Consider the following 54,925-nt stretch of genomic DNA (forward strand, 5'->3'; position numbering starts at 1 on the left):
ACCTGCGGCGCGCCATCCTCGCGCGGCTTGGCCTTGGAGAACTTCACCGTCCAGCGCGCATCGCGATCCTTCTGGCGCAGCTTCGCGGGCTTGTCCGCCCAGCCCTCGGGGATCTGCCCGGCCTTGATCGCCGCCCGCTCCGCCTCGGTGTTGCGCTGCTTCGGCGCGGCGACGATGGTCGCGTCCACGATCTGCCCGCCCATCGCCAGGTAGCCGGCGGCGCGCAGCGTGGCATCGAACCGCGCGAACAGCCGCTCCACCGCGCCGGCTCGCTTCAACGCCTCGCGGAAGGTCCAGATCGTGTTGGCATCCGGCACCGGGTCGGCCAGCCCGAGGCCGAGGAAGCGCATGAACGACAGGCGGTCCTTGATGAGATACTCGCAGCGCTCGTCGGACAGCCCGTGCATCGCCTGCAGCAGCAGGATCTTGAACATCAGCACGTGATCGAAGGCCGGCCGGCCGCCCTTCGTGCCGTCCGCCCGCGGCACCGCCAACTCCAAATCCGCGCGGAACATGGCGAAATCGACCAGCGCGGCGATCCGCTCGAGGTCATCGCCCTTGGCCGACAACTCCCGCAGCCGTTCCTCCACGTCGAAGAACCCCGGCTGCCGAACCATCGCCATCCCCCGCGCCAATCCGCGTCAGTGAATCAGCCGAACGGCTTCAGGGCGAGGGGTTTCTGGAGGTGTCCAGTTTTCGCCCGGCGGGTCCGCTGGGGGTCCGCAGTGATTTTTGAGGCTGTGCATAACTCTGCTAAGTGTTGGTGGGCGCACAAGGACTCGAACCTTGGACCCGCTGATTAAGAGTCAGCTGCTCTACCAACTGAGCTATGCGCCCGCCGGCCCCGGCGCGAAGGCCGGGTCCAGGGACGCGCTAATTAGCCACCTGAGCGCGTTTGTCCAGCCCCTTTGGGCTCATGCCGGCGGCACGGGCGCCCGGCTCGTGCCGAGTGCCCGGTCGGGCGCCGCCGGGAGTCCGGCGAAAGCATGGGAACCCGGAGGGTTCCGTCTGGCACCTGAGGTGATGTGACGGCGAATGCCCGCGGTCGACGAATTCGACCGTTGGAATCATTCCCGCATGGGCCCCATTTCCGCGTCCCGGTGCACATGGGCCGACAGCAGCAGCCCGAAGCCCATCATCACCGTCAGCATCGCCGACCCGCCATGGCTGATTAGCGGCAGCGGCACGCCGCCCACGGGAATGGAGCCGGTCACCATCGCCACGTTCACGAAGACATAGAGGAAGTAGTTGGTGCCGAGCCCGACCGCGAGCAGCCGCCCGAACTGGTGCCGGCTGCGGAACGCCACCACGTAACAGAAGGCGACCACCAGCAGCAGCATCCCGAGCGTGGTCAGCGCGCCGACCAGGCCGAATTCCTCGGCGATCATGGTGAAGATGAAATCGGTCTGCTTCTCGGGCAGGAAGTTCAGGTGGCCCTGCGTGCCCTGCAGGAAGCCCTTGCCCCACAAGCCGCCCGACCCCAGCGCGATCTTGGACTGGATGATGTTGTAGCCGGCGCCGAGCGGGTCGCTCTCGGGGTCGAGGAAGGTCGTGATGCGCGCGCGCTGGTAGTCGTGCAGGCTGTCATAGGCGAAGGGCGCGGCGGCGGCGGCGATGGCGCCGATGCCCGCGAACTTCCACCACCGGACGCCCGCCGCCCAGAACATCGCGGCACCCACCGCGGCCGTGATCAGCGCCGTGCCGAGGTTCGGCTGCTTCAGGATCAGCCCGACCGGCACCAGCACCGCCAGCGCCGGCGGGATCAGGAACAGCGGGTTGCCGATGCGCTGCCAGGACGCCCGGTGGAACCAGGCGGTGAGCCCCAGCACCAGCACGATCTTCATGAGCTCCGACGGCTGCAGCTGCACCGGCCCCACGTCGATCCAGCGCTGCGCCCCCTTGCCCACCGTGCCGTGCAGCAGCACGAGCACGAGCAGCCCGATCCCGCCCAGATACGCGACCCAGGCGAAGCGCGCGATGACGCGGATGTCGACCAGCGCGATGCCGAGCATCACGACCAGGCCGAAGCCGAAGCGGATCGCGTGCTTCTGCGCGTAGGTGTCGGGATTGCCGCTCCCGGCCGAGAGCAGCGCGACATACCCGATGGCGGCGACGCCGCAGAGCAGCAGCACGAAGGTCCAGGGGATCTGCCAGAGTTTCTCGAGGATGCCGGCGCCGCGGTCGCGGGCGAGCAGTCGGCGTTCGAAGATCATCGTGGCGCCTCCGCCACCCGCTGGCCCGGCCGCTGGGGACCCAGCCGCTGGAAGGTCTCGACCAGGATGTCGCGCGCCAGCGGCGCCGCGGCACCCGACCCGCTGGTGCCGTGCTCGACGATCACGGACAGCGCATAGAGCGGGTTGTCGTGCGGCGCATAGGCGACGAACAGCGCATGCGGCCGCCATTCCCGCGGCACCTGGGAGACGTTGAAGCCGCGTTCGCGCTGTTCGCGCGTCACGCGGCGGACCTGCGTCGTGCCGGTCTTGCCGGCCATCTGCCCGTATTGCGACGGCAGGCGGGACGCGCCGGCGGTGCCACCGCCGTTCACCACCGCCCACATGGCGTCGCGCATCAGCCGCAGGTCGGCATCGGCGATGCCGAGGCTCGGCCAGTCCTCCGGCCGGCTGCCGCGCACGGGGCGGCCGCCGATGCTGCGCGTCAGGTGCGGCTGCACCGCCCGCCCGGTGGCCAGGCGCGCCGTCATCACCGCCAGCGAGAGCGGGGTCAGCTGGTAGAAGCCCTGGCCGATGCCGTGCACGATGGTGTCGCCGATCGACCAGGGCTTGCCCTGCGCCTGGCGCCAGCCGCGCGTCGGCATCAGGCCGCGCCTTGTGCCGGGAATCTCGATCTCGAGGTCCACGCCCATGCCGAAGCGGTTCGCCATGGCCGCGATCCGGTCCATGCCGACGCGCTTGGCCATCTCGTAGAAATACACGTCGCAGGAGGCCATGATGGCCGTGCGCATGTTCATCCCGCCATGGCCGTTGCGGTTGTGGCAGTGGAAGCGGTTGTTGCCGAAATCGAGGTGGCCGGGGCAGTGCACGACATCGCCCGGCCGCGCGACGCGCGCCTCCAGCGCCGCCAGGCCCACCATCATCTTGAAGGTCGATCCCGGCGCATAGAGCCCGTTGGTCGCGCGGTTGATCAGCGGCGTCTGGCGGCTCGCGGTCCATTGCCGCCACTGCGCCGCGCTCACGCCCGAATTGAAGATGTTCGGGTCGAAGGAGGGCTTGGTGGCCATGGCCAGCACCTCCCCGTTGCGGGCATCGAGCAGCACCGCGGTGGTGCCTTCCTGGATCTTGCCGCGGATCGCCTTCTGAAGCTCGGAATCGACGCTGATCTGCACGTCCTGGCCGGGGATGCCCTCCCGCCGGTCGAGCTCGCGGATGACGCGGCCGACGGCGTTGACCTCGACCTCCACCGCGCCTGCGCGGCCGCGCAGGATGCGGTCGTGGTGGCGCTCGACCCCGGCGCGACCGACCCGGATGCCGGGCAGCTGCAGCAGCGGGTCGTCGCCCACGTCCGATTCCGCGGGCGCGGCGACGTAGCCCACGACATGGGCCAGGTGCTCGGTCTCGGGGTAGATGCGGGTGGTGCCCATGTCGACTGAGATGCCGGGCAGGTCCGGCGCGTTCACCTCGATCGCGGCCATCTCCTCCCAGGTCAGGAATTCGCGCAGCACGACGGGCACGAAGCGCCGGTTGCGGCGGATGTCGCGCTCGATCCGCGTCTTCTCGTGGTCGCCGAGCGGCACGATCTTGGAGAAGGTCTCGATCGTCGCGCGCGCATCGGCCGTCTGCTCGGCCACCAGCAGGGCGCGCCAGTTCAGCCGGTTGCCCGCCACCACCTTGCCCGATCGGTCGAGGATGCGCCCGCGTGGCGGCGCGAAGAGGCGGGCGGAGACGCGGTTCTCCTCGGCGAGCGTCGCGTAGCGCGTGCCTTCCTCGATCTGCAGGCGATAGAGGCGGGAGCCGAGGAAGCCGAAGGCGCCGAGCTGCACCGCGCCCAGCACCGCGGCGCGGCGGGTGAAGCTGCCGCGACGGCGCTCCTCCTCCTTCCGCACGCTGCGCTCGCCGCCGAGCAGGCCGGCGCTGGCGCGGGGGCGCCAGCTCATGGCGCGCCCTCCGCATGGCGCATGGCCTCGTGCAGGCGGGTCAGCACCAACGCGACGGCGGGGTAGAGCCCGGCCGAGAGCAGTGCCGCGTGCATGGCCGGCGCCAGGGGAGGAAGGCTCAGCGCCAGCAGCGCCTGCATCGCCCAATGGAGCCCTGCCGCGCCGGCCGCCGCCAGGCAGAAGGCGAGCCAGACCGCCAGGAAGGACTGCCGCGCGAGGAAGCGCCGGAAGCGCAGCGCCAGGCCATGCACCACGAGCAGCACCAGCACCCCGGCGCCGAGCGGCGCCAGCGTCAGCAGGTCGAGCAGCAGGCCGAGCGCGAAGGTCACGGGCGGCGCCATGGCGGCGGGGCGGAAGACGGTCCAGAAGGCGACGCAGGGCAGCGCCACCGCGAAGACCGGGGAGGGCAGGCTGACCGGCGCCGCGGCCAGCACCAGCAGCACGGCAGTCGATACGCCGGGGAAGGCAAGCCGTGCGAAATCGTCGATCCGGCGGAGCAGCCCGGGGGCGGGCGCGGGCCGGCCCTCTGGCCGGCGGAAAGGGGCGTTCGCCATCCGGCGCGGCCCCTAGCGCCGGCCCTGGCGGGGTTCCGGGCGCGCCACGGATTCCGGCGGCAGGATCCCGCGCAGCCCGTAGTCGAAGAGCCGTACGGAATCGAGCCGGTCGAGCCGTGCGAACAGCTCAACCTCCGGCACGCCCTGGGCGGAGACGCGCACCACGCCGACCGGCAGCCCGGCCGGAAAGGCGCCCGCCTCAGCATTGGTCACGACCCGCTCGCCCTCGACCGGGATGACGCCCTCGGGCCAATGGGCGAGGCGCGGCCGGGCGCCGTTGCTGCCGGCCATGATGGCGCGGGCCCGGCTGCCTTCCAGCGTCACGGGGATGCGGCTGTTCATGTCGGTCGCGAGCAGCACGCGGGCCGAGCGCGTGCCGACCTCGGTGACGCGGCCGACGAAGCCGCGTTCGTCCAGCGCCACCTGGCCCTTGCGGATGCCGTGCTGCGGCCCGGCGGCCAGCAGCACCGCGCGCGCATAGGTGCCGCCGCCATCGGCGACGACGCGGGCGGTGACGAAGGCGGGCGCCGCCTCGGGCAGGAAATTGAGCTGCCGGCGCAGCATGTCGTTCTCGGATTCGAGCGCGAGGGCGGTTGCGTGCCAGCGGCGCAGGCGCTCGTTCTCCTGGCGGAGCAGCGCGTTCTCCTCGCGCAGCGTGGTGAGCGCGCGCACTTCCTCGACCGCGCCGCGCACGGCGCTCATGGGCTCGGCCAGCGCGGCGTAGATGGGGGCGAGCGCATCGGCCAACTGCGCGCGCAGCCGCTCGGCCAGAAGGGCGTCGGCCTTGCCCAGCAGCATGACGCCGAAGGCGGCGGCGATCATCAGCGGCAGGGCGAGCCGCGCGAGCGCCTGACGGAGCGGAATGCTCAGCCGGATCACGCTTGCGTCACCCTCCTGCCAGACCCGATGCAGCCCCTGGCCGGCCGCAAGGCCGGTGGACCCATCAATACATCGAACTCAGGACGTGGCGAAGCCGCTTGATGTCCTCGAGCGCCCGGCCGGTGCCGAGCGCCACGCAGGACAGCGCTTCCTCGGCCACCACCACGGGCAGGCCCGTGGCATCCCGCAGCACCTGGTCGAGCCGGTTCAGCAGGGCGCCGCCGCCGGTCAGCACGATGCCCTTGTCCACGATGTCGGCGGCGAGTTCGGGCGGCGTGTTCTCGAGCGCGACCTTCACCGCCTCGACGATCTGGGAGACCGGCTCGGCCAGCGACTCGGCCACCTGGCGCTGGCTGACGACCACCTCGCGCGGCACGCCGTTCATCAGGTCGCGGCCCTTGACCTCGGCCAGCGGGCCTTCCTCCCCGTCCTCGGGGGGGGCGGCTGCGCCGATCTCGATCTTGATGCGCTCGGCCGTGCTCTCGCCGATCAGCAGGTTGAACTGGCGGCGGATGTAGCTGATGATTGCCTCATCGAGCTTGTCGCCGCCCACGCGCACGCTGCGGGCGTAGACGATGCCGCCGAGGCTGATGACCGCCACCTCGGTCGTGCCGCCGCCGATGTCCACGATCATCGACCCCGAAGGCTCGGTCACCGGCAGGCCGGCGCCGATCGCGGCCGCCATGGGCTCCTCGATCAGCAGCACGCGCCGGGCGCCGGCGGATTCCGCGCTTTCCTGGATGGCACGGCGTTCCACCGCCGTGCTGCCCGAGGGCACGCAGACGATGATCATGGGGGAGGCGAAGGAGCGCCGGTTATGCACCTTGCGGATGAAATGCTTGATCATTTCCTCCGCGACTTCGAAATCGGCGATGACCCCGTCGCGCAGCGGCCGGATGGCGGCGATGTTCCCCGGCGTGCGGCCGAGCATCAGCTTCGCCTCCTCGCCGACCGCCAGCACCTGCTTGCGGCCGCGCAGGTCTGAGATGGCGACGACGCTCGGCTCGTTCAGGACGATGCCCCGGCCCTTCACATAGACAAGGGTATTCGCGGTGCCGAGGTCGATGGCCATGTCGGCGGACAGGAAGCCGAACAGGCGTGAGAACATGGGTACCGGACCTTCCGACGGGGACGCCCCGCCCGCGAAGGGAGGCCGGGGCCTCCGTCGCGACTGCTGGAGCGTGAGAGAGGACGGGGGCGTTTACCCCCCCGGGGCCGGACTCTCAAGCCGGATTCCCGAACCCCCGGGGCGCGAGCCCCGGGGCGGCCGGGCGCTCAGGCGCGCAGCACGGCCGGCGGCTCGGTCCTGGCGCGCTTGACCAGCAGCTTGTTGAGGGCGTGCACATAGGCGCGCGCCGAGGCCACGATGGTGTCGGTGTCCGAGCCCTGGCCGTCCACCAGCTTGCCTCCCTCCTCCAGCCGCACGGTCACGCGCGCCTGGGCGTCGGTGCCGCCGGTGACCGACTGCACGGCATAGAGCTTGAGGTCGACCTCGTGCGGGAAGGCGTTGCGGAGCGCGTTGAAGGTGGCATCCACCGCGCCGTCCCCGGCGGCCACGCCGTCCTTCGCGACGCCGTCGATCTCGAGCGTGATGGAGGCGGTGGGCTTCGTCGCCATGCCGGTCGCGACCGTGAGCGCGGTCAGGCGGATGCGGTCGTGGCCGCGCACCACCTCGTCGTCCACCAGCGCCACGATGTCCTCGTCGTAGACGACCTTCTTGCGGTCGGCCAGGTCCTTGAAGCGCCGGAAGGCGTCGTTCAGCTGGTTGTCGCCGATCTCGTAGCCCAGGCCCTTGAGCTTGTCGCGGAACGCCGCGCGGCCCGAATGCTTGCCCATCACGAGCGAGGTGTTCGACCAGCCGACGCTCTCGGGCGTCATGATCTCGTAGGTCGACTTGTCCTTCAGCACGCCGTCCTGGTGGATGCCGGATTCATGGGCGAAGGCGTTGCGGCCGACGATCGCCTTGTTCGGCTGCACGTCGAAGCCGGTGATGGTGGACAGCAGCTTGGACGTCTTGAGGATCCGCTCGGAGACGATGTTGTTCTTCGTCGGGATGGCGTCGTGGCGCGTGCGCAGCGCCATGACCACTTCCTCGAGGCTGGCATTGCCCGCGCGTTCGCCGATGCCGTTGATGGTGCTCTCCACCTGCCGCGCGCCGGCGCGGATCGCGGCCAGCGTGTTCGCCACCGCGAGGCCGAGGTCGTTGTGGTTGTGCGCCGACAGGATGATGCGGTCCGCGCCGGGCACGCGGTCCCGCACCATGGTGAAGATGCGGTGCATGTCCTCGGGCAGGGCGTAGCCGACCGTGTCCGGGATGTTGATGGTGGTGGCACCCGCCTTGATCGCGGCTTCCACGCATCGGCAGAGGAAGTCGGGATCGGTGCGCGTGCCGTCCTCGGCCGACCATTCGACGTCGTCGGTGTGTTGGCGGGCCAGCGTGACGGAGGTGGTGACCAGGTCCAGCACCTGCTCGGGCTCGAGCCGCAGCTTGACCCGCATGTGCAGCGGGCTGGTCGAGACGAAGGTGTGGATGCGCTTGCGCGCCGCCGGCTTCACCGCTTCCGCCGCGCGCAGGATGTCGGCCGGCGCGGTGCGCGACAGGCCGCAGACCACGGGGCCGTCCTTGGCGAAATGCTGGGCGATGGACAGCACGCTCTCGAAGTCGCCGGGGGAGGCGATGGGGAAGCCCGCCTCCATCACGTCGATGCCGAGGTCCCACAGCGCCTCGGCCATGCGCAGCTTCTCCTCGAGGTTCATCGAGAAGCCCGGCGACTGCTCGCCGTCGCGCAGCGTCGTGTCGAAGATGATGATGCGGTCGTCGGCCAGGGTGCCGAAGGAAGGATGGGTGATGGCCATGTCAGGCGTTTCCTGTGTGGCGATGATGTGGATATGCGCGTTCGACCCCAGGTTCCCCTGAGCGAGCACCGGCTGCTGTCAGCCGGGCGTCACGCCCAGGGGCGGGTAAGTCGAAGGAGGAGCAGGCCAATCGGCGCGCGCGCGGCCGCGGGGGCGGGACGCCCCAGGGTCAGGCCGGCAAGGATGGCGCGCGGGTTCATCGCTCCCGCACCATAAACGGCGCCTGCCCGGCCCCGCAAGCGCGGATCGGCCCCCCGCGCCCTTGCGCCCACGCACCGTCGCGCCCTTGCGCCCCCGCGCCGTAGCGCCCTTGCACCTACGCGCCGTCGCGCGATGCTGCGCGCCCCAACCGGAAAGGCCAGACCATGCCGCACAGGATCATCCTCGGCCGCCCGCTGCACCCCGCCGGCGCGGCGGTGCTGGCGGCGCGCGGCGACCTCGACATCACCGAGTTGTTCGACCCGGCCGCCGATGCCCTGCACGCCGCGCTGGCCGATGCGGATGGCCTGATCGCCTGGCTCGAGCGCGTGGACCACGCCGCGCTCGCCGCCGCGCCCCGGCTGCGCGCGGTCTCGCGCGTCGGCGTCGGCTTCGACACCATCGATATCCCGGCCTGCTCCGAACGCGGCATTCCCGTGATGGTGGTGAACGGCACCAACGACCTGTCGGTCGCCGAGCACGCCATGATGCTGATGCTGGCGGTCGCGCGCCGCGCGGTCGATGCCGATGCGCATGTGAAGGCCGGCGGCTGGTGGCCGGAGGACGGCCCGCGCATGGTGGACCTGGCCGGGCGAACGGTGCTGGTCGTGGGCTACGGGCGGATCGGCGCGCGCGTCGCGCAATATTGCCGCGCCTTCCACATGCGCGTGCTGGTGCACGACCCGCTCTACCATCCCGCCCGCATCGCCGCCGACGGGCACGAACCCGCCCGCGACCTGCACGCCGCCCTGGCGCGATCCGATGTCGTGACCCTCCATTGCCCGCTCACGCCGCACACGCACCACCTGATGGACGAGGCCGCGCTGGCGGCGCTCCGGCCGGGCGCCATCCTTGTCAACACCGCGCGCGGGCCGGTCGCGCAGCAGGCGGCGGTGGCGGCGGCGCTGCGCTCGGGCCGCCTGATGGGCTTCGGGACCGACGTGCTGGAAACCGAGCCCGCCGAGCCCGGCAACCCGCTGCTGTCGCTGCCCAATGTCGTGGTCAGCCCGCATTCGGCGGCGAGCACGGAGGAAGGGCTGTCCCGCATGGCGGTCGCGGCGGCGCGCAACCTGCTCGATGCACTGGACGGAAGGCCGGACCCGGCCATGATGGTCAACCCCGGGATCCTGCAGCGCGGGTAGCCGCCCGCCTCCCCTGGCGGCGGGCGCCGCGCCGCGCGATGATCCCGCCCGGGGAAACCAAGGAACCAATGGATGCACACCGCATGACTGCCGCCGTGCCGGTCGCCGGCCATCGCTTCATCATCGTGGGCGGCGCGAGCCTGGTCGGCTCCGCCACCGCGGCCGAGCTGCTCGACGCCGGCGCCGCCGAGGTCGTGCTGTTCGACAATTTCTCGATGGGCTCCGAGGCCGCCGTCGCGCATCTGGCCGACAACCCGCGGCTCCGGCTGGTGCGCGGCGACGTCATGCGCCTGCCGGACCTGCTGCGCGCCATGGAAGGCTGCCAGGGCGCGCTGCTGCTTGCCGCCTACATGACGCTGAACATGGACCGCGACCCCTGGGGCGGCCTCGACGTCAACATCCGCGGCGTGCAGAACGCGCTGGAGGCGGCGCGCGCGAACGGCGTGAAGAAGGTCGTCTTTGCCTCCTCCAACGCGGTCTACGGCTACGGGCCGGGGGTGAAGGGGGACCTGGTCGAGGCCACGCCCTTCCACTCGGTGGGCGCGCCGCCGGCGGCGATCCTCTACGGCGCCACCAAGATCATCGGCGAGCAACTGTGCCGCGACTACAAGCGCCGCTTCGGGCTCGACTACGTCGTGTTGCGCTACTCGACCGTGTACGGCGAACGCCAGCACTACCGCGCGGCGAACGCGCTCTACATCATCGAGACCTGGGACAAGGTGAAGCGCGGCGAGCGCCCGCAGGTCTTCGGCGACGGGTCCGAGACGAAGCACTTCGTCTACGTGGGCGACCTCGCCCGCGCCAACCGCATGGCCTTCGAGGCCGACGCGACGGATGTCGCGGTCAACACCTCGGGCCCCAAGCCGGTCACGACGCTGGACCTCGTGCGGATGGTCACGCGCCTCGCCGGGTCGGACATCGAGCCCGAATTCGTCGGCGACACGCCGGGCAAGGTGCGGCTCACATCGGGCGGCGCCTTCCGCATCGCGCACGAGGAAGCGGCGCGCGCCATCGGCTGGAAGCCCGAGGTCGGCATGGAGGAAGGGCTGAAGCGCCTCATGGCCTGGATCGAGGGCAATGAGGCCCGGGCGTCCTGATGCGGCAGAGCAGATGACCGAAGCCGCGCCTGTCCTCACGCGGATCGAGGCGGTCGCGCGCCGCATCCCCGACAACCCGGCGCTGCTGCGGGACGGCACGCCCATCGCCTATGGCGCGTTGCTGCGCCAGGTGCACGGCATGGCGGGGCAGCTCGCGCGGGGCGGGATCGCGCCGGGCGACGCGGTCGGCATCACGGTCGGCGACGTGGTCGGGCACATCGTCGTCTCGCTCGCGCTGATGCGCCTCGGCTGCCGCCAGGTCAGCCTGCCGCCCTCCGACCCCGCGCCGCTGCGCGATGCGCTGGCGCGCCGGCTCGGCCTTGTCGCCGTGGTGGGGGAGGCGGCGGCGGAGGCCCGCGGCGGCGCGGCGCTGCTGCGTCCGGATTTCGACGCCGCCGCCGCCGGGCGCGACGCCGCCCACGCCCCGCCGGTCGGGCGCGGCACCATGGTCTTCTCGACCTCGGGCACCACGGGGCGACCCAAGCTGATGCTGGCCGAGGAGCCGGTGGTGACCCACAAGGCCGACATGCTGGCGGGCTTCGGCCGGGTATTCCTCCATGCGCCGAGCTTCGACGGCCATCACAGCCGGCGCCTCACCGTCCGCAGCCTGCTGACCGGCGGGACCGAAGTTCTGACCGGCACGCTGCCGGCGCGCGACCTCGCGCGCCTTGTCGCGCGCTTCGGGGTGCAGCGCCTCCATCTGGCGCCGCCGGCGCTGGCCGCGCTGCCCGACGGGCTGGACGGCGCGGCCTGGCCCCCCGGCACCCGCATCCTGACCACCGGCACGCGCGTGCCGCAGGCGGTGCGGCTGCAGGCGCAGGCGAGACTCGGCTGCGCGCTGCACGTCATCTACGGCACCACCGAGGTCGGCCTCGTCAGTATCGCCGGCCCCGACGACCACGGGCGCCACCCGGATTCGGCCGGACAGGTCCTGCCCGGCGTCGAGGCCGAGGTGACCGGCGAGGATGGCCAACCCCTGCCGCCCGGCGAGGAAGGGCTGCTCCGCTTCCGTTCGGCAGGCGCCGTGCGCGGCTACGTCGACGACCCCGAGGCCGATGCCCGCTTCTTCGATGACGGCTGGTTCCGCCCGGGCGATGTCGGGCGCGTGCTGCCGGGCGGCGAGCTTCTGGTCGCGGGCCGCGCGGACGACCGCATGACGCTCGGCATCATCAAGATCTTCCCCGCGGAAATCGAGGCGGCGGCCGAGGGCTTCCCCGAACTGCGCGACTGCGCCGCCTTCGCGGTGCCCTCCGGCGCGCTGGGCGACATTCCCGTGCTGGCGGTGGTGGCCGGCGACGGCTTCGATGCTGCGGCGCTGCTCGCCCATTGCCGGGCGCGGCTTGGCCTGCGGGCGCCGCGCAAGGTGGTGGTGCTGGCCGCGCTGCCGCGCAACGCGTCGGGCAAGGTGGTGCGGCGCGACCTCGTGGCGCTGCTGCGGACGGAGGGTGAATGATGCGGGACAGGGCGGCGCTGCGCGCCATCATCGCCGAGGGTGTGCGTCAGAATCCGGTCGTGTCGGTCTCCGACCCCGCGCTGCTTGCGCGGCTCGCGGACCCGTCGGCGGAGTGCGGCTTCGAGGAACTGGGCTACGATTCCCTCGCGCGCATGGAATTCTGCATTTGGATGCAGCTCGAGCACGGCATCGAGATCGGCGAGGCGGCGCTGCTGGACCATCCGGGCGTCGACGCGCTGGCGGCGCATCTCGCACGCCGCGAATGACCGCTGCGGCGCCCTCGTGGCTGTCGCGCCTGGCGCGGCGCGCCGCCGGCTGCGCGCGCCGGGACCCGCGCTGCGCCGCGGCGGCCGGCCCCGGCGGTCCGCGCAGCCCTGCCGCCATTGCCGTCCGGGCGCGCCCCACGTGACGACGCTTCCCGACCGCTTCGCCGCCTGCCGGACGGCGGCGGATTTCTACCGCGTCCAGATCGACGCCGAGAACCTCCTCTCGCCCGCCGAGGTCGAGGCGCTCGAACCCGCCGGCCTGCCGCCGCAGGCCGCCGCCTGGCTCGGGAAGCTGCGCGGCATGCTGATGCTGGCGGGCGGCGGGGCGCAGGCGTTCCGTCGCCGCGACCTGTCCGACAACGCGACCTTCTACGAAGGCGAGGGCGAGGGCTCGCCGCGCTGCCTCGTCGTCGCCTTCACCGGCATCGCGATGCGGATGAACGTGCCGGCGCCGGCCTTTCTGCAGGCGCTTCCGGCGGCGTCATGCGATGTCGTGATCCTGCGTGACCCGGGGCGTGCCGCCTTCCTCGCCGGCGTGCCGGGCTATGCCGCCGACCTGCCGGCGCTGGCGGCGCGGCTGGCGGCCGACCTGCCGGGCGGGCGGCATCCGGGCGGCATCCGCTGCATCGGCACCAGCGCTGGCGGCGCGGCGGCGCTGTATCTCGGGCGGCTGGTCCGGGCGCGCCGGGCGGTCAGCGTGGATGGCGCGCACCCGGCGGCGCTGAAGCTGCGGCTGCCCGACGAGGTCGACAGGGGCGCGCTCGACGCCGCCCTGGCCCGGACGCCGCCGGGGCCGGAGGTGCTGGTGGCGGCGCACGGCATCGGCGACCTGCGGGATGCGGTGCGCGGACGGCTGCTCGCGGCTGGCCTGCCGGGGGCGCGCGCGCTGACGGTCGCGGTGCAGGGGCCGCACGGGTTGTTCGGCACCCTGCTGGCGCGGAGGCTGCTCGGGCGCTTCCTGGCCGAGGTGCTGCTGGCCGACACGCCGCCCGACGGCCTGCCCGCCACCTGGCCGGCGGCGACCTGATGTCGGGCGCAGGACGGCTTCACCTTCGTGCCCCTCTGACGCCGGGCGGGCCGCAGTCGCGGCCTCGGCCCTTCGGGCCGTAAGTCGGACCTTCGTGCGCCTGGTATGAGAGACCGTTCGAGACTGCGCGTTCAGGCGCATCCCGACGTCCGGCTCCGGGCCCTCAGCCCGGCGGCGCCTCCAGGCTCTCCCGGATGAAGCCGACAAGCGGCTCGACCAGCGCGCTGCGGCCCTCGGCATCGCCAAAGAGGCACATCTCGGCCGTGCCGCAGGCCGGCAGGCCCGGCAGCTCCGCGAGGCCCTGCGGCAGGCCGGTCCGGCCCAGCACCGTCGCCGCGAAGCCCGCCTGCGCCGCGGCCGCGACGCCGAGCAGCGAGGCCGAGGTGTAGAGCACCTCGAAGGCGATCCCCGCCCGCGCCAGCGCCGCCAGCGCGCGGTCGCGGAACATGCAGCCCTGCGGCAGCATCGCGACGGGCAGCGGCCGGTCCTCCGGCGGCGCCCAGCCGGGGGCGGCGACCCAGACGATGGTCTCGGTGAAGACCGGGCGGCCTTCCGTCTCCCCGTCCCGCCGCTTGCCGAGCACGAGGTCGAGCGCGCCGTCGGCCATGGCCGCGCGGAGGTCGTGGCTGCGCCCGACCTCCACCTCCAGCCGCACCTCGGGATAGGTCTGCGCGAAGCGCGCCAGCACCGGGGCCAGGTTGCGCGGGATGAAATGGTCCGCGATGCCGAGGCGAAGCCGCCCCGCGACCGGCGGCGCCACCATCCGGCGCACCGCCTCGTCGTTCAGCGCCAGGATGCGCCTTGCGTAGGCGAGCAGCGTCTCGCCCTCCCGCGTCAGGCTGACACCGCGGCCGCCGCGGTCGAGCACGCGGCGGCCCAGGATCTCCTCGAGCCGCTTCACCTTCAGGCTGATCGCCGACTGCGTCAGGCCGAGCGCGACGCCTGCCGCGGTGAAGCCGCCGCGCTCGGCCACAGTGACGAAGCCGCGCAGCAGGTCGAGATCGAGGTCGGGGACGCGCATGGCATGAGGAACCATCATGCCCACGCCCGCGTCAATGAGGGGTGCAAATGAAAAGGGCCGGAACCCCAAAGGCCCCGGCCCCGTTGCCGATCCGGCGGGCCGGATCAGATCTCCTCGTCGCCGCCCCAGTCACCGCCGTCATCGGCCGCGGCCCAGGCATCCTGCTCGGCCGGCGCGGCATCGTAGCCGCCCTGGTCGGCGACCGGCGTCGCATCCGCTGCCGGCGTCGCGGCCGCCGCGGCGCCGCCGCCCATGGCCGACATCAGCAGGTTGCCCAGCATCATGCCGCCGACCACGCCGGCCGCTGCTGCCGCCGCCGTGCCGAGGAAGCCCATGCCGCCGCGGCCCTGCTGCGCCATCGCCTGCGGGTTGTAGCCGGCCGGGTATTGCGGCCGCGGGCGGGGCGGCATGGGCGGCGGCATCTGCGCGTTCGAACGGCCGCCGAACAGCCCGCCGAACATGCCGCCGCCGCCGGCCTGCGCCGCCTGCGCCTGGCCCTGGCGCTGGGCGGCCTCGACCTCCCATTCCAGCTGCTGGATGCGGTTGCTCGCCTCGATCAGCGCGGCCTCGGTCGCGAAGGCCGTCTGGGTGATGCGGTAGCGCGCCTCGGGGTGGCGGGCGAACAACTCGGCGATCAGCCGGTCCGCCTCGGGGTCCAGCGGCGGCAGGTTCGGCACCTGCGCCGCGCCCGTGGCGCCCCAGGGGCCGCTCGGCGCGCCCTGAATCGGCGCCGCGCCGCTGATCCGCTCCACGAAGGCGGTGATGATCCGCCGTTCCTCGTCTGTCATCGTCTCTCATCCTCTCCCGACATGGCCGGGGGCGCCGCCTGGCTACTCCGGCCCGCTCTCCCGACGGCGCGCGAGATGGTCCGGGGCTGGAGCGGTTTCAAGCCGGCCCGCGGCGCTGTTACCCGCCGGTCGCAATCCGGGGCGGCAGGCCGAGCCGACGCCACTCGATGGCCGGGCAACGGTCCATAACGACCATCAGGCCGGCCGCGCGCGCCCGCGCCGCCGCGGCCTCGTCCACGACGCCGAGCTGGAGCCAGACCGCCCCCGCACCGAGGCGGATCGCCTCGTCCACCACCGCGCCGGCCTCGGCGCTGCGGCGGAAGACATCCACCAGGTCGAGCGGCGCGGCCTCCTCGAGGCTTGCCACGGCCGGGACGCCGTGCACCGGCCGCCCGGCCAGCGCCGGGTTGACCGGCACGGCCTCGTAGCCGCGGTCGAGCAGGAAGCGGAACACGCCGTGGCTCGGACGGTCCGGCCGGTCGGAGGCGCCGACCACGGCGATCCGCCGCGTGGCCAGCAGCAGGTCCCGGATGGCGGCGTCCTCGCCCGCCATCAGAATTCCTCGAGCAGCCGGCCGCAGCCCTCGACCTTGTCCATGATCCCGTTGGCGCGCAGCGCATGCCAGTAGGTCGCGGTGTTGATGGCGATGACGGGCTTGCCGAGCCACATCTCGGCCATCGCGGCCAGCTTCACCATCGAGAGGTTCGTGCCGACCTGCACGATCGCGTCCACGTCGTCCCCGTCCAGCCGCTTGATCGCCTCCACGCACTGCTTCGGCGTGATCTGCGCGATGCCGGTCCAGGAGCGTGCCTGCAGCGCGATGTCGCGCACCACGCGGAAGCCCATGTCGCCGAAGTAGCGCGCGACCTCGGTGTTCATGGCCGGCCAGTAGGGCGAGAGCACGGCCAGCCGCTTCACGCCGCCATGGGCGTTCAGCGCCGCCGTGCAGGCATGCGAGCCGACCGAGATGTCGAGGCCCGAGACATCCTTGACCTGCGCGATGAAGCGGTCGGCGCCCTTGGCGCCGTCGAAGAACGTCACGGCCGACATGCCCATGACCAGGTAGTCCGGGCTGCAGGTCATGACGCTGCGCACGGCGTCGAGCGTATTGGCGCCGATCAGTTCCGCCCCCTTGCGGAAGGTCTCGTTCGAGACGGCATCCGCGTTCGGCGTGAAGATGCGCGAATAGTGGTTGGTCACGCCGGCCGGCCGCATCATGTCGAAATCGGGCTGCACGACCGTGTTCGTGGAAGGGCCCATCACGCCGAACAGGCGCCGCCAGCCCAGAATGTCCCTGCCCATCGCCCTGCCTCCTGTCGCCGTCGTGGCGCGCCAGCCTGCCACAGGCGCCGCACGGCGCCAGCCCTTGCCTTCGCCCCGGGGGCAAGGGACAGTCGCGTCGCTTCACGCCGGAGAACGAGAACCATGACGGGTTTCCATCGCCGCGCCCTGCTGGCCGCAGCCCCCGTGCTGGCGCTGCCTGCCGCGGCGCGGGCCCAGGCCGCCTGGCCCGACCGTCCGATCCGCTGGATCAATCCGGGCCCGGCGGGCGGCGCGGGGGACGTGATCTCCCGCTTCATCGGCGACCGCATGGGGCCGCGCCTCGGCACCACCGTCGTGATCGAGAACCGGCCGGGGGCGGGAACCAACATCGGGATGACCGCGCTCGCGCGCAGCGCGCCGGATGGCTACACGGTCGGGCTCGCCTCGATCGCCTCCCACGCCGCGAACAAGTGGCTGCACGACAACATGCCCTTCGACGCCGAGAAGGACTTCGCCGCCGTCGGCCTGATCGCGCGCGTGCCGAACATCGTGGTCATCCCGCCGCAGAACCCGCCGCGCGACCTCCAGGGCTTCGTCGCCTGGGCCAAGGGGCTCGGGCGGCCGATCAACTTCGGTTCGGTCGGCATCGGATCCTCCCAGCACCTGGCCGCCGCCCAGTTCGGCCAGATCACGGGCATCGAGATCATCCACGCGCCCTACAACCAGGCAGGCCAGATGAACACCGACCTGATCGAGGGGCGGCTCGACGTGCTGTTCCAGTCGATCTCGGCCGTCACGGGCATGGTGCAGGCGGGGCGGATGCGCCCGATCGCGGTCAGCGGCCCGGCGCGCGTCGCCGCCTTCCCCGACCTGCCGACGATGCGCGAACAGGGCGTGGACGTGACGACCACGGGCTGGTTCGGCCTGGCGACACCCGCCGGAGTGCCGGAACCGATCCTTGCCAAGCTCGACGAGGCGCTGACAGCGACGATGCAGGACGAGGAGCTCCGCGCGCGCATCGCCGCCGGCGGCGCGGTGCCGGAGGTGATGCGCCGCGCCGACTTCGCCCGCTTCATGTCGAGCGAGAGCGAGCGGATCGGCGCCATCATCCGCACGACGGGCGCGCGGCGGGGGTAGCGGCGCTCAGCCGCCCAGGCCGCGGCGCAGCGCCAGCCCCACCGGGACCATCCCCGGGATCACCTCCCGCGTGAACATGGCCAGCCGCGCGAGGAAGGCGCCGCACCCCTCCGGTGCCGCGCCCGCCGGGCCGAGGGCGGCGATGAGCGCGGGTGCCTCGGCCTCGGCCGCCGCCACCGCGGCGTCGCGCGCCACGACCAGCGCGCCGTCCTCGAACAGCGGCGCCAGCGCCGCCGGCAGCGCGGCGAGCACCGCCGGCCAATGCGCGAGGTGGAGGTAGAGGCTCGGAATGACCGCCGGATCCGAGAGGCCGTGCCGCGCGGCCAGCCCGCGCGCGGCCGCCGCGGCCTCCGGCGTGAGGTCCGTCAGGCGGGGCAGGGGTGGCGGCGCGGGCAGCGGCGCGCCGACCGCAGCCGGGGCGCCGGCCGCGCCGGGCGCCAGGCCCGCCGCGCGCAGCCGGATCGCCGTCAGCAGCGCGAGGTTGGTCAGGTTGCCGCGGTTGTAGGTTTCGACCAGCGCGGCAACCTCGGGCGGCGCGGCGAGGCCCGCGACCGGTGGCATCTCGACCGCCGCCGCGATTCGGTCCCGCGCGCCGGCCGCGGCGCCCGAGGCCAGCGCCGGTGCCGCCTGCGCCCAGAGCCAGTCGAGCATGTCGGGCAGCGCCGCGGCGTGGCGCCAGATCAGGTTCACCTGGCCGACGCCGACCCCCTCGCGCAGGCCGGCATAGATGGCGGCGACCGCGGGCGGGGCGTCGGGCTCGCGGATCTCGGGCAGGCTCATCGCGGTTCGCTCCAGGCGGTCTCGAGGTCGGCGCGCGTCATCAGGTCGGCGTATTTCTGGCCCATGTCGAACAGGTTCGCCTCATGCGGGCCGATCGCGCGGTCGCCCACGCAATCGGTCAGGCAGATGGTGCGGAAGTTGTTCTGCATCGCGTCCACCACGGTCGCGCGCACGCAGCCCGAGGTGGTGCAGCCCGCGACCAGCACCGTGTCCACGCGGCGGAACGCGAGCCAGCCGGCGAGGTTGGTGTCGAAGAAGGCCGAAGCCCCCTGCTTGCGGACGACCAGCTCGCCTGGCCGGGGTGCGAGCTCGGGCACGATCTGCGACAGCGGGCTCGTCTCGGTCAGTTTCCGCAGGCTCGGCGCCTTCAGCGTGAAGACGCCGGCATCGGACCCGTCATCCGCATAGACGACGCGGGTATGGGCGACCGGCCAGCCATGCCGGCGCGCGAAGGCGAGCATGCCGACGGTCTGCCCGATCGCGGGGCCGATGTTGCCGCCGCCGAAGTGGTCGGGATCGGCGAAGCCGACCACGAAATCGACGATGACGAGCGCCGGCGCCTGGCCGAGCCCTGCACGGTTGCCCATGCCCTGGCGGTGGTAGATGTCGGCCTCGGGGTGTCCGCTCATTGTGTTTGTCCCTCAGACGGCGGGCGCCGCGCATCCGCGCGGCTTGCCTTCGCGCCATGCCATGGTGCTCTGGTGGGCGATGGTGGGCTGGGCGCGGTCGCGCCTTGCGCTCGCGGCCCGAGGCGGGGCCTCGGGCCGAATTGGGGGTGGCCCGACCGGTGCGTCACGCCACCTGCTCCAGGTCGCGCAGCGACTGGATCATCGAGGTGCGCAGCAGGAAGGCGCGGTGCTTCGCGGGGTCCGCCGCGGTGGCGCGCAGATCGTCGTGATAGGCGCGCCGCACCTCGGGGTCGCGCTGGTTCAGGATCTGGCGGTTGCGCATTGTCGTCGCCTGCACGGTCTCGAGCGCGACCTTCCGGCGCTGCCGGCCGTAGCGCTCCAGCAGCGCGGGGTCGGCGCCGCGCCAGACCTGCGCAAGCTTCTCCGCCAGGTTGAAGGAATCATGCACGCCGCCGTTCATCCCCATGCCGCCCAGCGGGTTGTTGATGTGCGCGGCATCGCCGGCCAGGAAGCAGCGGCCCTGCGCATAGGTCTCGGCCACACGCTCATGCACGCGATAGGCGGTGCGGTGGCGGAGCTCGTAGCCGGCCGGGTTTGGCACCACCGCCTGCAGCCGTTCCTCGATGCGCGCCGGGTCCATCATGCGCGCCTCGGTCTCGGCCGGGTCGGTCGGGAACAGCACCCGCCAGAGGGATGCGGTGCGCAGCAGCACGAACCATTCCTCGGGGTCGGAGATGTAGGCGATGTTCGTCAGGTCCCCGATCGCGTCATGGAAGGCGAAGGTGGTCGAGAGCGTGAGGAAGATCTCCGGGATCGTCTCTCCCTCGAACCCGATGCCGAGCGACTTGCGCACCGCCGAGGACGCGCCGTCCGCACCGACCAGGAAGCGGCCGCCGAGCGGCTCGCGCGACCCGTCTGGGCGCTCGATCGTGAGCGTCACGCCGTCGGAATCCTGCGCCACCTCGACCGCGCGCGCGTCGTAGACGAAGGCGACGTCGGGATTGTCCGCCAGCCGGTCGCGCAGCATGCGCGTCAGGCGCCATTGCTCGCATTGCAGCCTGTAGGGGTGCTTCGTGTCGTCCTTCAGGTGGCCGAGGTCGAAGGTCGCGATCACACCCTTCTGCCGGTCGCGGAACTGCCAGGTCGGGCACACCAGCCCCTGCTCGATCATCGCCCCCGTCACGCCGAAGCGGTCCAGCATGTCGAGCGTCGGCGGGTGGAAGGTGGAAGCCCGCAGGTCGTCCGGCAGGTCGCGCGCCTGCTCGACGATGGCGACGGGGACGCCCGCCTCGGCCAGCACGGCGGCGGCGACCAGACCGGCCGGGCCGGCGCCGGCGATGAGGACGCGGTTCTCGGTCATGCGGGGCTCCGTCGGGGGTCGCTTCATTGCGCCGCAATGCGCGCCGCTGGCAAGGCGGCTTGATGCGGGGCGCGTCGTCGGCATCTATGCCCCATGGCATTCTCCCTGTTCCATCGCCCGCCGCGCGTCGCGCTCATCCGCCTCTCCGGCCTGATCGCCGCGCGGCCCGATCCCTTCTCGGGCGGCCTCTCGGCGGCCGGGATCGGGCCGGTGCTCGACCGCGCCTTCGCGCTGCGGCGCCTGGCGGCCGTCATGCTCGTGGTGAACTCGCCGGGCGGCTCTCCGGTCCAGTCCTCCCTGATCGCCCAGAAGATCCGCCGGCTCGCGGAGGAGAAGAAGGTGCCGGTCATCGCGGTCGCCGAGGATGCGGCGGCCTCGGGCGGCTACTGGATCGCCTGCGCGGCGGACGAGATCGTCGCCGACCCGGCCTCGATCCTGGGCTCCATCGGCGTGATCAGCGGCGGCTTCGGTTTCGACCGAGCGATCGCGCGGCTCGGTGTCGAGCGCCGACTGCGCACGGCGGGGGGCGAAAAATCCTTCCTCGATCCGTTCCGGCCGGAACGCGCGGAGGATGTCGCGCGGCTCGAGGACCTGCTCGGCAAGCTGCACGAGGAATTCAAGGCCTGGGTCCGCGCGCGGCGCGGGGATCGCTTCAAGGCGCCGGAAGCGACGCTGTTCAGCGGCCGCTTCTGGACGGGGCGGGAGGCTGTTGAACTCGGCCTTTCCGATGCGCTCGGCGATGCGGAAGGGGAGGCGAAGCGCCGCTTCGGGGAGAAGGTGCGGATCATCCGCCTCGGCGGGCGTCGCCGCCCCTTCCCCTGGAGCCTGCTGCCGGGCGCGCGTGACGGCGTGGCGGCGGTCGCCGCTGCGGTGGAGGAACGTGCGGCCTGGGCGCGGCTCGGCCTATAGCCCCGCGGTGCCGGGCCCGAGCGTCTCGAACAGCCGCGCCAGCAGCCTTGTGCGCGGCACCAGGCAGCGCAGTTCGACATACTCCTCCCGCGTATGCGGCCCGCCGCCGATGACGCCGAGGCCATCCAGCGTCGGCACGCCGAGCGCGCCGGTGAAGTTGCCGTCGGAGCCGCCGCCGGCCACGCGCTCCCCGGCGGAGGGCAGGCCGCATTCGGCCGCCAGCGCCGCGGCATGGTCGTACAGCGCCTGGATCGCCGCGGTCTTCACGAAGGGCGGGCGGCCGAGGCCGGGCGTCACCTCGGTCGCGACATCAGGGTCATGCTGCGGCAGGGCGTGGACGGCGGTGCGCAGTTCCGCCTCCTCCGCCGCCCTCGGCACCAGCGCGTAGCAGACCGCGCGGCATTCGGCGGGGACCATGTTCTCATGCGTGCCGCCCTGCACGATGCCGATGTTGACGTAGAAATTCCGTGCATGGTCGGTCAGCGCCTCGAGCGCCAGGATGTGGTGCGCCATTTCCCGCACGGCGGACCTTCCCTCGGCATGGTAGGCGCCGGCATGGGCGGGGCGGCCGACCGTGCGCAGGTGCCAGCGCGCGATGCCGTGCCGCGCGACGGTGAACTTCCCCCCTTCGCCCGAGGGCTCGACCACCAGCGCGGCGCGGTGGCGCAGCGCCTCCGCCTCGATGGCGGCGCGGGAGGTGGGGCTGCCGACCTCCTCGTCCGGGATCATCATGACGCTCACCGGCAGGCGCGGGCGACGGCCTCGCGCATGCAGGTGCTGTAGGGCGGCGAACGCCATCGCATTGCCGCCCTTCATGTCGTAGATGCCCGGCCCGTAGGCGCGGTCCCCGTCCGCGCGATACGCGAAGCTCCCGCGCTGGTGCACCGTGTCCATGTGCCCGAGCAGCAGCAGGCTCGGACCGTCCTCCGTGCCCGGCACGCGACCCACCAGGATGTCGCCGTAGCCGTCGTGCCCGGGCGTGCGTTCGATGGTTGCGCCGAGGCCCCGCAGCAGCGCCTCCGCATGATCCGCCACGCGGTTCACGCCGGCCGGGTCGTTGGTCGGGCTCTCGATCTCCACCCAGGCGCGGAGCGCCGAGAGCAGGGCCGCTTCGGTCAGGTCGTGAATGACGCAGCGCGGGGGAGGGGAACCTCCCCCGCCCCCTCTCCCTTCGTTGGGATTTGGGATCGGACGCCGATGGCCGGTGCCAAGTCGGAAGGAAGGAGGGGGGATCTGGGGGAGTTCACTCCCCTCGACCTTCGATCTGCGCCACCCAGTCGCGCAGGTTGTAGTGCATGGTCACGCGCGCGATCCGTCCGTCCCGCAGCGCGAAGAAGGCGCCCGCCGGCAGCACGTAGCGCTGCCCGCGCGCCTCCGGCAGCCCTTCGTCGGTCGCCAGGTATTCCCCATGCACCACGAATTCCGCCGCGGCGCGCGTGCCGTCGGCGCTGGCCATCACCACGATGTCGGCCAGCCGTTCCCGGTAGCAGCGGTCCATCCGCGCCATGAAGGCAGCGAAGGCGTCGCGCCCGACCTCCCGCCCGCCCTGGTTGATGTCGTGCGCCACGTCATCCGCCAGCAGCGCCAGCATCGCCGCGCGGTCGCCGCGGTTGAAGGCGTCCAGGTAGGCGGTGATCAGCGCGGCGGCGTGGTGCATCGGGGGCGGTTTCCTTGCCGGGGCGGGGGCTGCCGCCTATAGGTGCCGCGCATCGAGCCGCCGCACCACCCCCGGAACCGCCATGCCGCAGAAGCCGCCCAGCTTCCAGGACATCATCCTCCGCCTTCACCGCTTCTGGTCGGACCAGGGCTGCCTGATCCTGCAGCCCTACGACATGGAGATGGGCGCGGGCACCTTCCACCCGGCGACGACGCTCCGCGCGCTGGGGCCGAAGCCGTGGAAGGCGGCCTATGTGCAGCCGTCCCGCCGGCCGTCGGACGGGCGCTACGGGGAGAACCCAAACCGCCTGCAGCACTACTACCAGTACCAGGTCATCATGAAGCCCTCGCCGGCCGATGCGCAGGACCTGCTGCTGGCGAGCTATCGCGCGCTCGGCCTCGATCCCGCGCTGCATGATTTCCGCTTTGTCGAGGATGACTGGGAAAGCCCGACGCTCGGCGCCTGGGGGCTGGGCTGGGAGGTCTGGTGCGACGGGATGGAGGTCGGCCAGTTCACCTATTTCCAGCAGGTCGGCGGCATCGCCGTGGACCTGCCGTCCTACGAGATGACCTACGGGCTCGAGCGGCTCGCGATGTATGTGCAGGGCGTGGAGAACGTCTACGACCTGGCCTTCAACGACGACGGCGTGACCTATGGGGAGGTGTTCCTCCGCGCCGAGCGCGAATACAGCGCGCACAATTTCGAATACGCCGACGTCGCCGCGCTGTTCCGCCATTTCGAGGATGCGGAGCGCGAATGCGCAGCCCTGCTCGACCGGCGCCTCGCCCTGCCGGCCTACGACCAGTGCATCAAGGCGTCGCATCGCTTCAACCTGCTGGATGCGCGGGGCGCGATCAGCGTGACCGAGCGCGCCGCTTATATCGGCCGCGTGCGGGCGCTGGCGAAGGGCTGCTGCGAGGCATGGCTGGCCGGCGAGGTGGCGTGACCTTGCGCGCGGCCCGGCATTCTACCATAACTGATGCGCTTTCTACCATAAGGGCGCCATGGGCCAGCTGAACATCAAGGACGATGCGCTGATCGCGGAGGCGAAGGAACTGGCGGTGCTGCTCGGCACCTCCGCGACGGGCGCGGTGCGCGAGGCGGTGCACGAACGGCTGTTGCGCGAGAAGGCCCGGCGGGACGAAGCGCGGCAGCGGAAGGTCGCGGCGATCATGGCGATCGCCGAGGATGCCGCCCGGCTGTTTCCGCCAGGCAGCACCAGCGACCACGGCGACCTCTATGACGAGGACGGCCTGCCGCGATGATCCTCGATACCTCGGCGGTGCTGGCCATACTGCAGAACGAGCCCGAGGCGCGCGCCTTCGGCGATGCGCTCGGCGCGGCGCCATCGGTCGCCATCGCGGCGCCGACCCTTGTCGAGGTCGGCATCGTCGCGGAAGCCCGGGCGGGCGAGGCGGTGCGCTCGCGCATCGCGCGGCTGCTGGAGTCGCTGGAGGCCGAGGTGGTGCCCTTCACCGAGACGCACGCCCGCGCGGCGCTCGAAGGTTGGCGCCGCTACGGCAAGGGGCGGCATCCCGCGGGGCTCAACCTCGGCGACTGCTTCGCCTATGCACTGGCGGTCGCGCGCGACGAACCCCTGTTGTTCAAGGGCGAGAACTTCGCCCGCACCGACGTGAAGGCGGCGATCCAGTGCCCGAATTGCTGATCGAACTGTTCTCGGAGGAGATCCCGGCGCGCATGCAGCGCGAGGCTGCGTATACGCTCGCTGCCCGGGTGGAGACTGCGCTGGCCGGCTTCTATGCCGGCGCGGCAGTCGATCGTGCCAGGCTCATCTATGGGCCGCGGCGGATCGGCCTTGTCGCGGACATCGTCCTGGTCGGCGGGACGCCTGGCTCCAGAGTGCCCGGTCCGCGTATCGGCGCGCCTGATGCCGCGATCGACGGCTTCCTGCGCAAGCACGGCGCGACGCGCGATGCGCTGACGCAGGAGGGTCCGTTCTGGGCAATCGAGAAGCCGCCGACGACGGTCCACGCGCGGGACGTGATCGCTGAGCGCGTCCCCGCCATCATCCGCGCCTTCCCCTGGCCGAAGTCGATGCGCTGGGGCGGGACGTCGGGCATGACCTGGGTGCGGCCGCTCAAGCGCATCCTCTGCGTGCTGGACGGGGCGGTGGTGCGCTTCGATCTGCGCGCGGGGGAAGATGACGGGCACGGGCTGGCGTCGGGCGATCTCACCGAGGGCCACCGCGTCATGGCGCCGGGCGCCTTCGCGGTGCGCGGCTTCGCGGCGTACGAGGCCGGGCTGCGCGAGCGGCACGTCGTGCTCGATGCGGCCGAGCGCGCGGCGATGATCCGCGACGGCATCGCGGCACTGGCGGCGGCGGAAGGCTTGTCCGTGGTGCCCGACGAGGGGCTGGTGGCCGAGGTCGCGGGCCTGGTCGAATGGCCGGTGCCGCTGCTGGGGCGCATCGACGACGCCTTCATGGACCTGCCGGCCGAGGTGATGCGCACGACGATGCGCGTGAACCAGCGGTACTTCGCGCTGCGGCGCGCGGATGGCGGCGCTGCGGCGCGCTTCGCGCTGGTGGCGAACATCGCCGCGCCGGATGGCGGCGCGGCGATCGTCGCCGGCAACGAGCGCGTGCTGCGGGCGCGGCTTTCGGATGCGCGGTTCTTCTGGGACCTGGATCGGAAGCAGCGGCTGGAGGACTTCCTGCCGAAGCTGGACAGCGTGGTGTTCCACGCCAAGCTCGGCACGCAGGGGCAGCGGGTGGCGCGGCTGGAGCGGCTGGCGCGGCTGATCGCGGAGAAGGTCGGCGCCGATCCCGACGACGCGGCTGAGGCGGCGAGGCTCGCCAAGGCCGACCTTGCGTCGGGCATGGTCGGCGAGTTTCCCGAATTGCAGGGCGTGATGGGGCGGTACTACGCGTTCGGCCAGGGGAAGGTGCCTGCGGTCGCGGAAGCGATCGCCGCGCACTACCGGCCGATGGGGCCGACGGATGAGGTGCCGTCGGAGCCGGTGGCGATTGCAGTCGCGCTGGCGGACAAGTTGGACCAGCTGGCCGGGTTCTTCGCGGTGGGGGAGAAGCCGACGGGGAGCGGTGATCCGTTCGCGCTGCGGCGGGCCGCGTTGGGCGTGATCCGGATTGTCCGGGAGAATGGGTTGCGGATCGGCCTCAAGGGGATCATCGGCAAGCACCACGCTGCGGTGGCCACAGACTGTCTGCACGCTTTCGAATCCGGCGAGGGCCAGGCGCGCCTCAAGTCTCTCGAGCGCCGGGAGCGCGAAGGCGGGAACGTCAACGAACTCGCTATGCAGATGAAGCCGCAGGTCTGGCTTGCCGGGATCCGTGCCGAGTTTGCGGCCGCCTTTCCGTCTGCCGAGGCGCTTGCACGCGACCTCCTCGACTTCCTCACCGACCGCCTCCGCGTCCAGCTCCGTGCCGAGGGCACGCGCCACGACGTCGTCACCGCCGTCCTCGGCGCCGCCCCCGACGACGACCTCAACCGCCTGCTCCGTCGTGCCGATTCCGTCCGCGCCTTCGTCGAATCCGACGCCGGCGCGAACCTGCTCGCCGCCTACAAGCGCGCCGCCAACATCCTCCGCATCGAGGAAAAGCGCGACGGCCACGCTTACGACACCGGCTACGAGCACCATTTGCTGAAGGCGCAGGAGGAGGAGGCGCTCGCCGCCGCCCTCGAACCCGCCGCCGCCCGCATCGAGCTCGACCTCGACGCCGAGGACTTCGAACGCGCGATGGACGTGATGGCCACGCTCCGCGCCCCGGTCGACGCCTTCTTCGACAAGGTCATCGTCAACGACCCGGCGCCGGAACTGCGCCGCAACCGCCTGAAGCTACTCGCCCGGCTCCGCGCCACGATGGATGCGGTCGCCGATTTCTCCAAGATCGAAGCCTGAGGGGAAGCCGCCCGATGACGCAGTGGGTCTACAGTTTCGGAGCCGGTCGCAACGAGGGCAGCGCGGAGATGCGCGACCTGCTCGGCGGCAAGGGCGCCAACCTGGCCGAGATGGCCGCGATCGGCCTGCCTGTGCCCCCCGGCTTCACCATCACGACCGAGGTCTGCACAGCCTACTACGAAAACGGCCGCGAATACCCGGCCGACCTCGAGGCACAGGTGAAGGCGGGCCTCGCCCGCGTCGAGGACGCGGTCGGCACGAAGTTCGGCGACCACCACAAGCCGCTGCTCGTTTCCGTCCGCTCCGGCGCGCGGGTCTCGATGCCTGGCATGATGGACACGGTGCTGAACCTCGGCCTGAACGACGCGACGGTGGAAGGGCTCGTGACGGCCTCCGGCGACGCCCGCTTCGCGTGGGACAGCTACCGCCGCTTCATCCAGATGTACGGTTCGGTCGTGCTCGGCGTGGACCATCACCGCTTCGAGGAGATCATCGAGCACGAGAAGCTCGACACCGGGAAGCTCGAGGACACCGAGCTCACCGCCTCCGAATGGCATCGCGTGGTCGATGGCTACAAGGAGATGGTGCGCGAGGTCACGGGCAAGCCCTTCCCGCAGGACCCCTGGCAGCAATTGTGGGGCGCGATCGGCGCGGTGTTCGGGTCGTGGATGAACCAGCGCGCCGTCACCTACCGCCGCCTGCACGACATCCCGGCCGAATGGGGCACGGCGGTCAACGTCCAGGCCATGGTCTTCGGCAACATGGGCGAGGACTGCGCGACCGGCGTCTGCTTCACCCGCGACCCGAGCACGGGCGAGAACATCTTCTACGGCGAATACCTGATCAACGCGCAGGGCGAGGACGTGGTCGCCGGCATCCGCACGCCGCAGCCCATGGCGCAGCTGAAGGCCAAGCCGAACGAGCGCAGCATGGAAGTCGCCATGCCCAACGCCTATGCGGAACTCGTGCAGGTGCGCGAGACGCTCGAGCGCCACTACCGCGACATGCAGGACATCGAGTTCACGGTGCAGTCGAACAAGCTGTACATGCTGCAGACCCGCAACGGGAAGCGCACCGCGGCCGCCAGTCTCAAGATCGCCGTCGACATGGCGCGGGAAGGGCTGATCGACCACACCGAGGCGGTCAAGCGCGTGAACCCCGGCGCGCTCGACCAGCTGCTGCACCCGACGCTCGACCCCAAGGCGCCGCGCAAGCATCTGGCCAAGGGGCTGCCGGCCTCCCCCGGGGCGGCATCCGGCATCGTCGTCTTCAGTGCCGATGAGGCGGAGGCGCGCGCCCAGAAGGGCGAGAGCGTCATCCTCGTGCGCATCGAGACCTCGCCCGAGGACATCCACGGCATGCACGCCGCCAAGGGCATCCTCACCACCCGCGGCGGCATGACCAGCCACGCCGCGGTGGTCGCGCGCGGCATGGGGCGGCCCTGCGTGGCCGGATGCGGCGCGGTCAGCGTGGACTACAACAACCAGGTGCTCTCCTCCGGCGGCGTGCAGGTCCGGGGCGGGGAGGTGCTGACGATCGATGGCGGGACCGGCGAGGTCTTCATCGGCCCCGTCGCGATGATCGAGCCCCAGCTGTCGGGCGACTTCGCGACCCTGATGGAATGGGCCGACAAGGTGCGCAGGATGAAGGTCCGCGCCAATGCCGAGACGCCGCTCGACGCCGAGACCGCGCGCAAGTTCGGCGCCGAGGGCATCGGGCTCTGCCGCACCGAGCACATGTTCTTCGACCCCGAGCGCATCGGCGCCGTGCGCCAGATGATCCTGGCCGAGACAGAGGCGGGGCGCCGCGTGGCGCTGGCCCGGCTGCTGCCCTTCCAGCGGCAGGATTTCGTCGACCTGTTCCGCATCATGGCGGGGTTGCCGGTGACGATCCGGCTGCTCGACCCGCCGCTGCACGAATTCCTGCCGCACAGCGAGCACGAGATCGCGGAAGTGGCGCATTCGCTCGGCGCCAACGTGGACGAGATGCGCCGCCGCGCACAGGACCTGGCCGAAGCGAACCCGATGCTCGGCCATCGCGGCTGCCGGCTCGGCATCTCCTATCCCGAGATCTACGAGATGCAGGCCCGTGCGATCTTCGAGGCCGCCTGCCAGATCGGCAAGGAAACGCACAAGGCGCCCCACCCCGAGATCATGATCCCGCTGGTGGCGACGCGCCGGGAACTCGAGATCACGCGCGCGCTGGTCGACCGCGTGGCGCAGGAAGTCTTCGCCGAGACCGGCTATCACATCGACTACAGCGTCGGCACCATGATCGAGCTGCCGCGCGCGGCGCTCACCGCCGATGCGATCGCCGAGGCCGCGGATTTCTTCTCCTTCGGCACCAACGACCTGACGCAGACGGTCTTCGGCCTGTCGCGCGACGATGCCGGCAAGTTCCTGCCGCTGTACATCGAGAAGGGCATCTTCCCGAAGGACCCCTTCGTCTCGATCGACCCGGACGGCGTCGGCGCGCTGGTGCGCATCGCGTCGGAGAAGGGACGGCGCGTGAAGGGCGACATCAAGCTCGGCATCTGCGGCGAGCACGGCGGCGACCCGTCCTCGATCCATTTCTGCGAGAGCGTCGGGCTCGACTACGTCTCGTGCTCGCCCTACCGGGTGCCGGTGGCGCGGCTGGCGGCGGCGCAGGCGGCGCTGGCCTCGGGGGGCGCGGACCGGACGGCCTGAACGCCCGTTCCGGCGTGATTCCGATCACCGCCGCGGCAGGCGCAATGTGGGACACACCCTTCGGCAAAGGTGCCGGAGGGTGCAATGGCCGACTTCGCGATGGACGGGCGGGGCGTCAACGACCATGAGTCCGAGACCGAGCTCGGCGCGGTCTGGTACGCGGCGAACTACTATTACGAGGCGAGCTACCGATCGGGCCGCGAATACGGTGGCCTGGTCTTCCGGCGCCCGAACGGGATGTTCTCGGTGACGGTGCGCAAGGGCACCTGGGATTCGCTCAACTACAAGAACGCGACGGCCGATGTCCCGGCCGGAGGCGTTCCCGTGGCGATGTGGCATACGCATCTGCCCGGCAGCGCGGCGCGCGGCGTGTCGGAGGGAACGCGCACCGTGCTTGCGGTCGGTGACCTGCTCGGTGACCTGTTCGGCATGGGCTACGACGATTTCTCGGACGGCGACATGGACCTCGCCCGACGCGCCACGGCCGCGCGGCAGCACAATTTCCCGATCTACCTGGCGACGGCGACCGTCATCAAGCGCTTCTCCCCGCGGGCGAAGGAGCAGATCCAGGTCTGGAAGAAGCCGCCGCCCTCGGGGATGCAACCGAAGCGACCGCCGTCCGGCGCGGCGCCTGGCACGGGCGTCCCGAACGCGCCGCTGCGCTGACGACCGGGCGGCTGGCGGCATCCGGGCCATTCACGCCGCGGGTGCGCCCCGCCGCGCCATCATCCGGTTGCCTGGCCGCTCGCTCGTGTAGGCCACCTCGGCGAAGCCGCGCAGCCGGTGCTCGATGCTGGCGAAGGCGCTGCGCTCGGCCGGTGTCAGCGGCGCCTCGGGCGTCTCGCTCCGGTGGCGCAGGTAGCGCGCCAGCATCCCCGCGCCGCGCCGGTGCGCGGCCGCCACAAGCGCGCCCTCGGTCAGCGCGATGGGCTGGCCGTCCAGCCCCATGACGGTCGTGCCGGCGGCGCCCAGCGTCCCCATGCGATCCAGGATGACCTCCTGTCGTGCGAGGAAGGCGGTCATCGCCGCCTCCTGCGCCGTCTCGCTTGCGAGGAAGCTGGCCTCGTCCGCCACGCCATGCGCCGCTGCCGCCGCGGTCCAGCCGCCCGAGGCGTCCATCCAGCCGATGTCACGCAGCGCCACCGCGAGGAACTGGTAGCGGCCGAGCGCGCCGGAACGCTCGTTGCGCAGCCCGTAGCCGTCCCGCACATGCTCGGCGCTGCGCTCGGCTTCCGCGATGCGCTGGCGGAAGGCGGCATTGGCCTGCGCCTCCCACGGGCGGAGGCCGGCCGCCTGCGTCTCCGACGGCCGCGTCGGGCGGATCGCAACCGGTGTCGGTGCCGGGGCGGGCAGCCGGGCCACGGCGGGCCGCAGCGCGGGCGCCGGGGCGGGGGTCGGCCGGGCCGGCGGCATGGCACGCGCCAGGGCTGGCTTGAAGTCCCGGTGCTTCGCCGCGCGCGCCGGCGCGGCGGCGGGCGCGGGCATCGGCCCGGGCGGGCGGGGGGCGGTCGGCGGGGGCATCGCCGGCACATCCTGCCGGGGGGTGGTCAACGGGTGATGAATCCCGCGCTCGTGCCGGAAGGCGCAGGTCTCGACCTACGGGGGCGCTCGGAAGGTGGGGGGAGGGGAACCTCCCCCGATCCCCCTCCCTTTTTCTGTTCCTTGGCGCCTGTCCTGGGAGGTAGGGCGCCAAATGCCAAAGAAGGTTGAGGGGGGCGTGGGGGGAGAAGTTCTCTTCTCCCCCCCTTCCTTCCCACACCCGTCCGAAGTCATCACCTCGACCCGGCCGACCTCAGAGCCAGCGCCGCACGCGCGCCCGATACGCCTCGTAGGCCGCGCCGAAGCGTCCGGCGAGGTAGGCTTCCTCCTTCGCCACCACCAGGCGTTCCAGCAACAGGTGGCTCGCCGCCAGCCCGAGCCAGCCCCAGAGGTCCCCCCAGCGCAGCGCGAAGCCCGCCACCGCCAGCAGGAGGCCGAGGTAGATCGGGTTGCGGCTGAAACGGAAGGGCCCCGCCTCGACCATCGCGGTGTCCGGCTTGTCGGGCCGCGGGTCGTTGCCGGCGCGCACCAGCACCAGCACCGCCCAGCCCATCAGCGCGACGGCCGCGAAGATCACCAGCGCGCCGAGGTCCGGCAGCGGCGGGCCGAGCGGCACCGGCACGAAGCGCTGCCCGGCCCAGGCCACGGCCAGCACCGCCGCCACCAGGACCGGCGGCGGGATGCGAACGCCGGGGCCATGGTCGGGCGCGGTCATGCCCGCTCGCGCGCCGGCAGGCGCATCCAGGCGGGGATGCGGGGGGACAGGAGCGCGCCGCCGGCCGCGAAGGGCGCGCGGTCCAGCGCATCGATCCGCAGCAGCGCGAGGCCCTGCCCGTCGCGGCCCGAGCGCATCTCGCCGACCTCCGCCCCGGCCGCGTCGGTCACGGGCGTGCCGCGATCCGGCAGCTTCCCCTCCACCGCCACGGGAACCAGGCGGCGCTTCACGAGGCCGCGGTAGCGCGTGCGCGCCGTCAGCTCCTGTCCCATGTAGCAGCCCTTCGACCACGAGACGCCGTTGAGTTCGTCGAAGCCGGCCTCCAGCAGCACGGACTTCTCGGCCTCCAGGTCGCGCGCGCCGTCCGGCAGGCCGAGGGCCAGGCGGTGGCGATCGTAGTCCTCCGCCGCCGCATCGGTGGCCAGCGGGGCAGGGGCCAGCACGCGCCAGCCGGCCTCCGGCAGGCGCGGGTCGGCGAAGACGATCCCCTCGGCCGCCGGCGCCGTGCCCCAGGCGGCATGCACGCGCCAGTCGGCCGAGGCGTCGCGCAGCGTCACCCTGGACCGCAGCCGGAAGCGCGAGAGGCGCTGCAGGACGCCCGGCACCGCCGCCGCCTCCGCGTCCAGCAGGAAGGTATCCTCGGTCGCGGCGACGACGAAGAAATCGGCCAGCCACTTGCCCTGCGGCGTCAGCAGCGCGGCCCAGGCGGCGCCGCCCGGAGGGATGGCGGCGACATCGTTGGACACCAGGCCCTGCAGGAAGGCGACGCGGTCGGGGCCGGCCACCTCCAGCACGCCGCGGTCGGGAAGGAAGGCAATGCTCATGACAGGCCATCTGTGCCGGACGGCGCCCGCCTGCAACCTCCCGCGTCGGAAAGGCGCGTGATATAGGCCGCGCGTGCAGATCCTCTTCATCACCTCGACCCGGATCGGCGATGCCGTGCTGTCCACCGGCCTCATCGACCACCTGCTGCGCGAGCACCCCGACGCCCGCTTCACGGTCGCCTGCGGCCGCGTGGCCGAGGGCCTGTTCCGCCGCATGCCGGGGCTGGAGCGACTGATCCCGATCGAGAAGAAGCGCTGGGGGCTGCATTGGCCCGCTCTCTGGGCGCAGGTCGCGTTCCGCCGCTGGGACCTGGTGGTGGACCTGCGCGGCTCGGCCATCGCCTGGATGCTCTGGGCGCGGCGGCGCGGCGTGATGCGCGGTGGACGGCGGCCCGGCCACCGGCTGCTGCACATCGCGGAGACGCTGGGCGTTAGCCCTGCGCCGCGTCCGGTCGCGTGGTTCGGGCCGGACGACGCCGCGCGGGCCGAGGCGCTGCTGCCCGGCCCCCGCCCCGTGCTGGCGCTCGGCCCGACGGCGAATTGGCCGCGCAAGGTCTGGCCGGCGGATCGCTTCATCCACCTGGCGCAGGCGCTGACCGGCCCCGGCGGCGTGCTGGAAGGGGCGCGCATCGCGGTGCTCGGCGGCCCGGGGGAGCAGGAACGCGCCATGGCCGCCCCGGTGCTGGCGGCGCTGCCCGGGGCGGCGGACCTGGTTGGCGTGCTCGACCTGCCGGAGGCGGCGGCGGTCCTGGCGCGGAGCAGCCTCTTCGTCGGCAATGATTCAGGGCTGATGCACCTCTCGGCCGCCACCGGCACGCCGACCATCGGCCTGTTCGGCCCGACGCCCGCCTCGGAATACGCGCCGGTCGGGCTCAGGGCGCTGGCCGTGCTGGCCAAGGGGCCGCCGGGTGCGGCGCCGATGGGCGCGCTGACCGCGACGCGGGTGGCTGAGGCCGCCGCCGCATTGCTCGCCCGTCCGGACCCGGTCGAACTGGGCGAGGTGGCGGCATGACCGACGCGCCGAGCCTCTCCGCCCTCATCGTCGCCCGCAACGAGGAGGAGCGGCTGCCCGACTGCCTCGCCTCCTGCGCCTTCGCCGACGAGATCGTGGTCGTTCTCGACCGCACCACCGACCGCAGCGCCGAGATCGCCCGCGCCGCCGGCGCCCGCGTCATCGAGGGTGCCTGGGAACTGGAGGGCGACCGCCGCAACACCGGCATCGACGCCTGCACCGGCGACTGGATCCTGGAGGTGGACGCCGACGAGCGGGTGGAGCCGCCGCTGGCCAAGGCGGTGCGCCGGACCATCGCCACCAGCAACCACGCCTGGCACCAGGTGCCGGTCGACAACTACGTGGCCGGGAAACTCATCCGCCACGGCTGGGCGGGGTCCTTCGGGACGTCGTCGGTGCCGCGGCTGTTCCGCAGGGGCACCAAGCGCTGGGGCCGGCAGCGCGTGCATCCCGCCCTGGAATGGACCGGCAGCCAGGGGCCGAAGATCACCCAGGGCGCGCTCGAGCATCATGTCGACCGGAACCTGTCCGACATGCTGCGTCGGCTCGACAGCTATTCCAGCGCCAAGGCGGCCGACCTGATCGCGAGCGGGGACATCGGCACGCTGCGTGGCAACCTCCGCCGCTTCGTCAGCCGCGCCTTCAAGGCCTATGTCAGCCGCAAGGGCTACAAGGAAGGCGCCTGGGGCGTGATGATCGCCTTCTGCGCGGCGTCGTTCCCGCTGCTCTCCTACCTCAAGGCGCGGCTCGAGCCCGAGCGGCACGGCGGGAAGCCCGGGTGAACCCCGACCCGCGCGCGCTCGGCCCGGTCATGCAGGTGGTGGCCGGCGCCCGGCACGGCGGCGCCGAGACCTTCACCGCCGACCTGTTCGTCGCGCTGCACGAGGCGGGGCTTCGCCAGGTGATCGTGACGCGGCCCTGGCCCGAGCGCGTCGCGCGGCTGCGCGACGCGGGCCTCACGGTCATCGAGGAACGCCTCGCCTTCGCGCTGCCGCCGCCGCTCGGCCGCTGGCGGCTCGCGCGCATCATCGCGCGGGAAAAGCCGGCGCTGGTCGCGGCCTACATGGGCCGCGCGGCCCGCATCGCGCCCGAGGGCGCGATCGGGTGGTTCGGCGGCTACTACGACCTCAAGCGCTACCGCGCCTGCCGGCATCTCGTGGCCATCACGCCGCACATGCAGGGCGACATGCTGGCGCGCGGCGCCGATCCCTCGACCCTGTCGCTGATCCCGACCTTCGCGCAGCTCGAGGATGCGCCCGCCCTGCCGCGCGACATCTTCGGCACGCCGCCGGGCGCGCGGATCGTGCTCTGCCTCGCGCGGCTGCATCCGAAGAAGGGACTCGACACGCTTCTGGCCGCCGTCGCGGCGCTGCCGGAGGACGTGCATCTCTGGCTGGCGGGGGAGGGGGAGCTCGACGCCGCGCTCCGCCATCAGGCGGCCGCGCTCGGCATCGCGGCGCGCGTGCACCTGCTGGGCTGGCGGGACGACCGGGGGGCGCTGCTGCGGGCTGCGGACGTGCTCGCCGTGCCGTCGCGCTACGAGCCCTTCGGTACCGTGGTGATCGAGGGCTGGGCGGCGGGCGTGCCGGTCGTCGCCGCCGCAGCGACAGGCCCTGCCGCCACCATCGCGGACGGGCGGGACGGCCTGGTCGTGCCGGTGGACGACGCGCCCGCCCTGGCTGCCGCGCTCGGCCGCGTGCTGGCCGATGGCGCGCTGGCCCGGGCGCTCGCGGCGGAAGCCGCGGTGCAGCTCGAGGCGCGCTATTCGCGACGCGCCGTCGTCGCGGCCTGGATCGACCTGGTCGCGCGCCTTCAGCCCGGCTGATCGCGCCGCGGCGAAAGGCCCGGCAACGCCGCCGCGACCAGCAGCGCGAAGCCGATCCACCATTCCTGCCAGAGCCCGTAGGAGAGCATCCCCGTCACCGCGCCGGCCGCGAGCGCGCCGACCGCGCCGGCGCCGTGCCGCGCCGCCGCCAGGCCGAGCGCGAGCGCAAGCCACAGCGCCAGCACCGCCCCCGCGGCTCCGAGGTCGAGCCAGACCTGAAGCGCCGCATTGTGCGGATGCAGCGGCAGGCGCTGCGGCTGCGGCCGGGCGAACCAGGCGCGGGACGCCTCCGAGGTCAGGCCGAAGCGGTCGAGCGTTGCGATGTCGAACAGGTCCCGCCCGCCGGGGATGGTGCGCGACGCCTCGGCGCCCCAGCCGAACCAGGGCTTCTCGGCGATGCGCTCGGCGGCGAAGTCCCAGATCAGGATGCGGTGCGCGGCGCTGGGCGGCACGCCGTCGAGCGCCGGCAGGCGAGGCAGGGCCAGCGCCAGGACCAGCGGCGCCGCCAGCACCGCCGCGCCGATCCCCCCGCCCACCAGCAGGCCGAGGCGCGGGCCGGCCAGCCGCGCCAGCGCGAACACCGCGACGCCCAGCACCGCGCTGATCCGCGCCGATTCCGCCGGCACCATCAGCGCCGCGCCGATCCCCGCCGCCACCAGCGCCGCCCGCGCCGCCCAGGGCACGCCCGGCAGCGCGGCGGCCAGCGGCAGCAGCACGGCGATCACCGAGACCGCCGGCTTCAGCCCGAAGACCAGTTCCGGCGGCGCGGTGGCAAGGCCGCGCACCGTCGCGCGGATGGCGTGTCCGCTCAGCATGTCGGCGGCGGTCAGGCCCGCGGCCAAGGCCAGCCCGAGCAGCAGCGCGCGCGGCAGCAGGCGCGGCGCCGCCGGGTCCTCGGCCGCGACGCGCGCCGCCGCCGCGCCGAGCAGCACGAAGCCGGCGAATTTCATGCCCGTGATCGCGCTCCGCGCTGGGTCGAGCGCCCAGGCGGCGCCGGCCACGGCCAGGGCCGCGGTGGCGAGAAGGGGCAGCACCGGGCCGTCAAGTTGCGGCCATGGCCAGGCGCCGCGTGCGCGCCGGTGCGCCACAACTGCGGCGGCCAGCCCTATCGCGCTGGCCGCCGCGATGCCGCGGAACTGCAGCACGCCGATGACGGGCACGAGGATGAGGAGGATGGCGACGGGCAGGCTCGGGGCCTGCGCGGCCTTCACGTCGGTGGTCACGGCTATTCCCGCGGCAGGGGTCGCCGTGGAAGCATGGCGGTCCGGGCCTGTCCAGGGCGACCGAGGAGATCGCGCCATGGCTCCGCACCGCATCCTGCCGCTGCTGGCCCTGCTGCTGCCCTGGCCGGCCGCCGCGCAATCCGGCGCCGAGGCTTTCGCACGGGGCTGCGGCGGCGGCTGCCACACGTCCGAGGCGCGGGTGCTGCGCGCCGTCCCGCGCCTGCCCGAGGCGGAGCGCCGGGCCTGGATCGCCGCCTTCATGGACCGCCATCCCTGTCATTGCGACGACGCCAAGCCGGCGATCCTGGACTACCTGACGGAGCGCACCCGGCGCTGATGCGCGGGCGCTTCCCGCACGGGCGGAAAAGCCGCACACCGGGGCGGCCACCAGCAAGGGAGCGCCCCGAGTCGCCATGGCCCGCGACAAGACCCGCTTCGTCTGCCAGGCCTGCGGCGCCGTCCACCCGAAGTGGCAGGGCCGCTGCGAAGCCTGCGGCGAATGGAACACGCTGGCCGAGGAAGCCCCGGCGCCGCGCGGCCCCGGCCCCGCCGCCAAGGCCGGCGGTGGGCGGCGCGTGGAATTCGTGGGGCTGAAGGGCAGCAGCGCGCCGCCGCCCCGCATCCCGACCGGCATTGCTGAACTCGACCGCGTGCTGGGCGGCGGGCTGGTCGCGGCCTCGGCGGTGCTGGTCGGCGGCGATCCGGGGATCGGCAAGTCCACCATCCTGCTGCAGGCGGCCGCGCGCGTGGCCTCGGCCGGGCGGCGCGTGCTCTACATCTCGGGCGAGGAAGCGGTCGAGCAGGTGCGGCTGCGCGCCGCCCGGCTCGGGCTGACGGACAGCCCGATGGCGCTGGCGGCGGCGACGGCGCTGCGCGACATCGTCGCCAGCCTGGAGCAGGAGGCCGACGCGGCGCTGGTCGTGATCGACAGCATCCAGACGGTCTGGCTCGACGCGCTCGATTCCGCGCCCGGGACGGTGGCGCAGGTGCGCGCCTGCGCGGCGGAGCTGATCCGGCTGGCCAAGGCGCGCGGCTTCGCGATCGTGCTGGTCGGGCACGTGACGAAGGAAGGGACGCTCGCCGGCCCCCGGGTGCTGGAGCACATGGTGGATGCCACGCTCTATTTCGAAGGCGACCGCGGCCATCAGTTCCGCATCCTGCGCGCCGTCAAGAACCGCTTCGGCGCGACCGACGAGATAGGCGTCTTCGAGATGACGGGGACGGGGCTGATGGAGGTCGCCAACCCCTCGGCCCTGTTCCTGGCGGAACGCCGGGGCAATGTCTCGGGCAGCGCGGTCTTCGCGGGGATCGAGGGCACGCGCCCGGTGCTGGTCGAGATCCAGGCGCTGCTGTCCCCCAGTTCGGGCGGCACGCCGCGGCGGCAGGTGGTGGGGTGGGATTCCGGGCGGCTGTCGATGCTGCTCGCGGTGTTGGAGTCACGCTGCGGGCTCACGCTCGGGCAGAACGACGTCTACCTGAACATCGCCGGCGGCCTGCGCATCACGGAACCCGCCGCGGACCTCGCCGTGGCCGCGGCGCTGGTCTCGGCCGCGACCGACCGGCCGACCGACGCCGGCGCGGTCTATTTCGGTGAGGTCGGGCTGTCCGGGGAGGTGCGGCAGGTGTCACAGGCCGAGGCGCGGCTGCGGGAAGCCGCCAAGCTCGGCTTCGCGGCGGCGACGCTGCCGCGGCGCGTGGCGCGCGGCGCCAAGCCCGCCGCGCCCCCCGCGGGCATGGCGCTGCACGAGACCGGGCACCTCGCGGACCTCGTCGCGGTTTTCGCCGAGAAGTCGGTCAAGGCGCGGCCGCCGGGGCCGTGACGCGGCGGGAGGCCGCCGCTATAGGGAGGCCATGACCTGGGTAGACGGCGCCGTTGCGGCGGTGGTGCTGGTTTCGGCGGGCATCGCATTCTTTCGTGGCCTGGTGCGGGAAGTCCTGAGCCTTGGCGCCTGGCTGGGCGCGGCGGCGGCGGGCTTCTTCGCGCGGCCCTATCTGCTGCCCTACACGCAGGGGCTGATCGACCCGCCCTGGATCGCCGATGTGGCGGGCGCGGGCGTCGTGTTCCTGGTGGCGCTGATCGTCCTCAAGCTGCTGAGCAACCTGCTCGCGGACTACGTGCAGGAATCGTCGCTTGGCGGCGTCGACCGCGTGCTCGGCCTGCTGTTCGGCGCGGCACGGGGTGCGGTGGTGCTGGTGGCTGCCTATATCATGGCCGGGATGTTCGCCCCCGAGACCGGCGCCTGGCCCGATGCCGTGAAGCAGGCGCGCAGCCTTCCCTTCGTCGCCTCCGGCGCGCGCGCCGTGGTCGAGCGGGTGCCCGCCGAGTATCGCCCGCGCCTGGTGGAGCCGCCCGCGCCGCCCGGCCCCAGTGTCGACGACCTGCTGCGCCCGCCCGCGCGCACGAATTGAGGACCGCCATGGACCCGACCCACCAGCTGGACGACGACAAGCCGCATGAGGAATGCGGCGTGTTCGGCGTCTGGAACGGCGGCGACGCCGCGGCGCTCACCGCGCTCGGCCTGCATGCGCTGCAGCATCGCGGCCAGGAGGCCGCCGGCATCGTCACGCTGGACGAAAGCGGGCTGTTCCACGCCCACAAGGGCCTCGGGCTCGTCGGCGACAATTTCGGGGAGGCGAAGATCATCGCCTCGCTTCGCGGCGGCGCGGCGGTCGGGCACAACCGCTACGCCACGACCGGGGAGACGGCGCTGCGCAACGTGCAGCCGCTCTACGCCGATTTCGAGTTCGGCGGCTTCGCGGTGGCGCACAACGGCAACCTGACGAATTCGCACGTGCTGAAACGTGCATTGGTTCGACGCGGCTGCCTGTTCCAGAGCACGACGGACAGCGAGGTGTTCATCCACCTCATCGCCATCAGCCTCTATTCCACGGTGCTCGACCGGCTGATCGACGCGCTGAAGCAGGTGCAGGGCGCCTATTCGCTGGTGGCGCTGCACAACGGCGCGCTGATCGGCGCGCGCGACCCGCTGGGCGTGCGTCCGCTCGTGCTCGGCCGGCTGGTCAATGGCGGCTACGTCCTGGCGTCCGAGACCTGTGCGCTGGATATCGTCAGCGCCGAGTTCGTGCGCGACATCGAGGCGGGCGAGATCGTCGTCATCGACGACAGCGGCGTGCGCAGCGTGAAGCCATTCGGCCGCAGCGAGGGCCGCTTCTGCATCTTCGAGTACATCTATTTCGCGCGGCCGGATTCGGTCATGGAAGGCACGCCCGTCTACGACACGCGCAAGCGGATCGGCGCCGAACTCGCACGCGAATCCGGCGTGGTGGCCGATGTGGTGGTTCCCGTGCCCGATTCCGGCGTGCCGGCCGCCATGGGCTACGCGGCGGAAGCGGGCATCCCGTTCGAGCTCGGCATCATCCGCAACCACTATGTCGGGCGCACCTTCATCGAGCCGACCGACCAGATCCGCCATCTCGGCGTGAAGCTGAAGCATTCGGCCAACAAGCCGATCCTGGAGGGGCGGCGGGTCATCCTGGTGGACGATTCGATCGTCCGCGGCACGACCAGCCGCAAGATCGTCGAGATGGTCCGCCAGGCCGGCGCGAAGGAGGTGCACATGCGCATCTCCTCCCCGCCCACCACGCATTCCTGCTACTATGGCATCGACACCCCGGAACGCGCGGAACTCATGGCGGCCAAGCACGACGTGGCCGAGATGGCGCGCATCATCGGCGTGGACAGCCTCGCCTTCATCTCGCTCGACGGGCTCTACCGCGCGCTCGGCCAGCCGGGGCGCGATGCCGCGAAGCCGCAATACTGCGATGCCTGCTTCACGGGCGACTACGCCATCCCGCTGACGGACTGGCGGGACAATTCGGACCGGCAGCTCTCGCTGCTGCAACCCGCAGGGCAGTAGCCGAGGGGAGAAGGGAACTTCTCCCCCCGCACCCCCCTCAACCTTCTTTGACACCTGGCGCCGCCCCCCGGGACCGGCGCCAGGTGTCAAAGAAGGGCGGGGGATCGGGGAGGTTCCCCTCCCCCGACCTTCCTTCAGGATTCCTCCCCGATGACCGACCTCACCGATTACGTCGCCCTCATCACCGGCGCCTCGCGCGGCATCGGCGCCGCCCTCGCGGTCGAACTCGCCCGCCGTGGCGCGCAATGCGTGCTGGTCGCCCGCACCCAGGGCGGGCTCGAGGAGACCGACGACGCGATCCGCGCCGCCGGCGGCAAGCCGGCCACGCTGCTCGTGCTCGACCTCGTGAAGCAGGCCGACCGGATCGACATGATCGGCCCCTCGGTCGTCGAGCGCTTCGGCCGCCTAGACATTCTCGTCCACAATGCCGGCGCGCTCGGCACGCTGACGCCGGTCTCGCACATCACGCCGAAGGACTGGGGCGACGTGGTCGGCGTGAACCTGACCGCGGCCTGGCGCCTGATCCGCACCGCCGAGCCGCCGCTCCGCCATGCGCCGGCGGGCCGCGCGGTGTTCCTGACCAGCGGGCGGGTGCAGCACCCGCGCGCCTATTGGGGCGCCTATGGCGCGACCAAGGCGGGCATGGAGCACCTCGTGCTGACCTGGGCGCAGGAGGTCGAGGGCAGTCCGATCCGCGCCAACCTGGTCGATCCCGGCCTCGTGGCGACGCAGATGCGCGCCCAGGCGATGCCGGGGGAGGACCCCTCAACGCTGCCCGGCCCCGCCGAGGTCGCCCCCGCCATCGCCGCCCTCTGCGGCCCGGGGGAGGAACGGCACGGCGCGACCATCCGGCTGGGCTGAGGCCGGCCGCGCGATCGCCGCCGCGGCGGCCGCGGCGGCGGTGGTGCCGGCGCCCGGCCCCGGCGGCAAGGGCGCGGGCTCGATGACCGGGACCGGCGGGCTGCCACGGGCTGCGGGGGTTTGTGCCGCCGCGGGACGGGCGCGCGCCGCCGGCCGCGGGGCGGGCTCGGGACGCGCGGTGGGCGGCGGTGTCTCGGCCGGCAGCGGCGCGGCCGGGGCGATCACCGCGACGGGCGTGACGGGTTCTGCCGCCGGCGCGGTCTCGGGTGGCGTCGCGGCGCGCAGCAACCGCCGCGGCCAGCCGATCCTCAGATTCTCCTGCGCCTCGGTCAGGGTGGCCGGCCCGTCGGCGACGCCGCGGTATGGCGGCCAGGCGGCCGGCGGCACCGTCCAGCAATCCACGGCGCCGAGGCTCCGCGTGCAGACCGGTTGGGGCGGCGGCGGCAGGTTGGGGTCGCAATAGGCCTCGCCACGGCCGATCCGGGTGATCGAGCAATCCTCGCCGGTCACGAGCGAGACGATCGCATCCCCCGTGGTGCGTCCGAAGGCGCGCAGCGCCACCCCCTCGACCACTGCGGCCCCGGCCAGCAGGGGCGCCCCGGGGGCGCCGACCGCCCCGCACCCCGGCAGGATCGCAAGAAGCAGCAGGATAAGGCCTCGCATGGCGGCAGATGAGCCCCGCCGGGCTTAACGCCCCGCCAACGGGGCTGTATGGTCCGGCCCCTTTCCGGCCGCGACCGCGCCGGCCCGCACAACCAGGGGTGCCGCATTTGCCCGACATCTTCGACGAGGTGGAGGAGGATCTCCGCGCCGAACGCGCCCGACGGATGTGGCAGCGCTTCGGCACGCCCATCATCGGCGCGGCGCTGCTGTTCGTCGCGGGCCTCGCCGGCTGGCAGGGCTGGCAATGGTACGAGACGCGGAACCGCGAGGCCGCCGCCGCCGCCTTCATGGCCGCCCATCGCGCCGCCGAGGCCGAGGGTGCCGACCTGCCCGCCATCGCGTCGCGCTTCGAGGCGCTGGCCGCCGAGGGCCCCTCGGGCTACCGCACCGTCGCGCTGCTGCGCGCCGCCGCGCTCAAGGCCCATACGGGGGATCGCGAAGCGGCGCTCGCGATGTACGACCGCATCGCGGCCGACACCTCCGTCGATGCGCTTTACCGCGACCTCGCCTCGCTGATGTGGGTGCTGCGCGCGCTCGACACCGCCGACCCCGCGGTGCTCGCCGCGCGCGTCGCGCCGCTGGCGCGGCCCGATGGGCCCTGGAGCGCCTCGGCGCGGGAGTTGGCCGCGCTCGTCGCGATCCGCGCCGGCCAGCGGGATGAGGCGCGCCGCGCGCTGGAGGCGCTCGCCGCCGACGTGACCGCGCCGCGCAGCATCCGCGACCGAGCGGGGCGCATCGCCTCGGGGCTGGCGGGCTGATGGCCGGCCGCCTCACGCGCCGCGCCGCGCTGCTCGGCACCGCCGGGCTGCTCGCGGGCTGCGAGACCATCGACAACATCTTCGGGGAGAAGCGCCCGCCCTTCCCGGGCGAGCGCCTGCCCGTCGTGACCGTGCCCGAGCGCACGCTCGAAGCCGATGCGGCGGCCCAGGGCCTGACGGTCGTGCTGCCGCCGCCCAGCCCACGCGCCGACTGGCCCCAGGCCGGCGGGGACGCCGCCCATGCCGGCGGCCACCCGGCGCTCGGCGCGACGCTCGCCCAGTCCTGGCGGAGCGGCTTCGGCAGCGGCACGGGCTACCGGCAGCGGCTTCTCTCGGGCCCCGTCGCAGGGGGCGGCAGCGCCTATGTGGCGGATGCCTTCGGGAGCGTCTCGGCCTTCGACCTGGCGTCGGGCGGTCGTCGCTGGCGCATGGATTCGCGACGGGAGGGCGATCGCACCGGCGCGCTCGGCGCGGGCCTGGCGCTTGGCGGCGAGACGCTGTTCGTCTCGACCGGGCTTGCGGAACTGCTGGCGCTGAACGTGGCGGACGGCAGCGTGCGCTGGCGCGTCGACCTGCCGGCGCCCGCGCGCGGCGCGCCGACCGTCGCGGACGGCCGCGTCCTCGTGCCGACCGTCTCCAGCCAGTTGATCGCCCATGCCGTCGACGACGGCCGGCGGCTCTGGACGCATCGCGCGGCCGCCGTCACGACGCTGCCGCTCGGCCTGCCCGCCCCGGCAGTGGAGGGCGACACGGTCGTGGCCGGCTTCCCGTCCGGCGAATTGTTCGCGCTCCGCGCCAGCGACGGCCGCGTGCTCTGGAGCGAGAGCCTGGCGATGCAGGGCAGCATCACGCTGGCCGACATCTCGGGCGTGCGGGCCGCGCCCGTCATCAGCGGCGGGCGCGTCGTGGCGATCGGCGTGGGCGGGCTCGGGATCTGCGTGGACCTCCGCTCGGGCCGCCGGCTCTGGGAACAGGAGACGGCGGGCACGGAAGCCCCCTGGGTCGCCGGGGAGTGGGTGTTCCTGACCAATGATTCCGGCCAGGTCGCGGCCATCGCGCGGGACAGCGGGCAGGTGCGCTGGGCGACCTCGCTCCGCCCGGCGCCGCGCGGCAGCCGGCCGGCGGAACGGATCGCCCTCTCGGCCCCCCTGCTGGCGGGCGGGCGGCTGCTGGTCGGCACCAGCCGGGCGGAACTCGTCTCGATCGACCCCGGCAGCGGCGCCGTCACCGGGCGCACATCGCTGCCCGGCGCGCTGACGCTGCAGCCGATCGTGGCGGGCAACCTGCTGCTGGCGGCGACCGACGACGCGACTCTGCTCGCCTTCGCCGGCGGCGGCTGACCGCGCCCCTGCCATGACCCCCCGGATCGTCATCCTCGGCCGGCCGAATGTCGGCAAGTCCACGCTGTTCAACCGCCTGGCGCAGCGGCGGATCGCGATCGTGGACGACACGCCGGGGGTGACGCGCGACCGCAAGGACACCCCGGCCCTGATCGGCGGGTGGGATGTGCTGCTGGTGGACACGGCGGGGCTCGAGGAAGCGCCGCCCGATACCGTGGCCGGCCGCATGCGCGCGAGTTCCGAGGCCGCGCTGCGCGCCGCCGACCTCGTGCTGTTCGTGGTCGATGCGCGCAGCGGCCTGACGCCGGCCGACCGCGCCTTCGCCGCCTGGCTGCGGCGCGCCTCGGTGCCCGTGCTGCTGGTATCGAACAAGGCCGAGGGCCGCGGCGGCGCGGCAGCGGCGATGGAGGCCTTCGAGCTCGGCCTCGGCACGCCGATCGCGGTCAGCGCCGAGCACAATGAAGGCCTGGGCGCGCTGCACGAGGCGGTCGCCGAGGCGCTCGGCAAGGCGCCCGAGGAGGATGAGGAGGAAGCCGCCGCGGCGGACCCCGACCGGCCGCTGCGCCTCGCCATCGTCGGCCGCCCCAATGCCGGCAAGTCCACGCTGCTCAACGCCCTGATCGGCGAGGAGCGCATGATCACGGGCCCCGAGCCCGGGCTCACGCGCGATGCCGTCGCGGTCGAATGGCGCGACGCGACCGGCGGCCGCGTGCGCCTGGTGGACACCGCGGGGATGCGCAAGAAGGCCCGCATCGCGGAGCGGCTGGAGCAGATGTCGGTCGCCTCCACCCTCGGCGCGCTGAAGGAGGCCGAGGTCGTCATCCTGGTGGTGGACGCGCTGCTCGGCATGGACGAGCAGGACCTTCGCATCGCCCGTCTGGCCGAGCGCGAGGGCCGCGGCGTCGTCATCGCCTTCAACAAGTGGGACGCGGTCGAGGACCGCGCCGCCTGCCGCAGGCGGCTCGACGACGTGCTGACCGCGTCGCTGGCGCAGCTGCGGGGCATTCCGGTCGTGCCGCTCTCGGCGCAGACGGGCCGCGGGGTGGACAAGCTGATGCCCGCCGTGCGCGCGGCCCATGCGCTGTGGAACCGGCGCATCGGCACGGGCGAGCTGAACCGCTGGCTCGAGGGCGCGCTGTCGCGCCACCCGCCGCCGGCCGTCAACGGCCGTCGCGTGAAGCTGCGCTATGCCACCATGCCCAAGGCCCGCCCGCCGACGATCGCGGTGTTCGGCACCCGCGCCGAGGACCTGCCCGAGGATTACCGCCGCTACCTCGTGAACGGCTTCCGTGAGGCCTTCGCCATGCCCGGCGTGCCGATCCGGCTGCAGATGCGCGGCACGAAGAACCCCTACGCCGAGGAAGCCTAGCGCGGGCATGGGGCGTATGGCGCGACCGCGTTTACCAATTGGTTGAATATCTTGCCGCAATCTCCCGCGTGACGGAGAGTATTGCCATGTCCGACCACGCCCCTGCCTCGCCCATCGATCCCGGTGGGTCCCTGATCGACCGCATCACCGCGCGGCGCGTCATCCTGGAGCGAATCGAGGATGTCGGGCGCGGCCTGGCGGATGCCTCGGGCCGGATGGCCGGTCTCGAGGCGGGGCTCGAGGCGCTCGGGTCGCGGCAGGACCCGCAGGCGCCGATCGAGGATCGCCTGGCGAAGCTCGGCGCGCGCATCGCCGCGATGGCCGGGCAACTCGACGCCGTGGAACGCTGGGCCGAGACGGAATCGCTGGCCGCGACGGAACGCTTCGTGCAGCTGGAAATCATGCTGGCCGGGCTGCTCGAGCGGGCGCAGGAGACCGCGTCCGGCCGGATGGACGCGGCGCTGGCCGAGTTCCGGGGCGAGGTCACCGCCGCCCTGGCCGGCATCCGGGCCGAGGTGGCCGCGCCCCCGGCCGTGCGCCCGGCGCCGCCGGACCGGCAGCCCTATGTCACGACGGCCGAGCTCCTCGCGATGGGGCGCGTGGAGGCCGAGGCCGCGATGCGCGCACGCTGCATGGTGGTGCCGGTCGACGCCACGACGGCGCTCTGCCGCATCCTCGGCCGCTACAAGATGTACGTGGACCGTCGCGATATCGGCTTCGCGCCGCACCTGATGTTCGAAGGCTTCTGGGAATTCTGGCTGACCGAGTTCATGTGGCGCAACGTCCGGCCGGGCCAGGTCGCGCTCGATGTCGGGGCGAACCATGGATACTACAGTCTGGTGCTGGCCGACCTCGTGGGTGCCGCGGGCCGCGTGCATGCCTTCGAGCCCAATCCGCGGCTGCTCGACCTGCTGGAGCGCACCGTCGCCCTGAACGGCTTCTGGCACCTCGTGGGCTTGCATGGCGTAGCCGTCGCGGACCTCCCCGGCCCGCCCATGGCCTTCGTCGCGACCGAGGCCGAGCCCAAGAACGGCCGCCTGCTGATGCCCGGCGAGGCCGTGCCGGACGGGCCCGGCACGATCCGCACCGACGTGCCCGTCCTGTCGCTCGACGAGGCAGCGCCCGGCGCGGTCGACTTCGTGAAGATCGATGTCGAGGGCGCGGAGGAGCTGGTCTGGCACGGCATGCAGGGCCTGATCGCGCGCAGCCCGGGGATCCGCATCGTGATGGAGTTCAATCCCGGTCGGTGCCGCACCCCGCGCGAGACGCTGGAGGGGATCGCGGCGCGCTTCCCGCTGCGCGAGATCGGCTTCGACGCCCGCGCCTGCCCCTGCACCGTGGACGACGTGCTGTCCCGGTCCGAGGACACGCTGCTCTACCTGTCGGACCACGACCCGGCATGACGGCCGTGGGCTTGTCCGGCCTGCGCGACCGCGCGCAACATCCCGGGCCGGCCCGGCTGCGGGCCGGGAGGTGAGGCGATGATCTGGTCCCCCGCGCGCGGCTTCTGCTTCGTCCATGTGTCCAAGACCGGCGGCACCTCGGTCGAGGCCGCCTACATCCCGCATGTCCGCTTCGGCGACGTCATCCTGGCCGCACTGCCGGACGGCATCGACCGCTGGTACGGGCGCACGCTGGCCGTCGGCAAGCACACGCCGGCGCGGCGCCTGCGGCTGCTCGCCGGGCGCGCGACGTGGGAGCGCACGCTCTCGGTCGCGGTGCTGCGCGACCCGGTGGAGCGCATGGTGTCCTTCTATCGCTGGATCCAGTCCTACGACCATCCCGGCGAGCGCGAGCGCGAACTGCACGGCATCAAGGATTTCGGCGCCTTCGCGGAGAAGGTCTGCACCTTCTTCCTGCACCAGGCCGACATGGTGACCGACCCGCGGAGCGGCGAGGTGATCGTGACCCACCTGATCCCCTTCCGCCGCCTGTCGGAAGGTTGGGGCGGCGTCGCCGCGCGGCTCGGGATCGAGGCGGCGCTGCCGCATGTGAACGCCTCCTCCACCCGCATCGCCGTCGAGGTGAGCCCGGCAGCGCGCGCCATGCTGGAGCGTGTCTTCGCCCGCGACGCCGCGCTGCATGCCGCCGCCGAGCGCGACTTCGCGCCGCTTGCGGCCATGGGCGAGCGCGCGGCCTGATGATCTGGTCGCCCGCCCGCAACTTCTGCTTCGTGCACGTGCCCAAGACCGGTGGCACGGCGGTCGAGCAGGCCTACAAGCCGCACCTGCGCTTCGGCGACGTGGTGCTGGCCGCATGGCGGCGCAGCCTCGACACTTGGTATGCCGAGGTGCTGAACACCGGCAAGCATTCCTCTGCCGCCCATATTGCCGAACAGGTCGGGGAGGAGCGGTTCCGCCACGTCCTGTCCTTCGCGATCCTGCGCGACCCGCTCGACCGGCTGGTGTCCTACTTCCGCTGGATCCAGAGCTACGAGCACCCGGGCGAGCTCGAGCGCTGGCTGCGCTCCCACCGCAGCTTTGAGGATTTCGTCGAGCCGGCGGCGGAGCACTTCGCGCCGCAGGCGGACCTTGTCTGCGAACCGGGGACGTTGCGGCCGATGGTGACGGTGCTGGCGCCCTATCCGCGCCTTGCCGAGGCCTGGGCCGGGATCGGCCGGCGGCTCGGCATCGCGGGCGCGCTGCCGGTGGCGAACGCGTCCTTCAACATCCCGGTCGAAGTGAGCGACCGCGCCAGGGGCCTCGTGGCCCGGCGCTACGCGCGGGACGCCGAACTCTACGCCCGCACCGGGGCGCGCTGGGAAGCGACCCAGGCCGCCCGGCCGCCGGCCTGATCGAGCGCGGCCACATGCCTGCCACGGGCGGCAGGCATGAAGGCGGTCCGTTCACCTCGGGACCGAAGGGCGCCCCGCCATGACAGACCTGCTCTTCGCGCTGTCGAAGATCCTTTGGTTCCCCGCGCGTCCGGGGCATTTCGCACTGATCGTGGGCTTCATCGGGCTGGCCCTGCTCTGGCGCGGGCGGCGCGGCGGGCGCTGGCTGGTGCTGGCCTCGCTCGGCTTCTTCCTGATGCTGGTGGCGACGCCCGTGAACCAGTGGATGCTGCTGCCGCTGGAGGACCGCTTCGCTCGGCCCGCCACGCCGCCCGAGCGCGTGGATGGCGTCATCGTGCTGGGCGGCGCCGTCGAGCAGAACATCACCGAGGCGCGCGGCATCCCTTCCCTCAACGGCGCGGGGGAACGCATGACGGAGGGCGTGGTGCTGGCGCGCCGCTACCCCGGCGCGCGCATCGTCTTCACCGGCGGGCAGGGGTCCTTCGCGCATGGCACGCTGACCGAGGCCGATGTCGCCCGCCAACTCTGGACGGCCATGGGGGTCCCGCCGGAGCGCGTGACCTACGAGGACCGCGCACGCAACACGCATGAGAACGCTGTCTTCACCCATCGCCTCGTGCAGCCGAAGCCGGGCGAGGTCTGGCTGCTCGTGACCTCGGCGAGCCACATGCCGCGATCGATGGGCGTTTTCCGCCAGGCCGGCTGGACGGACATCGTGCCCTGGCCGGTCAACTACCGCACGGGGCACAGTTGGCAGGTCTGGTACGACGCGCCCTTTCCCGAACGGCTCGGGCAGTTCGAATGGGCGTTCCGGGAATGGCTCGGGCTCGTTGCCTATTACCTGATGGGCAGGACGCCGAGTGTGCTGCCGGCGCCGTGAGAAGGCGGGGGGAGAAGGGAACTTCTCCCCCCGCACCCCCCTCAACCTTCTTTGGCACCGGCTACCCGACCTCCCAGGTCCGGCGCCAAGTGCCAAAGAAGGGAGGGGGCTCGGGGGAGGTTCTCCTCCCCCGACCTCCCGTCATCGGCGCCGCTCGATCTCCCGCCACCTGGCGACGTTGCGGTTGTGCTCATCGAGCGTGCGCGCGAAGGCGTGCCCGCCCGTGCCGTCCGCCACGAAGAACAGGAACTCGGTCGCTTCCGGCCGCGTCGCCGCGGCCAGCGACGCGCGGCCCGGGCTCGCGATCGGCCCTGGCGGCAGGCCGCGCACACGGTAGGTGTTGAAGGGGTGGTCGCGGTCGAGGTCGGCGCGGCTGATCGGGCGATCCATCGGCGCGCCGCCGGTCGCGGCGTAGGCGACGGTCGGGTCGGATTGCAGCGGCATCCCGCGCCGCAACCGGTTCACGAAGACGCCGGCGACCTTGCCGCGTTCCTCCGCCTTTCCGGTCTCGCGCTCGACGATGGAGGCGAGGATCAGCGCCTCGCGTGCCGAGGCCAGCGGCAGGTCCGGCGCGCGCGCTGCCCAGGCCTCGGCCAGCGCGCGGTCCATCGCCGCGTCGGCGCGGCGGACGATGGCGGCCCGGGTCTCGCCCCATTCGAACAGGTAGGTCTCGGGCAGCAGCGCGCCTTCCTCGATGGCGGGGGTCTCGCCGGCCAGCCCCTCGGTGCGGTCGAGCAGGGCACGGATCTGATGCGCCGTCAGGCCTTCGGGGATGGTCAGGCGACGCTGGACCGGGCGGTCCTCGCGCAGGATGCGCAGCACCTCGGACAGCGGGGCGCCCGCGGGAAATGCGAATTCGGCGGCGCGCAGCGGGCCGGCGCCGCGGGTGAGCCAGGCGGCGATGGCGAAGGCGCGGGCGTCGCGGATGACGCCGCGGTCGAGCAGCGCGCCGGCGATGCGCTCGGTCCCGCCGCGCGGCACCACGACCTGCACGGGCTCGGCGAGCGGCCCCGCTTCGGTCCAGGCCCGATGCGCGACCAGCGCTCCCCCGGCCGCGAAGGCCGCCAGCAGCGCCACAAGGCCAAGGATGCCGGCGCGCAACCGACGGCGCCGCGGGGGCGGCGGCGGTGCCGTCCCGTTCATGCCGGGCCGCGCCTCAGGGGGCGGCGCGGAACACGATGCTGGCGTTCGTGCCGCCGAAGCCGAAGGAGTTCGACAGCGCGACCTCGATCCGGCGCGGCTGCGCCTGCAGCGCGACGCGGTCGATCGCGCTCTCGCGCGACGGCTTCTCGAGGTTGAGCGTTGGCGGCGCGACCTGGTCGCGGATGGCGAGGATCGAGAAGATCCCCTCGACCGCGCCGGCGGCGCCGAGCAGGTGCCCGACTGCCGACTTGGTCGACGACATGGCCAGCCCCGGCGCGGCGTCCCCCCAGAGGCGCTCGACGGCTTCCAGCTCGAGGTCGTCGCCGAGCGGGGTCGAGGTGCCGTGCGCGTTGACGTACTGCACCTCGGCCGGGGTGACCTTGGCGGAGGCCAGCGCGGCCTTCATGGCGCGGAAGGCGCCCTCGTGGCCCTCGGCCGGCGCTGTGATGTGGTAGGCGTCGCCCGACATGCCGTAGCCGATCACCTCGGCGTAGATCTTGGCGCCGCGTGCCTTGGCGTGCTCGAGTTCCTCGAGCACCACGACGCCCGCGCCCTCGCCCATGACGAAGCCGTCGCGGCCTTCGTCCCAGGGGCGGGACGCGGCGGCCGGGGTGTCGTTGAAGCCGGTCGACAGGGCGCGCGCCGCGCAGAAGCCGGCCACGCCCAGTTCGCAGACCGCCGCCTCGGCGCCGCCGGCGACCATCACGTCGGCGTCGCCCAGCGCGATGAGCCGCGCCGCGTCGCCCAGCGCATGCACGCCGGTTGCGCAGGCCGTGACGACCGAATGGTTCGGCCCCTTGAAGCCGTAGCGGATCGAGGTGTGGCCGGAGGCGAGGTTGATCAGCGCCGAGGGGATGAAGAAGGGCGAGATGCGCTTGACCTTGCCCGCGACGGCAAGCTGCGCCGCCTCGTGGATCGTCTCGAGCCCGCCGATGCCGGAGCCGATCATCACGCCGGTGCGGCAGCGCCCCTCCTCATCCTGGGGCGCCCAGCCGGAATCGACCACCGCTTCCTCCGCCGCGACCATCGCGAACTGGATGAAGCGGTCCATCTTCTTCTGGTCCTTGATCGGGATCCATTCGTTGATGTCGAGCCCGCCATCCGCCTTCACGCCGACCGGGATCTGGCCGGCGATCTTGGCCGGCAGGGTCGAGGTGTCGAAGGACTGGATGCTGCGGATGCCGGATTCGCCGGCCAGCATCCGCTTCCACACATGCTCGACACCCAGGCCGAGCGGGCAGGCGATGCCCATGCCGGTCACGACGACACGTCGCGGCGAAAAACCGTTCTGGAACACGCGCGCTACCCCCCAACCCCGGCCTTGGGCGTTACTCGCCCTTCTGCTTCTCGATGTAGTCGATCGCGTCCTTCACGGTGGTGATCTTCTCGGCCGCGTCGTCCGGGATCTCGACGCCGAAGGCCTCCTCGAAGGCCATGACCAGCTCGACCGTGTCGAGGCTGTCCGCGCCCAGGTCGTCGATGAATGAGGCTTCGGCAGTGACCTTCGCCTCCTCGACGCCGAGATGCTCGACGACGATCTTCTTGACCTTCTCGGCGGTGTCGCTCATCGCGTTTACTCTCCGTTCTGCCGGGCGCCCGCCCGTGCCAAGGTTCGTCTGCGTTCCGCCCGGTGCCGGGCGGACTCGCGCCCCGGCCCCCCGCGGAGCCCGGCGCTTATCATGGAAGCATCGCGGGGCCTAGGCGGTCCGCGCGGTGCAGGTCAAGGCCCGGGGCGCGCCGGGGTGCGGGCAGGGGCCTTGCCCGGCCCGACGCGGCGGCGCATGTAGCAGTCAAGCAACACCGAGCGCGGAGGCACCGAGACCCCATGTTCACCCGTCGTACCGTTCTGGCCGCCGGCGCGGCCGGGCTTGCCACAACGGGCCTTTCGGCCCCGGCCGTGGCGCAGGGCGCCGCCCGCAACACGCTCCGCTTCATCCCGCATTCCAACCTGGCCTCGATCGACCCGGTCGGCACCACGGGCTACATCGTCCGTAATCATGGGTACATGGTCTACGACACGCTGTTCGCGACCGATGCCGAGTTCCGCATCCGCCCGCAAATGGTCGAATCCTGGGAGGGGTCCGGGACGGACCTGACCTGGACCTTCAAGCTGCGGGAAGGCCTGCGCTTCCACGACAACGAGCCGGTCCGCGCGCAGGACGTCATCCCCTCGATCCGCCGCTGGGGTGCGCGCGACAGCTTCGGCCAGACGCTGATGGCGGCGGTCGCCGAGATGACGGCGGTGGACGACCGCACCTTCCGCATTCGCCTGAGCCGGCCCTTCCCCCTGTTGATCGACGCGATCGGCAAGCTCTCCTCCCAGGTGCCGTTCATCATGCATGAACGGCATGCGAGCCTCGACCCCAACGTCCCGGTGCCGGAGGCCATCGGCTCCGGCCCCTTCCGCTTCGTCCGCGACCAGTGGGTGCCCGGCAGCCAGGCGGTCTACGAGAAATTCGCGGGCTACGTGCCGCGGAACGAGACCGCCTCTTCGGCCGCGGGCGGCAAGCGCGTCCATGTCGACCGCGTCGAATGGCGGATCATCCCCGACCCCTCGACCGCCGCCGCCGCGCTGCAGACCGGCGAGGTCGACTGGTACGAGCAGCCGGCCTTCGACCTGCTGCCGCTGATGGCCCGGTCGCGCGACATCCGCATCGAGCAGATCGACCCCGTGGGCAGCATCCTGATGCTGCGCTTCAACCACCTCCATCCGCCATTCAACAACCCGGCCATCCGCCGCGCCATCCAGACCGCGGTGAACCAGACCGACTACCTGCAGGCCGTGGTCGGCAATCCCCGCTACTTCCGGGAATGCAAGTCGTTCTTCTCCTGCGGCACCCCGCTGGCGTCGGACGAGGGCACGGGCGCCATCGCCGGCAACATCGACCGCGCGCGCCAGATGCTGCGGGAAGCGGGCTATGCGAACGAGCCCGTCGTCATCATCAGCCCGACCGACATCCCCGCCAACCACGCGCAGTCGCTGGTCACGCAGGACCTGCTGAAGCGGCTCGGGATGAATGTCGAGCTGGTGGCGACGGACTGGGGCTCGGTGCTGGCGCGCCGCGCCAACCGCAACGCACCGACGGCCGGCGGCTGGTCCATCTTCCACACCTGGTGGGTGGGGCCGGATCTCGCGAACCCGGCGCTGCACGCGCCGCTCCGCACCCATGGCGCGGCATCCTGGCCCGGCTGGCCGACCGATGCCGGGATCGAGGAACTGCGCACGCAGTTCCTGGCCGCCGCGACGCCGGACGACCAGAAGCGCATCGCGGTCGAGATCCAGAAGCGCGCCTTCGAGGTCGTGCCCTACGTGACCGTCGGCCAGATGTGGCAGCCGACCGCCTTCCGCCGGAACGTGCAGGACATCCTGCCGTCCCCGGTGCCGTTCATGTGGAACGTGCGCAAGGGATGAGGACGCATGGCGGCGCGGGGCGGCGGGGGCCTCGCGCCGCCCCCCCTTGCGCCGGCTGCATGGCCCGGGTCGCGCGCGCGGGGATTGATCCGGCGGCGCCGAACCTGTCCCCTGGGGGCGCATGTCCGAATCCTCCCGGCCCGTTCCCACGCTGCTCGACCTTTTTCTCACCTACGGCAAGGTCGGGCTGATCGGCTTCGGTGGCATCAACGCCTGGGCCCGGCGCGTGCTGGTCGAGGAAAAGCGCTGGCTGTCGGACCAGGACTACGCCGAGACGCTCGGCCTCGGCCAGGTGCTGCCCGGGCCGAATGCGCTCAATGCCGCCATAATGATCGGCGACCGGTTCCACGGCACCGCCGGCGCCATCGCCGCGCCGGTCGCGTTGTTCGGCGGCCCGCTCATCCTGCTCGCGGGGCTGGCCGTCTTCTACGACGCCTATTCCGATGTGCCGACCGTGCGCGCCGTGCTGGCGGGCGTGGCCGCGGCGGCGGCGGGGATGGTGCTCGGCACCGCGGCCAAGATGACGCAGAAGCTGAAGCCGCCGCTGCCGCTGCTCGCGGTCGGGCTGGTCGCGCTGGTCACGGCCGGCATCCTGCGCGTGCCGCTGCCCTATACCGTGCTGGGCCTCGCGCCCTTCGGCATCTGGGCTGCGTGGTGGGTGCTGCGCGCGCGATGACCTGGATCGTCTTCTGGCAGCTTGTCGTCGGGTTCGGGGCCATCTCGCTGGTTTCGGTCGGCGGCGGCATCGCCGTGCTGCCGGAGATGCACCGCCTGGTGGTCGAGGTGCATGGCTGGATGGACAGCGCGGATTTCGCCCGGCGCTTCGCGCTGGCGCAGGCGGCGCCGGGGCCGAACGTGAACGTGGTCGGGCTGTTCGGCTGGCATGTGGGCGGTCTCGCCGGCCTGGTGACGGCGGTGCTCGCGATGACGCTGCCGACCTCCTTCATGGCCTTCGGATTTTCGCGCCTGCGCGCGCGCCTCGCCGGCCGCGCCTGG

Annotated in this window: 55 protein-coding genes and 1 tRNA gene (1 of these 56 cut by a window edge); 31 read left to right on the forward strand and 25 right to left on the reverse strand. The window is 72.6% G+C overall.

Going from position 1 to position 54,925, the window contains the following annotated elements; translation table 11 throughout:
- The 8 genes from E8M80_RS05565 to E8M80_RS05600 form a co-directional block, all read right to left on the reverse strand.
- Positions 1-617 (reverse strand): transposase (locus tag E8M80_RS05565; protein WP_137125029.1); only part of this gene is annotated, 617 nt, incomplete at its 3' end.
- A 144-nt stretch (positions 618-761) separates the two neighbouring features.
- Positions 762-837, reverse strand: a tRNA-Lys gene (locus E8M80_RS05570).
- Positions 838-1,067: 230 nt separating this feature from the next.
- Positions 1,068-2,213, reverse strand: a complete 1,146-nt coding sequence (gene rodA, locus E8M80_RS05575) for a rod shape-determining protein RodA (RefSeq protein ID WP_137124686.1) — start codon at positions 2,211-2,213, stop codon at positions 1,068-1,070.
- Entirely contained in the window at positions 2,210-4,111 is a 1,902-nt protein-coding gene (gene mrdA / locus E8M80_RS05580) for a penicillin-binding protein 2 (RefSeq protein WP_137124687.1), read from the reverse strand. Before mrdA ends, rodA begins: the two co-directional genes overlap by 4 nt.
- Positions 4,108-4,665 (reverse strand): rod shape-determining protein MreD, encoded by a 558-nt coding sequence (locus tag E8M80_RS05585; protein ID WP_137124688.1) that lies wholly within the window; start codon positions 4,663-4,665, stop codon positions 4,108-4,110. Before E8M80_RS05585 ends, mrdA begins: the two co-directional genes overlap by 4 nt.
- Positions 4,666-4,677: 12 nt before the next feature.
- Complete coding sequence (mreC, locus tag E8M80_RS05590) at positions 4,678-5,544, reverse strand: rod shape-determining protein MreC (RefSeq protein ID WP_137124689.1); 867 nt, start codon at positions 5,542-5,544, stop codon at positions 4,678-4,680.
- A 64-nt stretch (positions 5,545-5,608) separates the two neighbouring features.
- Positions 5,609-6,652: a rod shape-determining protein gene (locus E8M80_RS05595; RefSeq protein ID WP_137124690.1), complete on the reverse strand. Its 1,044-nt coding sequence runs from the start codon at positions 6,650-6,652 to the stop codon at positions 5,609-5,611.
- 167 nt (positions 6,653-6,819) lie between these two features.
- A complete protein-coding gene (locus E8M80_RS05600; protein WP_137124691.1) occupies positions 6,820-8,400 on the reverse strand; it encodes a 2-isopropylmalate synthase in 1,581 nt (526 codons plus the stop codon).
- Between the two features lie 365 nt (positions 8,401-8,765).
- Between E8M80_RS05600 and E8M80_RS05605 the strand changes: the two genes are divergently transcribed.
- From E8M80_RS05605 to E8M80_RS05625, 5 genes are all read left to right on the forward strand, one after another.
- Positions 8,766-9,740 carry an NAD(P)-dependent oxidoreductase gene (locus E8M80_RS05605; RefSeq protein ID WP_137124692.1) on the forward strand — a complete coding sequence of 325 codons (975 nt, stop codon included), beginning with the start codon at positions 8,766-8,768 and terminating at the stop codon, positions 9,738-9,740.
- Between the two features lie 83 nt (positions 9,741-9,823).
- Entirely contained in the window at positions 9,824-10,837 is a 1,014-nt protein-coding gene (locus E8M80_RS05610; RefSeq protein ID WP_206035580.1) for an NAD(P)-dependent oxidoreductase, read from the forward strand.
- A 13-nt stretch (positions 10,838-10,850) separates the two neighbouring features.
- The gene (locus tag E8M80_RS05615) at positions 10,851-12,290 is read left to right on the forward strand and encodes a class I adenylate-forming enzyme family protein (protein WP_170979207.1); all 1,440 of its coding nucleotides are present in this window, start codon (positions 10,851-10,853) and stop codon (positions 12,288-12,290) included.
- Positions 12,287-12,556 (forward strand): acyl carrier protein, encoded by a 270-nt coding sequence (locus E8M80_RS05620; protein WP_137124695.1) that lies wholly within the window; start codon positions 12,287-12,289, stop codon positions 12,554-12,556. The genes E8M80_RS05615 and E8M80_RS05620 overlap by 4 nt, the downstream gene beginning before the upstream one ends.
- A gap of 139 nt (positions 12,557-12,695) precedes the next feature.
- A complete protein-coding gene (locus tag E8M80_RS05625; RefSeq protein ID WP_137124696.1) occupies positions 12,696-13,583 on the forward strand; it encodes a hypothetical protein in 888 nt (295 codons plus the stop codon).
- Positions 13,584-13,746: 163 nt separating this feature from the next.
- Here E8M80_RS05625 and E8M80_RS05630 read toward each other — a convergent pair whose 3' ends face one another.
- The 4 genes from E8M80_RS05630 to E8M80_RS05645 all read right to left on the reverse strand — a co-directional run bounded on the left by E8M80_RS05630 (position 13,747) and on the right by E8M80_RS05645 (position 16,694).
- Positions 13,747-14,604 (reverse strand): LysR family transcriptional regulator, encoded by an 858-nt coding sequence (locus E8M80_RS05630; RefSeq protein ID WP_137124697.1) that lies wholly within the window; start codon positions 14,602-14,604, stop codon positions 13,747-13,749.
- A gap of 104 nt (positions 14,605-14,708) precedes the next feature.
- The gene (locus tag E8M80_RS05635) at positions 14,709-15,392 is read right to left on the reverse strand and encodes a DUF2076 family protein (protein WP_137124698.1); all 684 of its coding nucleotides are present in this window, start codon (positions 15,390-15,392) and stop codon (positions 14,709-14,711) included.
- 118 nt (positions 15,393-15,510) lie between these two features.
- The gene (locus E8M80_RS05640; RefSeq protein WP_137124699.1) at positions 15,511-15,945 is read right to left on the reverse strand and encodes a CoA-binding protein; all 435 of its coding nucleotides are present in this window, start codon (positions 15,943-15,945) and stop codon (positions 15,511-15,513) included.
- Positions 15,945-16,694 carry an arylmalonate decarboxylase gene (locus E8M80_RS05645; RefSeq protein ID WP_137124700.1) on the reverse strand — a complete coding sequence of 250 codons (750 nt, stop codon included), beginning with the start codon at positions 16,692-16,694 and terminating at the stop codon, positions 15,945-15,947. Before E8M80_RS05645 ends, E8M80_RS05640 begins: the two co-directional genes overlap by 1 nt.
- Before the next feature lie 123 nt (positions 16,695-16,817).
- Here E8M80_RS05645 and E8M80_RS05650 point away from each other — a divergent pair, with 123 nt between their 5' ends.
- On the forward strand, positions 16,818-17,792 hold the full coding sequence (locus tag E8M80_RS05650; protein WP_137124701.1) for a tripartite tricarboxylate transporter substrate binding protein: 975 nt from the start codon (positions 16,818-16,820) through the stop codon (positions 17,790-17,792).
- Positions 17,793-17,798: 6 nt separating this feature from the next.
- Here E8M80_RS05650 and E8M80_RS25755 read toward each other — a convergent pair whose 3' ends face one another.
- The 3 genes from E8M80_RS25755 to E8M80_RS05670 all read right to left on the reverse strand — a co-directional run bounded on the left by E8M80_RS25755 (position 17,799) and on the right by E8M80_RS05670 (position 20,561).
- Complete coding sequence (locus E8M80_RS25755; protein WP_170979208.1) at positions 17,799-18,572, reverse strand: hypothetical protein; 774 nt, start codon at positions 18,570-18,572, stop codon at positions 17,799-17,801.
- The gene (locus E8M80_RS05665; protein ID WP_137124704.1) at positions 18,569-19,201 is read right to left on the reverse strand and encodes an isochorismatase family protein; all 633 of its coding nucleotides are present in this window, start codon (positions 19,199-19,201) and stop codon (positions 18,569-18,571) included. Before E8M80_RS05665 ends, E8M80_RS25755 begins: the two co-directional genes overlap by 4 nt.
- A gap of 163 nt (positions 19,202-19,364) precedes the next feature.
- Positions 19,365-20,561 carry an NAD(P)/FAD-dependent oxidoreductase gene (locus E8M80_RS05670; RefSeq protein ID WP_137124705.1) on the reverse strand — a complete coding sequence of 399 codons (1,197 nt, stop codon included), beginning with the start codon at positions 20,559-20,561 and terminating at the stop codon, positions 19,365-19,367.
- 93 nt (positions 20,562-20,654) lie between these two features.
- Between E8M80_RS05670 and E8M80_RS05675 the strand changes: the two genes are divergently transcribed.
- Positions 20,655-21,470, forward strand: coding sequence for a S49 family peptidase (locus E8M80_RS05675; RefSeq protein ID WP_137124706.1), 816 nt, complete (start codon positions 20,655-20,657; stop codon positions 21,468-21,470).
- Here E8M80_RS05675 and E8M80_RS05680 read toward each other — a convergent pair.
- Together E8M80_RS05680 and E8M80_RS05685 are read right to left on the reverse strand one after the other, a co-directional pair.
- A complete protein-coding gene (locus E8M80_RS05680) occupies positions 21,465-22,550 on the reverse strand; it encodes a M20 family metallopeptidase (RefSeq protein WP_240789910.1) in 1,086 nt (361 codons plus the stop codon). The genes E8M80_RS05675 and E8M80_RS05680 overlap by 6 nt on opposite strands.
- Before the next feature lie 163 nt (positions 22,551-22,713).
- Entirely contained in the window at positions 22,714-23,127 is a 414-nt protein-coding gene (locus E8M80_RS05685; protein WP_137124708.1) for a ketosteroid isomerase-related protein, read from the reverse strand.
- Positions 23,128-23,209: 82 nt separating this feature from the next.
- On the opposite strand from E8M80_RS05685, the gene E8M80_RS05690 reads away from it, so the two are divergent.
- From E8M80_RS05690 to E8M80_RS05715, 6 genes are all read left to right on the forward strand, one after another.
- A complete protein-coding gene (locus E8M80_RS05690; protein WP_137124709.1) occupies positions 23,210-24,073 on the forward strand; it encodes a glycine--tRNA ligase subunit alpha in 864 nt (287 codons plus the stop codon).
- Between the two features lie 58 nt (positions 24,074-24,131).
- The gene (locus E8M80_RS05695) at positions 24,132-24,392 is read left to right on the forward strand and encodes a type II toxin-antitoxin system VapB family antitoxin (protein ID WP_137124710.1); all 261 of its coding nucleotides are present in this window, start codon (positions 24,132-24,134) and stop codon (positions 24,390-24,392) included.
- Entirely contained in the window at positions 24,389-24,793 is a 405-nt protein-coding gene (locus E8M80_RS05700; RefSeq protein ID WP_137124711.1) for a type II toxin-antitoxin system VapC family toxin, read from the forward strand. The genes E8M80_RS05695 and E8M80_RS05700 overlap by 4 nt, the downstream gene beginning before the upstream one ends.
- Positions 24,778-27,006, forward strand: a complete 2,229-nt coding sequence (gene glyS / locus E8M80_RS05705; RefSeq protein WP_137124712.1) for a glycine--tRNA ligase subunit beta — start codon at positions 24,778-24,780, stop codon at positions 27,004-27,006. The genes E8M80_RS05700 and glyS overlap by 16 nt, the downstream gene beginning before the upstream one ends.
- Before the next feature lie 14 nt (positions 27,007-27,020).
- Positions 27,021-29,693 (forward strand): pyruvate, phosphate dikinase, encoded by a 2,673-nt coding sequence (gene ppdK / locus E8M80_RS05710; protein WP_137124713.1) that lies wholly within the window; start codon positions 27,021-27,023, stop codon positions 29,691-29,693.
- An 84-nt stretch (positions 29,694-29,777) separates the two neighbouring features.
- On the forward strand, positions 29,778-30,359 hold the full coding sequence (locus E8M80_RS05715) for a DUF4329 domain-containing protein (protein WP_137124714.1): 582 nt from the start codon (positions 29,778-29,780) through the stop codon (positions 30,357-30,359).
- Between the two features lie 30 nt (positions 30,360-30,389).
- On the opposite strand, the gene E8M80_RS05720 is transcribed toward E8M80_RS05715, so the two are convergent.
- The 3 genes from E8M80_RS05720 to E8M80_RS05730 all read right to left on the reverse strand — a co-directional run bounded on the left by E8M80_RS05720 (position 30,390) and on the right by E8M80_RS05730 (position 32,771).
- A complete protein-coding gene (locus E8M80_RS05720) occupies positions 30,390-31,214 on the reverse strand; it encodes a hypothetical protein (protein WP_137124715.1) in 825 nt (274 codons plus the stop codon).
- A 271-nt stretch (positions 31,215-31,485) separates the two neighbouring features.
- Positions 31,486-31,947 carry an isoprenylcysteine carboxylmethyltransferase family protein gene (locus E8M80_RS05725; protein WP_137124716.1) on the reverse strand — a complete coding sequence of 154 codons (462 nt, stop codon included), beginning with the start codon at positions 31,945-31,947 and terminating at the stop codon, positions 31,486-31,488.
- On the reverse strand, positions 31,944-32,771 hold the full coding sequence (locus E8M80_RS05730; RefSeq protein ID WP_137124717.1) for a folate-binding protein YgfZ: 828 nt from the start codon (positions 32,769-32,771) through the stop codon (positions 31,944-31,946). Before E8M80_RS05730 ends, E8M80_RS05725 begins: the two co-directional genes overlap by 4 nt.
- 73 nt (positions 32,772-32,844) lie before the next feature.
- Here E8M80_RS05730 and E8M80_RS05735 point away from each other — a divergent pair, with 73 nt between their 5' ends.
- From E8M80_RS05735 to E8M80_RS05745, 3 genes are read left to right on the forward strand one after another with little or no spacing between them, the layout of a single operon-like run.
- Positions 32,845-33,783: a glycosyltransferase family 9 protein gene (locus E8M80_RS05735; RefSeq protein WP_137124718.1), complete on the forward strand. Its 939-nt coding sequence runs from the start codon at positions 32,845-32,847 to the stop codon at positions 33,781-33,783.
- Entirely contained in the window at positions 33,780-34,565 is a 786-nt protein-coding gene (locus tag E8M80_RS05740; protein WP_137124719.1) for a glycosyltransferase family 2 protein, read from the forward strand. Before E8M80_RS05735 ends, E8M80_RS05740 begins: the two co-directional genes overlap by 4 nt.
- Entirely contained in the window at positions 34,562-35,608 is a 1,047-nt protein-coding gene (locus E8M80_RS05745) for a glycosyltransferase (RefSeq protein WP_137124720.1), read from the forward strand. Before E8M80_RS05740 ends, E8M80_RS05745 begins: the two co-directional genes overlap by 4 nt.
- On the opposite strand, the gene E8M80_RS05750 is transcribed toward E8M80_RS05745, so the two are convergent.
- Entirely contained in the window at positions 35,596-36,831 is a 1,236-nt protein-coding gene (locus E8M80_RS05750; RefSeq protein WP_170979209.1) for an O-antigen ligase family protein, read from the reverse strand. The genes E8M80_RS05745 and E8M80_RS05750 overlap by 13 nt on opposite strands.
- A 76-nt stretch (positions 36,832-36,907) precedes the next feature.
- Between E8M80_RS05750 and E8M80_RS25760 the strand changes: the two genes are divergently transcribed.
- From E8M80_RS25760 to E8M80_RS05770, 5 genes are all read left to right on the forward strand, one after another.
- The gene (locus tag E8M80_RS25760; protein ID WP_170979210.1) at positions 36,908-37,168 is read left to right on the forward strand and encodes a hypothetical protein; all 261 of its coding nucleotides are present in this window, start codon (positions 36,908-36,910) and stop codon (positions 37,166-37,168) included.
- A gap of 76 nt (positions 37,169-37,244) precedes the next feature.
- Positions 37,245-38,651 (forward strand): DNA repair protein RadA, encoded by a 1,407-nt coding sequence (radA, locus tag E8M80_RS05755; protein WP_137124722.1) that lies wholly within the window; start codon positions 37,245-37,247, stop codon positions 38,649-38,651.
- Positions 38,652-38,682: 31 nt separating this feature from the next.
- Positions 38,683-39,240: a CvpA family protein gene (locus E8M80_RS05760; protein WP_137124723.1), complete on the forward strand. Its 558-nt coding sequence runs from the start codon at positions 38,683-38,685 to the stop codon at positions 39,238-39,240.
- A gap of 8 nt (positions 39,241-39,248) precedes the next feature.
- Positions 39,249-40,709, forward strand: coding sequence for an amidophosphoribosyltransferase (gene purF, locus E8M80_RS05765; RefSeq protein ID WP_137124724.1), 1,461 nt, complete (start codon positions 39,249-39,251; stop codon positions 40,707-40,709).
- Between the two features lie 150 nt (positions 40,710-40,859).
- The gene (locus E8M80_RS05770) at positions 40,860-41,570 is read left to right on the forward strand and encodes an SDR family NAD(P)-dependent oxidoreductase (protein WP_137124725.1); all 711 of its coding nucleotides are present in this window, start codon (positions 40,860-40,862) and stop codon (positions 41,568-41,570) included.
- On the opposite strand, the gene E8M80_RS05775 is transcribed toward E8M80_RS05770, so the two are convergent.
- Positions 41,475-42,233 (reverse strand): hypothetical protein, encoded by a 759-nt coding sequence (locus E8M80_RS05775; RefSeq protein WP_137124726.1) that lies wholly within the window; start codon positions 42,231-42,233, stop codon positions 41,475-41,477. The two genes, E8M80_RS05770 and E8M80_RS05775, sit on opposite strands and share 96 nt — an antisense overlap.
- Positions 42,234-42,331: 98 nt before the next feature.
- Here E8M80_RS05775 and E8M80_RS05780 point away from each other — a divergent pair, with 98 nt between their 5' ends.
- From E8M80_RS05780 to E8M80_RS05810, 7 genes are all read left to right on the forward strand, one after another.
- A complete protein-coding gene (locus E8M80_RS05780) occupies positions 42,332-42,991 on the forward strand; it encodes a tetratricopeptide repeat protein (RefSeq protein WP_240789911.1) in 660 nt (219 codons plus the stop codon).
- Entirely contained in the window at positions 42,991-44,331 is a 1,341-nt protein-coding gene (locus E8M80_RS05785; protein WP_137124728.1) for a PQQ-binding-like beta-propeller repeat protein, read from the forward strand. Before E8M80_RS05780 ends, E8M80_RS05785 begins: the two co-directional genes overlap by 1 nt.
- Positions 44,332-44,344: 13 nt before the next feature.
- Complete coding sequence (der, locus tag E8M80_RS05790) at positions 44,345-45,700, forward strand: ribosome biogenesis GTPase Der (protein WP_137124729.1); 1,356 nt, start codon at positions 44,345-44,347, stop codon at positions 45,698-45,700.
- Between the two features lie 86 nt (positions 45,701-45,786).
- Positions 45,787-47,103, forward strand: a complete 1,317-nt coding sequence (locus E8M80_RS05795) for an FkbM family methyltransferase (protein WP_137124730.1) — start codon at positions 45,787-45,789, stop codon at positions 47,101-47,103.
- A 78-nt stretch (positions 47,104-47,181) separates the two neighbouring features.
- On the forward strand, positions 47,182-47,841 hold the full coding sequence (locus E8M80_RS05800; RefSeq protein ID WP_137124731.1) for a sulfotransferase family 2 domain-containing protein: 660 nt from the start codon (positions 47,182-47,184) through the stop codon (positions 47,839-47,841).
- Entirely contained in the window at positions 47,841-48,494 is a 654-nt protein-coding gene (locus E8M80_RS05805) for a sulfotransferase family 2 domain-containing protein (protein ID WP_137124732.1), read from the forward strand. The genes E8M80_RS05800 and E8M80_RS05805 overlap by 1 nt, the downstream gene beginning before the upstream one ends.
- 79 nt (positions 48,495-48,573) lie before the next feature.
- A complete protein-coding gene (locus E8M80_RS05810) occupies positions 48,574-49,374 on the forward strand; it encodes a YdcF family protein (protein WP_137124733.1) in 801 nt (266 codons plus the stop codon).
- Between the two features lie 141 nt (positions 49,375-49,515).
- Here E8M80_RS05810 and mltG read toward each other — a convergent pair whose 3' ends face one another.
- Genes mltG through E8M80_RS05825 form a run of 3 tightly spaced genes read right to left on the reverse strand, consistent with a single transcriptional unit; the run spans position 49,516 to position 52,085 of the window.
- Complete coding sequence (gene mltG, locus E8M80_RS05815; protein ID WP_137124734.1) at positions 49,516-50,517, reverse strand: endolytic transglycosylase MltG; 1,002 nt, start codon at positions 50,515-50,517, stop codon at positions 49,516-49,518.
- 13 nt (positions 50,518-50,530) lie between these two features.
- The gene (gene fabF, locus E8M80_RS05820) at positions 50,531-51,814 is read right to left on the reverse strand and encodes a beta-ketoacyl-ACP synthase II (protein WP_137124735.1); all 1,284 of its coding nucleotides are present in this window, start codon (positions 51,812-51,814) and stop codon (positions 50,531-50,533) included.
- Between the two features lie 31 nt (positions 51,815-51,845).
- The gene (locus E8M80_RS05825; RefSeq protein ID WP_137124736.1) at positions 51,846-52,085 is read right to left on the reverse strand and encodes an acyl carrier protein; all 240 of its coding nucleotides are present in this window, start codon (positions 52,083-52,085) and stop codon (positions 51,846-51,848) included.
- Positions 52,086-52,342: 257 nt separating this feature from the next.
- On the opposite strand from E8M80_RS05825, the gene E8M80_RS05830 reads away from it, so the two are divergent.
- The 3 genes from E8M80_RS05830 to E8M80_RS05840 form a co-directional block, all read left to right on the forward strand.
- Positions 52,343-53,929, forward strand: a complete 1,587-nt coding sequence (locus E8M80_RS05830; RefSeq protein ID WP_137124737.1) for an ABC transporter substrate-binding protein — start codon at positions 52,343-52,345, stop codon at positions 53,927-53,929.
- A 121-nt stretch (positions 53,930-54,050) separates the two neighbouring features.
- Positions 54,051-54,605 (forward strand): chromate transporter, encoded by a 555-nt coding sequence (locus tag E8M80_RS05835; RefSeq protein WP_137124738.1) that lies wholly within the window; start codon positions 54,051-54,053, stop codon positions 54,603-54,605.
- On the forward strand, positions 54,602-54,925 hold the 5' portion of the coding sequence (locus E8M80_RS05840) for a chromate transporter (RefSeq protein WP_137124739.1). The gene runs 201 nt beyond the window's last position; only the first 324 of its 525 coding nucleotides appear in the window; the start codon lies at positions 54,602-54,604; its stop codon lies beyond the right edge, outside the window. The genes E8M80_RS05835 and E8M80_RS05840 overlap by 4 nt, the downstream gene beginning before the upstream one ends.

Origin of the sequence: Roseomonas sp. HF4 (assembly GCF_005222755.1) — a bacterium.
Taxonomy (GTDB): Bacteria; Pseudomonadota; Alphaproteobacteria; order Acetobacterales; family Acetobacteraceae; genus Neoroseomonas.

Bases quoted from the DNA above. Each gene is read 5' to 3' on its own strand.
- E8M80_RS05725 (WP_137124716.1), bottom strand. From the start codon at position 31,947: ATGACCGCGCCCGACCATGGCCCCGGCGTTCGCATCCCGCCGCCGGTC.
- E8M80_RS05785 (WP_137124728.1), top strand. From the start codon at position 42,991: ATGGCCGGCCGCCTCACGCGCCGCGCCGCGCTGCTCGGCACCGCCGGG.
- E8M80_RS05615 (WP_170979207.1), top strand. From the start codon at position 10,851: ATGACCGAAGCCGCGCCTGTCCTCACGCGGATCGAGGCGGTCGCGCGC.
- E8M80_RS05715 (WP_137124714.1), top strand. From the start codon at position 29,778: ATGGCCGACTTCGCGATGGACGGGCGGGGCGTCAACGACCATGAGTCC.
- E8M80_RS05670 (WP_137124705.1), bottom strand. From the start codon at position 20,561: ATGACCGAGAACCGCGTCCTCATCGCCGGCGCCGGCCCGGCCGGTCTG.
- E8M80_RS25755 (WP_170979208.1), bottom strand. From the start codon at position 18,572: ATGAGCCTGCCCGAGATCCGCGAGCCCGACGCCCCGCCCGCGGTCGCC.
- E8M80_RS05795 (WP_137124730.1), top strand. From the start codon at position 45,787: ATGTCCGACCACGCCCCTGCCTCGCCCATCGATCCCGGTGGGTCCCTG.
- E8M80_RS05720 (WP_137124715.1), bottom strand. From the start codon at position 31,214: ATGCCCCCGCCGACCGCCCCCCGCCCGCCCGGGCCGATGCCCGCGCCC.
- E8M80_RS05730 (WP_137124717.1), bottom strand. From the start codon at position 32,771: ATGAGCATTGCCTTCCTTCCCGACCGCGGCGTGCTGGAGGTGGCCGGC.
- E8M80_RS05700 (WP_137124711.1), top strand. From the start codon at position 24,389: ATGATCCTCGATACCTCGGCGGTGCTGGCCATACTGCAGAACGAGCCC.
- E8M80_RS05835 (WP_137124738.1), top strand. From the start codon at position 54,051: ATGTCCGAATCCTCCCGGCCCGTTCCCACGCTGCTCGACCTTTTTCTC.
- E8M80_RS05740 (WP_137124719.1), top strand. From the start codon at position 33,780: ATGACCGACGCGCCGAGCCTCTCCGCCCTCATCGTCGCCCGCAACGAG.
- radA (WP_137124722.1), top strand. From the start codon at position 37,245: ATGGCCCGCGACAAGACCCGCTTCGTCTGCCAGGCCTGCGGCGCCGTC.
- rodA (WP_137124686.1), bottom strand. From the start codon at position 2,213: ATGATCTTCGAACGCCGACTGCTCGCCCGCGACCGCGGCGCCGGCATC.
- E8M80_RS05690 (WP_137124709.1), top strand. From the start codon at position 23,210: ATGCCGCAGAAGCCGCCCAGCTTCCAGGACATCATCCTCCGCCTTCAC.
- der (WP_137124729.1), top strand. From the start codon at position 44,345: ATGACCCCCCGGATCGTCATCCTCGGCCGGCCGAATGTCGGCAAGTCC.
- E8M80_RS25760 (WP_170979210.1), top strand. From the start codon at position 36,908: ATGGCTCCGCACCGCATCCTGCCGCTGCTGGCCCTGCTGCTGCCCTGG.
- E8M80_RS05695 (WP_137124710.1), top strand. From the start codon at position 24,132: ATGGGCCAGCTGAACATCAAGGACGATGCGCTGATCGCGGAGGCGAAG.
- E8M80_RS05600 (WP_137124691.1), bottom strand. From the start codon at position 8,400: ATGGCCATCACCCATCCTTCCTTCGGCACCCTGGCCGACGACCGCATC.
- E8M80_RS05810 (WP_137124733.1), top strand. From the start codon at position 48,574: ATGACAGACCTGCTCTTCGCGCTGTCGAAGATCCTTTGGTTCCCCGCG.
- E8M80_RS05640 (WP_137124699.1), bottom strand. From the start codon at position 15,945: ATGGCGGGCGAGGACGCCGCCATCCGGGACCTGCTGCTGGCCACGCGG.
- ppdK (WP_137124713.1), top strand. From the start codon at position 27,021: ATGACGCAGTGGGTCTACAGTTTCGGAGCCGGTCGCAACGAGGGCAGC.
- E8M80_RS05650 (WP_137124701.1), top strand. From the start codon at position 16,818: ATGACGGGTTTCCATCGCCGCGCCCTGCTGGCCGCAGCCCCCGTGCTG.
- purF (WP_137124724.1), top strand. From the start codon at position 39,249: ATGGACCCGACCCACCAGCTGGACGACGACAAGCCGCATGAGGAATGC.
- E8M80_RS05775 (WP_137124726.1), bottom strand. From the start codon at position 42,233: ATGCGAGGCCTTATCCTGCTGCTTCTTGCGATCCTGCCGGGGTGCGGG.
- E8M80_RS05610 (WP_206035580.1), top strand. From the start codon at position 9,824: ATGACTGCCGCCGTGCCGGTCGCCGGCCATCGCTTCATCATCGTGGGC.
- E8M80_RS05595 (WP_137124690.1), bottom strand. From the start codon at position 6,652: ATGTTCTCACGCCTGTTCGGCTTCCTGTCCGCCGACATGGCCATCGAC.
- E8M80_RS05635 (WP_137124698.1), bottom strand. From the start codon at position 15,392: ATGACAGACGAGGAACGGCGGATCATCACCGCCTTCGTGGAGCGGATC.
- E8M80_RS05800 (WP_137124731.1), top strand. From the start codon at position 47,182: ATGATCTGGTCCCCCGCGCGCGGCTTCTGCTTCGTCCATGTGTCCAAG.
- E8M80_RS05805 (WP_137124732.1), top strand. From the start codon at position 47,841: ATGATCTGGTCGCCCGCCCGCAACTTCTGCTTCGTGCACGTGCCCAAG.
- E8M80_RS05685 (WP_137124708.1), bottom strand. From the start codon at position 23,127: ATGCACCACGCCGCCGCGCTGATCACCGCCTACCTGGACGCCTTCAAC.
- E8M80_RS05760 (WP_137124723.1), top strand. From the start codon at position 38,683: ATGACCTGGGTAGACGGCGCCGTTGCGGCGGTGGTGCTGGTTTCGGCG.
- E8M80_RS05605 (WP_137124692.1), top strand. From the start codon at position 8,766: ATGCCGCACAGGATCATCCTCGGCCGCCCGCTGCACCCCGCCGGCGCG.
- E8M80_RS05645 (WP_137124700.1), bottom strand. From the start codon at position 16,694: ATGGGCAGGGACATTCTGGGCTGGCGGCGCCTGTTCGGCGTGATGGGC.
- E8M80_RS05620 (WP_137124695.1), top strand. From the start codon at position 12,287: ATGATGCGGGACAGGGCGGCGCTGCGCGCCATCATCGCCGAGGGTGTG.
- mltG (WP_137124734.1), bottom strand. From the start codon at position 50,517: ATGAACGGGACGGCACCGCCGCCGCCCCCGCGGCGCCGTCGGTTGCGC.
- E8M80_RS05675 (WP_137124706.1), top strand. From the start codon at position 20,655: ATGGCATTCTCCCTGTTCCATCGCCCGCCGCGCGTCGCGCTCATCCGC.
- E8M80_RS05825 (WP_137124736.1), bottom strand. From the start codon at position 52,085: ATGAGCGACACCGCCGAGAAGGTCAAGAAGATCGTCGTCGAGCATCTC.
- E8M80_RS05630 (WP_137124697.1), bottom strand. From the start codon at position 14,604: ATGCGCGTCCCCGACCTCGATCTCGACCTGCTGCGCGGCTTCGTCACT.
- E8M80_RS05665 (WP_137124704.1), bottom strand. From the start codon at position 19,201: ATGAGCGGACACCCCGAGGCCGACATCTACCACCGCCAGGGCATGGGC.
- mrdA (WP_137124687.1), bottom strand. From the start codon at position 4,111: ATGAGCTGGCGCCCCCGCGCCAGCGCCGGCCTGCTCGGCGGCGAGCGC.
- E8M80_RS05770 (WP_137124725.1), top strand. From the start codon at position 40,860: ATGACCGACCTCACCGATTACGTCGCCCTCATCACCGGCGCCTCGCGC.
- E8M80_RS05830 (WP_137124737.1), top strand. From the start codon at position 52,343: ATGTTCACCCGTCGTACCGTTCTGGCCGCCGGCGCGGCCGGGCTTGCC.
- E8M80_RS05585 (WP_137124688.1), bottom strand. From the start codon at position 4,665: ATGGCGAACGCCCCTTTCCGCCGGCCAGAGGGCCGGCCCGCGCCCGCC.